A 53,850-nucleotide genomic window follows, 5' to 3' on the forward strand; every position below is an offset into this window, starting at 1 on the left:
TCCCGGCAACGGCGCTTCCTTTGTCAGTTATGCCAATGCCAGCCTCACGCTGGACCCCACCAACGCGGCACCTGGCTACCACGCCCTCTATGCCAGCATTACGGGCGGCGGCCTGACCCGACACTTGTACGCCCCCGAGCTCGTGGAGTTGGTTCCCTCGCCTCAACCCCCGACGCTGGACATCTGGAAGGTGAGTGAGTCGCGATACCGGATTGCGGTGAACGCCCAACCCGGCCAGAACATCGTGCTGGAGAATTCAACGGATCTCCAAACTTGGTCGGCGCTGGCAACCAATTCCATCGAGACCCCCCCCTGGCTCTACACCAACAGCCCTCCATCGAGTCCCAACCAGCGCTTCTATCGAGCCGTATTAAGCCCGTAATCGCCTCCCTACGCCCCCGGCGAAGGCCCAAGGGCATCCGAACGAGCCAGGCCAGTCAACAAATACGTGTGCGGCTGTCCAGCGGGTGTCGGCCCCCCGTGCGGGTATGCTAAAAAGCGACAGGAGCCTGCGATGTGACGGTGCCAATCCGGCGGGACTACGGTGTGGTTCCCATGGGGGCCGACCCCCATGGGAACCACACCGGGGTATAACGGGCTTCACAGCGTTGACGCACCAGCACTTCCGGCTTTGGAGCTTGTGACGACGGATGCGCTCCGGAACTACCACTGTCCTAAAAATGGACATAATGCCGTTTTCCACCGGGAGGGCTGTTCGGTCCAGGAATACTGAACTGTGGTAGTCATTTGCACCAGTTAGCGGATAACCATCCGGCCATCGGCGCCAGTCAGGGTGTAGTGGCAGGTCGCCCATTTCACAGCGTCTTCGGTATCCACGCTATCTGGCGCCGCCGAAGAGTAGATTTGCCCAGATTGCTAGCGGTTCACCGCCTGCATGGCTTGGGCAGGATAGCGATCGCCGGCCACCAAGCCTGTCGTGGCGGATTCGCCGAGGCTTTTCGCATCACCGGGTGTCAGGTGGACATTCAGTGCCTCCAGGTTTTCTTCCAGGTAAGCTCGCCGTTTGGTGCCAGGGATGGGAATGATGTCCTCGCCCTGGGCCAGGACCCAGGCCAAGGCTAATTGAGCTGGGGTGCAGCGTTTGGCCTTGGCGGTGCTTTCAATGCGGCGCACCAATTCGAGATTGTGCGTGAGGTTTTCAGCCTTGAACCGCGGTGCGTTCCGTCGCCAATCACCCTCCGCCAGGTCTTCAAGCTTTCGAATCCTGCCGGTCAGAAAGCCCCGCCCCAGCGGGCTGTAGGCCACAAAGCCTATGCCCAGTTCCCGGCAAGTGGGCAGAATCTCGGCCTCGACATCGCGCGACCAGAGCGAGTACTCGGTTTGCAGCGCCGCAATGGGATGAACTTTGACGGCGCGACGAAGGGTCTGCGGCGCGGCTTCCGAGAGCCCGAGATATCGCACCTTGCCAGCAGTCACCAGGTCGCGCATGGCGCCAACGGTATCTTCGATGGGGACTTGCGGGTCAACGCGGTGCTGGTAGTAGAGATCAATGACCTCCAAGCCGAGCCGCCTCAGGCTGGCATCGCAGGCGGAGCGCACATAAGCGGGTCGGCCGTTCACGCCGAGGTAGTTTCCGGCGGCGTCGCGGACATTGCCAAACTTGGTGGCCAACACCACCTGGCCGCGTCGGTCCCGGATGGCTTTGCCAACCAGTATCTCATTGGCGCCAATGCCGTACATGTCCGCCGTATCGAGAAAAGTCGCGCCCAGGTCCAGCGCGCGGTGGATTGTGGCCATGGCCTCCTTTTCGTCGCCCGGCCCATAAAACTCCGACATGCCCATGCAACCCAATCCGATGGCCGAAACTGATAATCCGCTCTTGCCAAGTTGTCGCGTCTTCATATGTCCTCGCAGTCTCTTTTCTTCCCCGCTAGTTCGCCAAGGGAACCATAGCACGCCTCTACCGGTTAGTCTGCCGAAACACAAAAGGCGCGAAATGGAAGTCGCACAGCCCGGCGGCAGCGCCCTGAATCGGTTGCGCCGCCATTGAGGGGCAGGTTTGTGGGCTCTGACAGCAACACTGTGAGGTGACTACGCCTGTGACCCGACTGGAGGCCCCACACCCTCAACGCTGCGCCCGGCAGCTCCTCCGATCTTCACCGAGCGAAAAGGCGTCGGATTACTTCTTCGATTGGAACTTCCTGGATGTCAATGTCGCTGACCGGGAGTTCGTCAAGCAGCGCTTTGCACACGGGGATCACCCGGTCGCGCTTGACCCTGAGCTGTATGCCTCCCAGGTTATGCGCCACGACCTCACCGTACTTGCCCAGTTGGGCGCCTGAGAGATTTGCTCCGCCCGCGCATTGAATGGTGACCAGTTTGGAATCCGCGAAACGGTCCACCACCTCGGTCAGGCGGCCATCGAAGAAGATCCTGCCGTGATCAATAATAATGACTCGCTCGCAAAGCTCCTGAATGTCGGTCATGTAATGACTCGTCAACAGGATCGTCGTCCCGCGCCTGGCGTTGTGTTCCCGCAGAAACTCCCGCACAATCTTCTGGGAAACCACGTCCATACCAATGGTTGGCTCATCCAGAAACAGGACCTTCGGCTGATGCAGCAGGACTGCGATCAATTCCATCTTTGTGCGTTCGCCGAGCGAGAGTTCGCGAACACTGACGTTGAGCTTGTCGCGCACGGCCAGCAACTCGCTCATCTCCGCGACCGTACGCTCCAGCGTCGAGGCGGGGATGCCATAGATCTTGGCGTTTAGTTCGAGCGACTCCCGCGCAGGCAAATCCCACCAGAGCTGGTTCTTTTGGCCGAGCAACAGCGCAAATTGCCGACGATAGCCATCTTCGCGCTTCCAGGGAACATAACCAAGCACGCGGGCCGAACCAATGGTGGGATAAAGCAGGCCAGCCAGCATTTTCAGGGTCGTCGTCTTGCCGGCCCCGTTGGGCCCCAGGAAGCCCACCAACTCGCCGGGTTGGATGGTGAAGCTGACGTCCTTAACGGCAACGATTTGTTCGTACTTCCGACGGAACAGGCCCCGGACAGCGCCCGAGAACCCCGGTTGCTTCTTGTAGGTGCGGAAAGCCTTGGTCAGGCTGCTTACTTCAACGGCGGCGCTCAACGCATGAGCTGTTTTTCCAGGTAGCTGACAACCTGCCGGACACTCGGATCCACTTCCATGCGGTCTTTGACCAGCCGACAGGCGTGCAGCACGGTCCCGTGGTCGCGCCCGCCAAAGGCGTCACCGATCGCGCTCAGCGACTTCTCGGTCATCTGGCGCGAGAGGAACATGGCAACCTGACGCGGGAAAGCGATGCTCTCCGGCCGCCGGCGGCTGGTCATGTCCGCCAAGCGGATGTCGTAATGTTCGGCGACCCGCTTTTGAATCACTTCAATGTTGATCGAGTAGCGGCCTTCCTCGTTGAGAATCTCACGCAACAACCCTTCGACTATCTCGAGGCTCAGCTTCTTGCCGATCAGGGCGGCGTAGGAAGCCACGCGAACCAACGCCCCTTCGAGGCGCCGGATATTGGTGCGAATGCGGTTGGCCAGGAATTCCATGATGTCCTCCGGCAGTTGGACACCCATGATCTGGGCTTTCTTTTGCAGGATCGCCAGGCGTGTTTCGACGTCGGGCGGTTGCAGGTCCGCAACCAACCCCCACTCGAAGCGCGACATGAGCCGATGCTCCAGGTTTTGAATCTCGCTGGCGGGCCGGTCGCAGGTCAGCACGATTTGTTTGTGCCCTTCGTGCAAGGCGTTGAAAGTGTGAAAGAACTCCTCCTGAATCCGCTCTTTGCCCGCCAGGAACTGGATGTCGTCAATCAGCAACACATCTGTCTGGCGGTACTTCTTGCGGAAACGAACAAGTTGGTTGTTTTGAATGCCGTCAATGTACTCATTGGTGAACCGCTCGGACGAAACGTAGGCAACTCTCGCTCCCTTCCGGCTCGCCACAACATGTTGCCCAATGGCATGCAACAGATGGGTCTTGCCTAATCCCACTCCGCTGTAAAGGAACAACGGATTATACGCCTTGGCCGGCGCTTGCGCTACCGCCAGCGCAGCGGCATAAGCAAAGTTGTTATTATTGCCGACGACGAAGGTCTCAAAAGTGTTCTTGGAATTGAAGGCCGGTTCCTGGCTGGATTGGATTCGCTCCGGGGCGGCCCCAGCAGCCTTCTTCCTGGCCGGGACCGATTGCGACGCCGGGCCGCCCGCGCCGGTCGCTGCCGCCACTTTAAACTTAACCTGGAGTTGCCGCCCGGACGCAACCGCCATCACATCCTGCAACAAGTCCATGTAGTTATCCTTCAGCCAGACCTCACAGAAGTCATTGGCCACCTCAAGCGTTATGCTGCCGTTCTCTTGCGCACAGGCACGCAATGGTGCGAACCAAAGATTGTAGGTATCCGCGCTCAGCATCGAGCGAAGATGCTCCCGTGCTGCGTTCCAAATTCTCTCTGCGGAAGTTTGCATTTTTTCTCCCGAAAGCCCTTATTTTGGGCACTTTATTCACTTAGCCACTTACCGCACTCTAAAGGCTGCCTCTGCCTCTTGCTCCTGCCAACAATCCGACTCCATGCCAACTAAAAAGGTGTTTCATATCGAATCTTCCAATCTGCTCAAATCTGATATCTACTGTATGTTGCGAAATATCAACGACTTATGACGGATACCCACTTCTGCTCCCAGCCCAGTCTGATCGGGGCCCTGATTGCTGAGGCCCCACTGCTGCCCCGGACGATGTTTTTAGGTAATGCAGCCCACGGTTGCGAGGACAAGATATTAACTCTTATTAACGAGTTATTCACAGGCCAATTTTCCCCAGTAAAATCAGGCTATTTCCATTTCTTCGTCGAGAAAGCAGCCGTCCAACGGTTCATACTGCTTGCTCGCCGGTCTCTTCGGTCCGAATCCGAATTGCGTTCTCGATCGTACTGACAAAGACCTTTCCGTCCCCAATCTTGCCCGTCTTAGCGGCCTTGACGATTGCCTCAACAGCACCCGTGACCTGGCTGTCTCCCAAAACGACTTCAATCTTTATTTTTGGCAGAAAATCCACCGTGTACTCACTGCCGCGATAGATCTCAGTGTGCCCTTTTTGCCGGCCAAACCCCTTAACCTCCGACACAGTCATGCCCTCGACCCCCAAGCCTGACAGAGCCTCTTTGACGTCCTCCAGCTTGAAAGGTTTAATGATGGCCTCAATCTTCTTCATGTCATGGTTCCGCTTTGCGAAAACAGATTCTACTACTCAACGCGGAACTGTAAACAGGAATGTTGGAAATATCTTCGAAGTTTCCGTTTTCACCTCCGACTCCAGCCCAAACTCCTCGATGCCGCTTCTGGAACGGACCGCACGTGCAAGCGCCTTGCTTATCTGAGTGAGTAGTATTTTCTAATTAAGAATTGACCGAGGTTGCGGCCCGTGATTGATTCGCTGTTGTTTACAGCCCTTGAGATTATTGGGCAGCCGCATTGCGTTCTTTGCCTGTCGGCTGCTGATTTCGACCTTGGTCCCGGGTATAGGCCTTGGTTGATGTTCTCCTTGATCCTACTATTGTACCGATTCGACTTTTCCCGGGCTTTGCGGTCATCCTCCGGCCGTCTAGCCCGGTTTCGTTGTCCGCGGTCACGTGCTACGGATTGCGCACACACAGCGAATTACCGGCCGCCTCAGTAGGTGCCTCACGTACAGGCAGTAAGTCGCGTTTGTAGTCGCCCGAGAAGTCGCATAACACCTGGGGACAATTCAGTTGCCCCGCCATACGAATCCGGGCATCTGTGAAGCATGCCCAAATGGAAATCGTTGACTGCCCTAGCCGGAGTGCCGGTCCTGACGGTACTATTGAACGGATGCGGAGGCCTGTGCCCGCGTTGCGCGCTGGAATTTCAAATCGGCGAATCACTTGTCCTTGTGGGAGAGACTCCAGCTAACCTGGCTTTCCCCCCGTCTGCCTCCCGGCCCGTAGCGGTCCGCAGCACCTATCGGGAAGGGCTGTCTCAGACCATCCAATACGAGCAGGGACGAGACTACCTGTTGGAGGCGCCCAACAGAATCCGCCGGGCTCCCGACTCACGCATCCCGGACTTCGGCACCAACATCCTCTTCGGCAAAGAGGATTTTCGACACGAACAGTGGCCGGGTTTTGGCAACGGGCCGTTCTTCGTATATGTGGACTATGCGCATTCGGAGAAATGGGTGAGGCCGGCCGCCCACCCTGACCTCCGCGCGGCGCAATTGCCCAACACGCAACAGAGGCTGCAGGCCGGACGGCAGGTGCGCATAGTTGCTTTTGGGGACAGCATCACCGCCGGCGGGGACACCTCGGAGCCGGGGTTGATTTTCTGGGAACGGTGGGCGACGGCACTCCGAGCCAAGTACCCGGGCGCCAGCATTGACATCACCAACGGGGCAACGGGCGGGGACTCCACCATCCAGGGCATGCAGCGCTTGCCGGAGAAAGTGCTTCAGCAGAAGCCGGACTTGGTCTTGGTCGGCTTTGGTATGAACGACCACAACCGTGAGGGGTTTGGTGTGCCGCTGGATGTTTTTGCCGCGAACCTAAGATCCATGATTGAGCGGATTCGTTCCGAGACAGGAGCAGAAGTTGTACTGTTTTCCGCCTTTCCACCAAACCCAAAGTGGCATTACGGCTCACACAACATGGCCGCCTATGCTGACGCAACTGAGCGCGTGGCGCTGGCGGAGCGCTGCGCCTTCGCCGACGTCTATCACCTCTGGATGACTGTCGCGTCCCGGAAGAAGCCCGAGGATCTCCTGGGCAATAACATAAATCATCCCAACGACTACGGGCACTGGCTCTACTTCCAAGCCCTGCAGGCGGTAGGCTTGTAGCGAGTTTCCACCCATCCCTCCGCCTCGCGCCCAAATCCGAATTGCCAGACGGGGTGTGAGGCGGTGATAATGCGGCCCATGAACACCAAATCTCTGACTGTGGTAGCGCGCTTCATAGCCAAGCCGGGCAACGAAGACGCTGTGCGGCAGGAATTGCTCTCGCTGGTGGCCCCGAGCCGCAAGGATGCCGGATGCCTGAATTATGATTTGCATCAGGCTATGGACAATCCCGCACTCTTCCTGTTCCACGAGAACTGGGCCAGCAAAGCGCACCTGGATGCGCACCTGCAAAAGACCGACTTGCAGGCCGCGCTCGGCCGCGTCGGGCAAATGGTCGCCGAACCACCCCAGGTTTCTCTGTGGCAGAGACTTGGCTGATCACGGCCGACTGCAGCCTTTGGTCCGTAGCCGCTCCCACAGCACGGCAAGCTCCTTGACCTTCTCGGGATACTTACGCGCGAGGTCATTGGTTTCGCCGAGATCCTCGGCCAGATTGTAAAGCTCCGCGGATGAATTGACCTTGCCACCTTTCGTAGGCTGCCTCGCATCTGCTCGTATTATTAGCTTCCATTGACCCTGGCGCACTCCCATGCGGCGGCTGTGCTCGATCAGGTTGTCGCGCACTGGCTTGTCCTGCTTCTGCCCAAGCAGCACCGGGAGCATATCAAAGCTGTCCGGACCGGCCTCGCCGGACAGCGGTTGTCCAGTCAGGGCAGCGCACGTGGCCAGAACATCAACCAGGCAGACTAGTTCGTCGGAGGTGCCTGGCTTAACCTTGCCCGGCCAGCGCACGACAAGCGGCACGCGCGTGCCGCCTTCGTAGGGGGTGCCCTTGGTGCCGCGCAATGCGCCATTGAAGGCATGGCCGTTATTGGACCTCACGTCCCCGTCCCGCTCAGGCAAATCGCCGTGATCCAGTATGCCGCCGTTGTCGCTCGTGACGAACACCACCGTGTTGTTCGCCAGCTTGTGCCGATCCAGTGTCTTTAGCACTTCTCCCACGCAAGCATCGAACTGCTGGATCACATCTCCTCTCACCCCCGCCTGGCTCGACCCGCGAAATCGCGCTGCGGGCATCCGCGGCACATGGATATCGTGGGTAGCCAAATACAGGAAGAACGGTACAGTCTTGTTTCGCTCGATAAACGCGACCGCCCGGGCCGTGAGCGTATCCGCAATCTCCTCATCCTTCCAGAGTGCGGCCGTACCGCCCGTCATCGCTCCGATACGGCCAATCCCCGCCACCGGATTTGAGTGGCCAGGAACGCAGTTCTTGTAGTCCACGGCAATCGGGTCTTTAGGGTCGTAACCATGGATACGATGATTCTCCACGAAAACGCACGGAGTGCGGTCGCCAGTCGCCGGGATGATGAAGCACTCATCGAATCCAACCTCCAGCGGCCCGGGTTTGATGTCCATGTTCCAATCCGGCGCGGTGTCCCCCAAGCCCAGGTGCCACTTTCCGACCGCAGCGGTTCGGTAGCCCGCGGCCTTCAACAACGCTGGGAGAGTCAACGTGCCGGGCTTGATGCTGAGAGCCGCATTGCCTGGAAGGATGTGGTCGCCGGCCGGATTGCGCCAGGCATACTGGCCGGTCAGCAACGCGTAGCGTGACGGCGTGCAAACCGCCGAAGCCGAGTGCGCATCCGTGAACCGCAATCCTTGAGCTGCCAGCCTGTCAATGTTCGGGGTCCTCACCTTCAACGCACCGTAACAACCGAGGTCCCCGTAGCCAACGTCGTCCGCCAGAATGAACACGACATTCGGCTTCGCGGACGCATACGGCGCGGCCTCACCAGCGGACCCCAACAGTGCGGCGACTCCCAAAGCCGCAACGGTCACAATTGGCAATACGAGCCTAAGCATAGATCATCTCGACGAGGCGAACCTTGACCGTCAAAGGCGTTTGCGCCGACTTGGCCGAACTTTACCTTGCACTCACTCGCAGTCCGTACTTCTCCGGCGCCTTGGCAAACGAGACCATTCCCTTCTCCGCCGTCGCACCTACGAAGGGATCATTGGTAATCAGTATATTCCCGTCAATGTCCAGGTAATCGCACAACTCAGCCAAGTGCGCCGCGGCGCTGATAAGTATGCTGCTTTCGATCATGCAGCCCAGCATCGTCTTGAGCCCGGCCTTGCGAGCCGCTGACAACGCCTCGAAGCCCGCGCTCACGCCCCCTGTCTTCACCAACTTCACATTGACGCCATGGAAGCACTCCACGGCCTGCGTCACGTCCTTTGCCTGGTGATATGACTCATCCCCCACGATCGGCAGCGGCGACCGCGCTTTGAGCCAGACCCAATCCTTGATGGGCGTGGCTGCCGGCATGGGCTGTTCGATAAACTCGATGTGCCCGTCTCCAGCCAGCCACTCAATCATCTCCAACGCCTGCTCCTTGGTCTTCCAGCCCTCATTGGCATCCACCCGCACCGTCTTGGTTGGAGCGATGTCGCGCAACGCCTGCACGTTCTCCTTGTCGCCAGCCACCCCCACCTTCATTTTCAATAGCGGATAAGGCGCTGCCTCCTGCACTTTTCTGCGGATCACGTCCGGCTTATCTATCCCGATGGTGAACGAACTCAGGTGCACGTTCTCCCGGAAACCCAAATCCAGGTAATCATAAATCGCTTTCTTTTCCCGTTTGGCCGCACCGTCCAGCAGCGCGATGTTCAACGCGCACTTCGCCGACCAGTCATGCGGTGAAAGTGTGTCCAGGTAGACCATGCTCCCCTCCACATCCTTGAATGAGAGACCCCGTGCGTCCACCTTCTTCAGAAACGCCTCCACGGTCTCGAGCGACTCGCGGTAGCGCGAAATAGGTGCAGCCTCTCCAAATCCCACCGTGCCGTCAGCGCCTATCAACTCGACCATAACCGTTTGGGCGACGTTCGTGCCACTACCCCGGGCAATAGTCCAAGTGTGGGCAAGTTCCAAATTCAACCTTTTGTAGTTCAGTTTCACGGCTGAAACCAAACCCTAAATCCGCTCGGGAAGCAACCTTCATGTTGCGGCCGGTCGAAACATAATTCCCTTTGCATTTGGGCCCTTTCGGGGCAAGTTGAAGCAACGATGATTCCCGAACAACCGCCTGCCCCGGAAAGCGCGATGCCCGAACGGTCCGCTGTCTCTCAATCCAGTCGTCGCGGCCGACGCGGCGGTCGAGGACGCCGAGGACGAGGGCGCTCCCGAGGACTGACTCAGCAATCCTCTGCCGTTGCGGAAGAGAACGCCGTGTCGAGCCAACCTCTCGCAGAGGAAATTTCGGGAGAAATAGAAGCACCGGAATTACCACTGACCTCGCAGGATAATTCGGAAGCTGCCGACCAGGAGACCGCCGCTCCCGCTACGGAATTCAGGGATGCACGGCGCGAACAGCGGCCGGCACGGCCTCTAACACCCAAACGTGAGGTTTCCCGCCCTCCCACCCGTGACTTTCAACCCGCCACCCCCGCAGCGGTTTCACAGGCCATCGAACACGTCAACCAAATCATCGAGACCCTCCGCGGTGCACTCAGCGATATGGAGGATGTGTTGGAGACCTTGGAACTCGCCGAACGGCAGAAGACCGCCGACGAACAGGAAATTGAAACCCTTCGCCGCGGCCTGCGCCATTTGCACCGCCCTAGAGAAAGCGGACAATCGCATCCGCGACACTAATTCTTCTGCGGCCACCGAAAGCGCGCGCCGTCTGTTTGCCAGGATTGTAGTCTACGAGCGACACGAGTTGGCCTGCCCGGGTGGGAGCCACACCTATGTAATGAGGCTTTCCGCTCCAGTATGGACGAAGGGCACCGCAGACGATCATCCGGATTGGGCCATTTAGGGCCATTTAGACTTGCGCTAGTGCCAGAGCGGGCCCAATTCTCACCGCCGGCACGGCAGTCCACCACCTGGCGTGAAAAACACGAGACAACACAGAACAACTAAATTGCAGTCGGCGACTGCTCCGCTTTGCCTTCTTGTGCACATGGGCGAAGCTGCTGTCGCGCGCAACTGATCACCATGATCGACTTCAATCACAGAATTCTGATGACTGGTTTCGGCGTCGTGGCACAGGCCACCATGCCGATGTTACTGAAACACCTACGCGTTCCCTGCCGCAACATTACCATAATCGACTTTGCCGATCGCGAGGACGTGCTGCGCCCGTGGCTAAAACGGGGAGCCCGCTTCATCCGGGAGCGCGTCACCCCCACGAACCTGCCACGGTTACTCTCCACCTATGCGAAGCGGGGAGACCTGATCATTGACTTGGCCTGGGGCATAGATTTCTTCGACATCCTAGAATGGGCCCACAACAATCAGGTTCTTTACGTTAACGCCTCACTGGAGTCCTGGCACCCCTCGGCCGAGATGCGCAGCAAGACGTCCATGGAGAAGTCGCTCTACTCTCGCTACGAAAGGCTGCTGCCCATCGCCGCTCAGTGGAGAGAGACAACCACGGCGGTCATTGACCACGGCGCGAACCCGGGCTTGGTGTCGCATTTCGTCAAGCAGGGATTGCTGGACATCGCCAACAAAGCGCTGCGGGAAAACCGCTTGCCTCGCGCCCGCGCCCGCCGACTGGAGCGCATGATGGCGGATAAGGCGTTCGCTGTCCTGGCGCGCGAGTTGGGGGTGAAGGTCATTCACTGCAGCGAGTGGGATACACAACGCGCATCCAAACCCAAGCGCCCGGACGAGTTCGTGGGCACCTGGAGCGTGGAGGGCATGTGGGATGAGTCCATTTCACCCAGTGAGCTGGGCTGGGGCACACACGAAAAGTGGATGCCGCCATTCTCCACCAAACCGGAGACCGGTCCCGCCAACCAGATCATTCTGCCCCAGATGGGCCTGAACACCTGGGTCCGCTCCTGGGTGCCCCATCAGGAAATCGTCGGCATGATCGTCACGCATGGCGAATCCTTCGGGATCTCGCACGCTTTAACTGTGCTCGAAAACGGCCATGCAGTCTATCGCCCAACCGTCCATTACGCTTACATGCCGTGCAACGACTCGCTCGTCTCCTTGCACGAACTCCGGTGCCGGAATTACGAGCTGCACCCCAAACAACGCATCCTTGCCGACGAAATCACCGAAGGAATGGACCTTGTAGGTGCGCTGATCATGGGGCATCGGTTCCAGTCCTGGTGGACCGGCAGTGCTCTGAGCATCGCCGCCGCACGAAGGAAGGTGCCGCATCTGAACTCCACCGCGGTGCAAGTGGCCGCCGGCGTGATGGCTGCGGCATTGTGGGCCGTCCAGAATCCGCAGCGCGGGGTGTGCTTCCCCGAAGACTTGCCGCACGAGGAGATTCTGCGCGACGCCCGGCCCTATCTAGGGCGATTAATCTCGGAAAGCTCAGATTGGACCCCCCTGCGGCAGCACCGGGTGTACTTCGATGAAAACCCGCTCGCCCGGCCCGATCAAAGCGATCCATGGCAGTTCACTAATTTCCTCTTCCGTCCTTGACGACGGTGCAGGCTCGGCGGGGCCCGCAGCCCTCCGCTCGAGCAAGCTAGCGCGGCTGCGTTTTTGCTTCAGCGCCGACAAAATCCGCCAGACGGCAGACGGCGTCGTAGAACTCCGCTTCAAGCATGCCGAGCAACGTCGCGCCGTACCGGACACAGTGTTCATCAGCAATCACGTCGCCGTAGTTGATCACGGGAATCATGTAGGCGACCGCGAGGAGCGCAAGTTCCGGCCGTTGACGCAATAAAGGGCGCAGGTAGAGGACGCGACCGTTTTGCTCCGGGTTGCGGAGATCCGGACCTGGCTCGGCAAACTGGTGGCCGGCCATCTCGCCAAATTCAAAGACTAAACGCGTCGGGTAGCGGAGGCATTCGCGGTCCGCCAATAACGCGTCAATCCCTTCAAAGGCGAGCGGGGCGTGCTTCCGATGCGCAACGATCGCCTGTGCGGCAATATGGCCGCGCAGGCTGTCCTGTCCGACCTCGACCAGATCGCCGGCGGGGAGTCGGCGGAGGTCAGCCCCACGCAGCGAGCGATCGGACCGATCGCTTCCAGCTCGAGTTGCGATCACTTGGCGTAGCGCTTCTGGAACTCCTTCCGCTCCTCCTCGCGCCGAGCTTTCTCGGCCGGGTCCATACGGTTGAGGTACCACTGGTGATTGGAGTGGTTGAGGGTGTCGTCCAGCAGCTTGCGGAGCTTCAGGGCGGCTTCCTTCCTGACGGGGTCCGACGACTCGTGATGCTTCTCCGCCAGCTCCTGGAGTTCCGGGATATACTTGGCGTAGAAATGCTTGGCAACTTCGTAGGTGCCATGCCAGTGAGTGTAGTCCGGGCCCATCATGGAGACGCCATGGCGGGCGCGGCGGCCTTCGTGGTGCCAGATTTCATACCATGTGAAGTCAATTGGATTGCTAAACTGGGCTGGCCTGAGAAGCGGCTTGGCGGCCTGGTAAAGCGCGAGGCCCGGCTTTGCAAACTTGTCGTGATACAGCTCGATGAGGCCGTCGTATTGCAGGTAGAAGGAATTCACGAAGTGCTGATTATGGCAGTTCAGGCACACGTCTACCATATTGGTGCGGCGCGTCTGCCACGAGATATCCTTGCCCGGCAAACCAAGCTTGGCGTCGGAAACCTCCGGCCGGATCGAGATCTCCGGCCGGTTGTTCCAGGAGATGCGGAGACCTACGTCGTGAGTAATACGCTGGTTCCGCGTCGCGCTCATGTGGCAGGTGGCGCAGGTCGGCGCCACGCTGTAGTCTTCGCCCACAATCCACTTGGCGTTGCCGAGATTCATCTTGTCCACCTGGGCGTGGTATGCAATGCCATGCTTGGATTCGTTGTAAATCTCGATCTGCGGATGGTCGGGCCCCATGTGACACTTGCCGCAGGTGTCAGGGGTGCGGGCCTGGGCGGAGCTGAATTCATGCCGCGAGTGGCAAGCGGCACAAGACCCCTCGCTGCCGTCGGGGTTCAGGCGGCCAATGCCGGTATTGGGCCAGGTGGCGGGGTCTGGCTTGCCATTGGGCATGATCTTCACTTCGGTGCCATGGCATTGCCAGCAACCGTTGACGGCCGCGGCGGAGATGCCGTTGGTGAACAGGGGCGTCTTGAAGCCGCGGTTGCCTTCGACCACTTCCGCCAGGGTATTGTCCAGCGAGCCGAGAATGCGCCCGCCCTTGGCATGGTGTGAAGCGTTGAATTCGCCCACCTCATGTTCGTGGCAGCGGCCGCAATCCTTGGGCGTGACAATCGTCGAAATCATCTGGCCATAGTGCTCGAAGGCGTCCAATTCGTTGGTAAGCGCCATGTGACACTCGTAGCAGCCGATATTACCGCGATAGTGCTTGCTGGCGCCCCACTGTTCGTAGAGCGCAGGGCTTTCGTGCCGGTGGCACTGGGCGCAGTCTTTGCTTTGGGCCGAGAGTTGCGGGAGGGTGAATCCGGCGCGCGCCGGCAGTGATGCAATCAGCAGCGCGAACGCGGCAAGGCCAAGTGTGGGGATGCAGGTCTTCATAATATGTTTGCGGGTCATTGGACTGGAGGATTGAGTTCGGGCCGGGCACGCAGGCTCCCGTTCATGATCGGGATGGCAACGCGCACCATCCAGGAAAAGAGCAGCGCTCCAAAGGCCCAGATACCGAGGCACACAAGCGTTTCATTGAGCGTGGGCAGGTATTCCACCACCTGGCCCAGGGGCGAGGGCACGAAGCCGGGGATGATCAGGCCCATGCCCTTCTCGATCCACACGCCGATGAAGCAAGCCACGCAGGCGACATTCAAGGCCGCGATCTTCCTGCTGAGCGGCGAGATGAGCAGGACCAGGCCAACAAGGTCCAGCGCGATGGCGCTCCAAATCCAAGGCACGAGCCCCTGGTGTCCGTGCAGGCCGAAGTAGAGGTACTGCGCGGCGGCGGCGTGCATCGTGGGCGAGTAGAACTCCGTGAACAGTTCGCAGCCGAGCAGGAACATGTTGATGATCATCGCCACGGTCATGATCATTCGCAACGTAAATATGGGCTGATCGCCGATGTAGTAGCGCGTCACCCGGCGGATGATCTGGAAGGTGAGAATCATCAAGCCTGGCCCCGCCACAAATGCCGACGCCAGAAACCGCGACGGAACCAGCGGATGATGCCAGTAGCCGCGGCCGGCCAGGCCGACGTAAAGGAACGCCGTAACGGTGTGAATGCTCACCGCCCACGCGATGGAGATGAACACAAACGGGATGTAGAACATCTTTGCCGGCTTCTGCTGCCGGTAGCGGCAGTAGAGCAAGTACCCCGCGATGTGGAGGTTCAAAAGCAGGTAACCGTTCAGCACGATGACGTCCCAAGACAGAATGGAGCCGGGCCAGTTGAAGATGCCGAAGGGCGGGATCATGTGATGAAAGCGGTCCGGGCGCCCGAGGTCCACAGTGACGAAGAGCAGGCACATCACGATAACAGCGATAGCCATGAGTTCGCCGAACAACACCACCTCGTGCATGAAATCCTTCTTGTAGACGTAAGCGGGGATCACGAGCATGACCGCCGCCGCCGCGACGCCGACAAGGAAGGTGAAGTTTGCGATGTATGCCCCCCAACTCACCTGATTCGTCATACCGGTGGTCTCCAGGCCGGCCACAAATTGCCGCGCCCAGGCATTCAGACCGACGAGCGCCAGCACCGTCAACAGGGTCATCCACAAATAAAACTTCGCGCTGCCCTGGAAGGAAATCCGCCAGACACGCCAAAGGAATGTGACGTATTCCCTCATTTCTCGAAGAAGTAGTAAAAGCGGGGCAACGTGCCCACATCCTCCTTCAGGACATAAACCCGCTTGTGATTCAGGACATAGCTGATTTCGCTGTTCGGATCGAGCAGATTCCCGAACACCCGCGCGCCGGTCGGGCACACCTCCAGGCAAGCGGGATACTTGCCGTCGCGCGTGCGATGCAGGCAGAAGGTGCACTTCTCGACCACTCCTTTCGGGCGGATGCGGTTGCTCAGGTAGTCCTGGTTCGGGTTGATCGCCGCCGGTGGAATGGATGGCTTCTTGTAGTTGAAGCGGCGCGCATCGTAGGGGCAGGCCGCCATGCAATAACGGCAGCCGATGCACCAATTGTAATCCACCACCACGAGGCCGTCCGGTTCCTGCCAGGTAGCCTGCACGGGGCACACCTTCGTGCAGGGCGGCTGCCGGCACTGCTGGCACTGGACCGGCATATAATACTTGTCCTTCTGCGGCACCGTTTCCGGGTCGTAGTAGACCGAAGCAGTCTCCAGGTTAATCGCACCCTTGTCCAGCTCCAGCACTCGAATGTAGGACATTTCGAGATCATCGTCGTCGTCCCGGGATTGGTTATTCTCCTGGAGACAGGCGTGGGCGCACCTGCGGCACCCGATACAGCGCGTCAAGTTCAGCGCGTATCCGAATTCGACCCCGGGTAGCGGCCTCAGGTCGCGAACGACGGGTTGGACACCATGCTCCCGCTTACATTTGTCCTCGATCGCCTTTAGAATGCGCTGCAGCTCGGCCGGCTTAAGTTCGCGGTAATGCTTCTGGAGCAAGTCGTCGAGCGTGATCTCGCCGCGCTCCAGCGCGAGCAGCGGCTTAAGGGCCACTACCAGCCCCGCCATGCCCGCCATCGCCGCCGCCGTGCCTTTCAGGAAAGTGCGGCGCGTCACTGGCTGATAGACCCGCTCGAGCGTTTGGGGACTGACTTCGTTTTGCGGATCGTGGTTCATGATACACTCCCCAAGATAGCTCCGCGAGGCGCGAAAAACGGGCCAACCATGGAGGAACAATCCAAACACTCGCGGGGGTCCCACGCCCTGAACAGGCCAAACTCGCGACCCATCGGCGCCATTCCCGCGCCCTGCTCGCTGGACCGATTGCGGGGCGTGTGGGGGGCGCGCGGCGGGTAGCGCAGCGGTGGCAACGGCTTCAGCGCCTTGAACTTCGGGCTGTGTGGGTCGTGGCATTGGATACAGCGCAACCGGGTCTTGACGCCCAACTCGGCATTCCAAAAGCCATTGGCCCGGCCATGCACGCCTGCCTGCCAGTCGCGGTAGATGGTGCCATGACACTTGGCGCAAAGCTGCACCACATCCGCCTCGACGATCTCCCCGCCGTCGTAGTCCACAAACGCATTGCGGTTTGACGGGTGATGGCAGTTCAAACAGAAACGGTTATTGCCGTGGTCGAGTTGGATGTCTTTATGCTCATTCATCGGCCGTTCGTAGTGCCACCTCGCGGGGAAGAGCCTGTGGCACTCCATGCAATTGTAAGTCCAACCGTTCCTGACCAGATCCAGTCCAACCGTTCTGCGGGGCGGCGTCTTGTCGAGATGTGTGTCGGAAGGCAGACCAACTTGCGGTTGCGCGGCGGGTGGACGGGCCACTACTGGCAAGTTGGTCGGGATTGCAACCGTTGGCGATGCCACACCCGCGCCACGTAAATGCAGGCGGCCAAGGTCCGTCGCACATAATGCGATGACCATCGCCGTCCAAACTGCTTTCCTGACAACTAGTGGCATGCCAGCTTCGCGGAGGCGCACCCGGGAGGTTGTTGCACTTCCCCAACGAGTCGCGCTGCCTATGAGTAAAACACTACCGGCAATGGATGGCGAGGCATTTGACGCAAGTCAAGCATCCCGATTGAAGGAGCCATACCCCGCGCGCCAGGAGTTCCCGCCTGCGCGAAGCCGTTTCCTGCAGGGAACTCGGTCAATTCGCTTGCTGCAAACGGAAGAACCTCGCGTGCTCGGCGGCATCCAAGGGGACTATGTTGCTGATGACACCACCGGTACCCACGCTATTGGTCAGCAGCCGGGACCAGTTGGCCAGCGCCAGGGCAAGGTTCGTCGAAGTCAACACGTAATACGGCTGGCCCGTAATACCGTTGGAGCCACTCAGCGTCAGGCTGGGGCTCAGCCCGGCGCCGACGCCCTGCACGCTGGCTGAGAGTGAGACTGTTTCCATCCAGTTAACCGGCACGGCCTCATGGAAGGTCAGGATAGCGAAGCTTGCATTCTCCACTGTGAAGGCGAAGTCAGACGGGTCCAGGTTGCCGGTCAGGTCCTGCACACTCCAGCCCAGGCTGGTCCCGTTCGTCAGTGAGTTTTCCGCTCCGGGTTTGCCAAACGATCGCCGGATCACCTGCCCCACGTTGAAGGGCAAATTAGCGAAGCTGAAATTCACCGTTTGATCCTGACTCTCCGAGAAGTTAAGACCCCATACATGAATCCTGTTGGCGCGGTTCGTCTGCAGCGTCACATACATACGCAGCGGCCACCCCTGCGGCGCAAAATCGGGCACGGGTTGCGGTCCGGGCAGAGAATTCTCCAGAACCATGTCGCCGGCAAAGTCGCGCACCGAAGCGAAAGCATTCGTCAGCACGACATAACCCTGCGGCTGCTCCCAGTAATTGCCGCCGAACCAAGACGGGTACGCCCTCCACGCCTGGTTCGGGTGTGCAAGGCGAAAACACGTCTCGACCACGGCAAACCCATTGGCCATCGAACGTTTGATGGCCGAACCGGAGTCCCAGTTGACGGGATTATACTCGCTGGCGATCAGCGGCGTGGTCCAATACCAGTCTGCCGGCTTGGTGCCAAAGCGCGTGGCGCCGCCGTAATTGCTCAGCGTCAACACCGTGGCGGAAATGTGGTCTGCCAGGGATCGTCCGATGTCCAGCAGCGACGTGGTCATGTTGGTCGGGATCGGAAATGAGAACTTCAGCGCGCTCATGTAGGGATGAACGCTGACAAAATCCAGCGGGGCATTGGTGTCCTCCGCCACACGGCCCAGCCACTCGTTATTGTTGCCCACGGTCAGGCACGGACCCGTCTGGATCGAGCTGTCCACGGCCTTCATGGCGTTGGCGATGATCCGGTAGCGGTCGCGGAAGAGAATCTTGTCCGTGATGACATGCTCGGTAACCAGCGTGGACTCCGCTGCAAGATTCACCTCCGGCTCGTTGCCCACTTCCCACCAGATTACCCTTGGCACTGCGGCTTCGCCTTGGGCTAACAGCACATCTCGCCCGCCCCAATCGCCGCCGAGCTTGACTGAGTTATAGACCCGCAGGTTTTCGGTGTTGTCCGCCGCGCTGAAGCTCGTGTCATTGCCGATCAGGCTCTCCTGTCCCTGCCGGTAGGTCTGCGCCAGAACGTTGCAGAAGCGCACCCAGTCGGCCGCCATTTGGGCCGCGGTGCCGGTCACCGCGTTGGTGCCGTAGCCTCCCGGATTAAACAGGTTGGTATGATTGTCGAACTGGCAGACCCAGGTGCCATATCCGTTGGTGTAGCCGCCCCCGAACATGTTGGCCGTGAATAGCGGCGTGGACCCGGTGTCCCGGCATTGGCGCAGGAAATCCAAAGTGGTTATCAGAGATGCTCCGGCCGGGGTGCCCCACTTTGAGCCGCTGTTATAGACACGCCAGTCGTAGGCGTCCGCGTCCAACCCGCCCGCCGGCCCACGCATCAGGCTGGGGCCGCTCATGTTGAACATGGCCGCGTCCCCGGCGCTGCTCGCGGTGCGGTAGGGATTCTGCCCGCGCACGCCCGCCGGGAAAGCCCGGCCATTCACGGCAGCAAAATCAACCACGTTCGTGGCCGGTCCCCCGGGCGTAAACGTCAGAACGATGCTCCCCCCCTCGTCCACTGCAGTGGTAAATCTCCCCGCTGCATAATCGCCGTTCTCGATCAGCCCGAAATTGGCCTTTGCCGGGTTAACCCCGCCGCTCAACGAGATGATTTTCCATGATCGCGCGGACTGCCAAAACACGTTCGCCGTGTCCGGCGCCGTCGCCGTCCCCGTGAACCGGATGCACAAGCGCGACGGCTCCAGTCGCAGGTTGCCACCGGTCAGTATGATTTGATCGAAGCTCACCCCCGGGCTGTTCGTGCTGTTGGCCGCCAGGTCCCACACATACGCGCCCCCACCCCCGCCGATGATCAGCCCGCCGCTCAACGTTATGGTCCCCGCGGCGATCCCCGGGCTGATGGCGCCGCCGTAACCCACGCCGACCGGGGCGGCAATCGAACCCGATCCGGCCAGCATGCCGCCGCCGTTGGCCACCACCGCTCCCGTCCCCGAGTTGGCCCCATTCAATACCAGCATACCCCCGCTCACCGTCGTGCCGCCGCTGTAGCTGTTCGCGCCGTTCAGAATCTGCGTGCCCGCGCCGATCTTCTTCAACGCCACCGCGCGCGTGCCGCCATCAACAATCGTCCCCTGGTAAACCCCGCTCGCGTTGTTGTCTCCCAGGGTCAGCGTGGTTGTGCCCGCGATCCCGCTCAGCGAAGTCACCCTGGGCAGCGCCGTCGAAGTCGTATTGGACACCGCGCTGCTCAGCCCGTTGATCGTGATGCTCAACTCCCCCAGGTCTAACTGCGGAAAATTACCAGGATTGCCCCCCGTATACATCACCACGTCTCCGGCGCGGGTGCCACCGGGCAACGCATTCGCGTGTGCCACCTGCAAAGTGCCCCGGTAGATGGCCGTCTGCCCCGTATAAGTGTTGCCCGCCAAAAACACAGCTGTCCCGACCTGGTCGGGCGCCGCCACCCCGTTCGTCCCCGCCAGCACGACACTGAAGTAGGTTGTGTGCGCCGTAGCCCGAGCCTTGGGCATATTTGTTCCGTTGTCCAGCGTCAGCACCGAACTGCCGCTCAAGGTCCACAGTTGCCTGTCGCTCGTATCTCGGAACTGGACGATGCCGATCGTGCGGTCGCTGTCCAGGGTCACAGTGCGGTGGGCGAGAATGTTAAGGGTTGTGAAGTCGGCCGTGTTCCCCGCCCCTTTGGCGACCACCCCTCCCGCCCAGTTGTTGGTATCACTCCAATTGCCGCTGGCGTCTTTGCTCCAGGTGCCGCTCTGGGCACGCCCCGCCGCCGCGCTTAAGAGCAATGCCGCTCCAGCTATTAGCCACAGCCGCGGCATAGCTGCGCACCGGCGAAACACTGAATTGTGCGGCGTAATATGATCTTAGCATGACGCACCACCCGGAGCCTGTCAACCCGCTTCGCGCCGAACCGCATTGTCCTTGCATGGCTGCCGCTGCCTGCTCACCCTGCTCCTCACACGCATCATGCCCACCACTGCCGCCGCCGCCCTCCTCACCGCCGCTCGCCGCCTCCGCGCTGACACGACCCGCCTCTCGTTTCAGCCACCCGTCTCCCACATCTACAACCCCCTCACCTATGCCTGGGCGCCTTACGAAGCATACCTTCGCAAGTTCGCCACCGCGCCTAAACGCGTCATCTTCCTCGGCATGAACCCTGGCCCCTTTGGCATGGTACAGACCGGCGTGCCCTTTGGCGAAGTCGCTGCCGTGCGCGACTGGCTCGGCATCAAAGGCCCCGTCGGCAAGCCCTCCCGACCCCATCCACGCCGCCCCGTCATCGGCTTTGCCTGTCCCCGCTCGGAAGTCAGCGGCCGACGTTTGTGGGGCCTTTTCGCCGCGCGCTTCGGCACGCCGCAACGCTTCTTCGCCGCCCACATCGTCATGAACTACTGTCCGCTCGCCTTCCTGGAACCGGGCGGCCGCAACCGCACCCCCAACAAGCTGCCCGCCTCAGAAAAGGCTGCTCTCTTTGCCGCCTGTGACCGCCACCTGCGGGCCGTCGTCGCCGCTCTGCAACCCGAATGGCTCATTGGCATCGGCGATTTCGCCGCCAAACGGGCGCAGCAAGTCCTCGGCAATACCTCAGTGAAACTCGGCCGCATCCTCCATCCCAGCCCCGCAAGCCCTGCTGCCAACCGTAACTGGAATGCCCTCGCCACACGCCAACTCGAAACGCTCGGCGCTTGGCGGTAGGCGTGACTCGCGGATCGCTGAAAGGGAAGAGAGCATCTCTCTCCGCCGTCAAACTCCAGCCAGGATGCGTGGTGGCCCCTAAAGGGAGATTCATCAGGGATTTCCGGGAAGCACCAACGGTGGTTTCCACCCACACCACCTGGATGATCGAGGCACAGGGAATTAAGGGTGACCATTGCTCTCCATCCATAACCGGATGGGCGCTCCCAACTTCCAACCCGCTTACTGTCCAAATTTTGGACAGTGGCGCTGCCTGCTTGCCTTCTCCAACCCACTCTGACCCCTGCACTTTTGGCTTGGCGATACGGTGACGGCACGGTGGAGCTACGGTGTGTATCCCATGGGGAGCGCTCCCCATGGGATACACACCGTAGCAGCACCGCACCAACAGGCCATCCACAAGCCAACTTCAGTGTGCGCGACCACCGTAGCTGCGGCGCCGCCTACCCGGCTGGGGTGTTGGAGCTGAAAAGGAGAGTCTGAGACCACGAATCGCCATCGGAATTCCCCGGAAACCCGCGAGAAACCTAAAGGAACACCTATCGGTCGGTCTTCAGTCGCTTACGGGCCAAAGGGCCACACCAGCGGTGTGAGCAACGACGCGATGAGCCAGGTCAGCAAGGCCAGCACACCGCCGACCTGCATGTAGTGCTTGAACCGGTACCGGCCAGGCCCCATCACGAGGATCGTGCTTTCATGCGCAAAGGGGGTGCAGAACGCCGCGGAGACACAGATGGCCAGGCCCACCATGAAGGGCTTGGGATCAGCGCCGGTTTCCCGGGCCAATTGGAAGGCCACCGGAGCAAGGATGATCGCCGCTGCAGCATTCTCGATCACTTGCGTCAGCATCAAGGCGAACAGCAGCAGCGCCGCCAACACCGCCAGGGGGCCGAATCCCTCCAGCGCCACTACGGCCCCGCGCGCCAAGGCTTCTGCCGCGCCCGTCTTCTCCAGTGCCAGCCCGAAGGGAATCATGCCCGCGACTGTCACCACGGCCTGCCAGTCCACGGCTTGATAGGCGTCTTTTACTTTCACGTAACGGAGCAGCAGCACCAGCAAGGCCACCAACGGAATCGAAATGACCGGCGTTAAGACATTGGTCACGGCCGCGACCACCACCCCAAGCATCAGCAGCATGGTGGCAACGGCCTTCTTCTTGCCCAGCGCCGGGAAGTGCCGATGGCCCACCAGGAACAAATTCGGGTTTCGCTCCAGTTTTCCAAGCCCTGACACGTGTCCAAGAAGCAGCAGGGAATCACCGTACCGCAGTGGGGTGGCCATGGGACGCTCACGAACCGTTTTGCCGTGGCGCGAAATGCCCATCACCGTGAACCCGTAATCGTGGCTGAAATCCACCTGCTCCAAGGTGTTGCCCAGGTAATCCGAGTTGGGGGAAAGCAGGGCCTCGACCGTCAGGAGGTCCACACTGCGGAGGGCCTGGTCGTCCATCTTCACCTCCTCCTTCAATTGGAAATCGGGTGACTTGAGCAAGTCGCCGATGGTCGGGACAGACCCTTGCATGACCAGGATGTCGCCCGACTGGAGCTTGAGCCAGTTCGTGGCCGGAATGCGCTCGTTGCCGCGGATCAACTCCACGACCGTCAGGTCGCTGCGCTGCCACCAGCCCAATTGGTCCAGGGACTTCCCGACCGTCGCCGAGTGGGGCGTCACGAGCACCTCGGTCAAGTACTCACGGCCCAACGTATCCTCCGCGGATTCTGCCTCGGCGGCCTTTGGCAGGAATCTGCGGCCAAAAAGCAGGAAAGACACGAAGGCCGCGCCGAAGACCGCCGCGGCGATGGGACTGAAATCGAAGAACCCAATGCCCGAATCGGTGCGCTGACGCAGGTAATCGCTGAGGATGATATTGCTGCGGGTGCCAATCAGCGTCCATTGTCCGCCAAGCAGCGAACCATAAGCCACGCAGAGAAGGTACCGGGAGGGTGAGAGGTTGCGCTCCTTGCAGATCGCCAGGACAATGGGCAGGAAGATCAGCACGACAGTAGTGTCGTTGACAAACATCGAGAAGATCGTGGTCACGAGCAATACTGCCGCCTGCAGGAAAATCTCACTGCCGGCGCAGGCTCGAAAGAGCTTCCCCCCCAACCGTTCGGCCGCGCCGGTGCGCACCATGGCCGCACCCAATACGAACATGGACGTGACCATGACAACCGCCGGGCTTCCAAAGCCGGAGAATCCCTCCTGATAGGTCAGTATGCCTCTCCAGTGCCCATTGGGGTGTGGCCAGGGCAAGATCAACGCGAGCATAACGAGCAGCGCGGTGACATCCGTTCGCTGCTTCTGGGTCCAGAACAAGTAAAGCGCCACGGCCAGGATTATGCCCAAAACCAGGTACTCGACGTTCATGTTTGGCAATCTAATCGTTGGTTCTAAAGTTACCCAGCCCACTGAGGTTTCCGCCAAGCGCCTGATGCCTCACCCGGGGACCAATCACAGAGAACCAGGACAATCGGAACCAGGCCGCCCGAACCCGGCATTCCCCGGCATGCTGCGGCGGTTTGAGTCGGAGCAGAGCCTGTCTTGCGGGCCCTCGAGCTAGTGCGTTTCCTCTACGGTCGAGCCGTCCTCAGCAATCAGCAGCTTCGGATTGTGCGCCTCGTCCTTGAAAGTGACAACATACACCGTCCGCCCGCCCCATGACTCCTTGTTGATATAAGCCACATCAACCCCATGCGAGCGTTCCTTGATTGCCTTGCTAACCGGCGACGGCACCTCATCCGGCTTAACCCGCACACCCTGCGCTGCGTTGAGCGCCATGGTCAGGTCGGGATTAAGCACACTGCCATCCGGCGCCACATACAGCGGCGGGAAGACGTCGCTCTCGCGAAAGAACACCTTGTACACGACACGTCCCGAACTGGTATCCCGCACCGCATCCACCACCTCTGCCGGCCCGGCTTCCGCCAGCACCGTCCGCTGCACCGGTGGCGGCAGCGCGCCGAACTTCGCCCCCGGCGAAGTCAGCGGCTTGTTGTAAACCGTATGGTATGCCGCGATTTGCGACTCGTCCTGCGTGGCGCAGCCCGCCGCCAGCAACGTCGCCATCACCGCTCCAAAGACTTGCGCTCTCATAAACGTCAACAAACTTACCTGCTTAGTCACGGATAGCAAGTTTCCACGCCGCAGCTTCCATGCCGTACCAGCGCCTCTAAGCCAGGGCGTAAGGGAAGATATCGGCCGGATCAAAGCGAACCTGCCCGAACTCAATCGCCTCTCCCGGCTCAACTGTCTGCAATGCATGGGCAATGCCAGTCTTTACGAGCAACAGGTCTCCCGTTTCCATTGGCACCGAAGCGCGTGCTTTAGTCTGAATGTCCTCCACGACTACGGACAACTTGCCCCTCAGCATGTAGATCCGTTCCTGTTTCACTTTGTGGTAATGGTTCCCGCGAACACAGCCGGCCCGAGCCTCGATGACCGCCATGTAGCGAATTCCTTCTTCGGCGTCGTGGATCTGCGCCAGTTCTCCCTGCGCCAGCAACAGCCGCTTGAGCGCTGGGGCGTCCGGCCCGGGGCGTCCAGTAATGACCGGCAGTGACCATTTCACGACTTGTCCTGCGAGATATTCAGATTCAGCCATAAGAGTCCTTGCGCACAATTCGAGTCATAGCACAGGACGACGGAGTGCCGCAAGCCCCGAGGCGCACAACGACAGCCGCGAATCGTCCGTTCAGATGGCATTCGCACGCCAGGAGACATTGACTTAGCTCCGCCGGCTGATCACGCTGGGGACATGAACGACAAAAAGAGCCCTTTGGGCGATGCGTGCCTGGTGTTGATCCCCAATAGCCAGCACAGGCTGGTTCCCGTGCTGACGCTCGTGATGCTGGCCCTGGGCGTGGCGATGGCGCAAGCCGACTGGCCGGAATTCCGCGGGCCGTGGGGCAATGGCCACGCGTCGGCCCCGGGCGACAACCAGAGCCACGGCCTGCCTCTAAGCTGGAGCGAGACCAACAACATCAAATGGAAGACGGAGATTCCCCACCGCGGCTGGTCCACACCGGTGGTACTGGGAGGCCAGGTTTGGATTACCACAGCGACCGTCGAAGGCCATGATTTCTTTGCCATCGGCCTGGACGCCAATACCGGTCGCATTCTCTTCAATGAAAAGGTCTTCCACAGCGACGATCCCGAACCGCTCGGCAACGGCGCCTCCATGAACTGCTACGCGACCCCTTCGCCGGTAATCGAACCGGGGCGGGTCTATGTTCACTTCGGCAGCTTCGGCACCGCTTGCCTCGACACCCGCACCGGCAAGACCCTCTGGAAACGTGAGGACCTGCCCTGCCGCCATTACCGCGGCCCTTCCTCCTCCCCCATTGCCTTCCAGGATCTGCTGATACTCACCTTCGACGGCGCCAACCTGCAATACCATGTCGCTCTCAACAAGGAAACCGGCAAGACTGTCTGGAAGACGGACCGTTCCGCCGCTTGGAATGACGAGAACGTGCCCGGCCAGATGGCCCGCGAAGGCGATCACCGCAAAGCACATGGCACCCCTTTGATCGTCACCGATGCCGGCAGACCCCTCATGCTTAGTGCCGGCGCCAAGGCAGCCTACGGCTACGACCCGCGGACCGGTCGGGAACTGTGGAAGGTTTGCTATAACGATTACTCCACCGCCCCCCGCCCGCTCTTCGACGGTGGAATGGCGTATTTTGTCACTGGCCTATCTACGAAGGAACTATGGGCCGTCAAAACCGATGGCCAGGGCGATGTGACTGACACCGGCGTAGCCTGGAAGTTCAAGACGCACGTCGGCATCTACGCCTCGCCGCTGCTGGTGGACGGCCTGATCTACACCGCCGCCGCGGAGAACTACGTGACCTGTCTCGAAGCAGCTACCGGACAACTCGTGTGGACTGGGAGGATCAACGGTAAACACGCAGCCTCGCCGGTTTACGCCGATGGCCGGCTCTATTTCTTCAGTCAGCAGGGCACGACCACCGTGCTCCGCCCTGGCCGCACCTTCGAGGTCCTGGCAACCAGCACCCTCGCGGACGGCTTCATGGCTTCGCCCGCTGTATCCGGCAAGGCGTTCTTCCTCAGGACCAAGACGCACCTCTACCGTGTTGAGTCCCCAGCGTCCGCTAAGAGCACCGCAGAGTTTCGGTAGGCAACCGAAGTCCATCACCAACCACTTCTGTCTCGTTGCCGACCTGTATGCCCAGTTGGAATACGGACGGAACAAGATCGGTTTTGATTACAACTGGGGAAGACGATCTGCGGACAAGACCCGAGCAAGCCCTACGCTTGCCACGGCTCGCGCCGAGCGCGTGAGAGCAGGCGATTTGCCTCCTCATCGCCAATGAACACTTCCTTGGCCGGATCCCACCGCAAGCCGCGTCCGAGTTGGTAGGCCATGGCCACCACGTGCCCGAGGGAAGCCGAGCGGTGGCCGATCTCCTCATGTGCACTCGGCTGCCCGCACGAACGAATACACTCGAACCAATTCGCGTGATGATTGTTGGCACCGATGTTCACCTGGCGCGTGCACAAGCGCATCTCGCGCAGAATTTCTTCCGGGCCGCCCTCCACCGGACCGCCGCCGGACATCGAGGTCAGCCAACCGCGTTCGCCGACAAACAACCCGCCAAACAGCCCTTCCAGCCGCGCTTGGTCCGGGACCGCCTTGTAGAGTTCCTTCACCTGCCCCCAATGCTCCACGTGATGCAGCAACACGCCGTTGGCGTAGCGGCAGGTCAGAGTTGGAAACTGCCCGCTTCCGGGATGAATGATCTCCACCGGACCGCTGGTCTCCATGCCAATGGCGTATTGAATCACATCCGCCGCGTGCGAGTGGTAGTTGGTAACCGCGCCCGCGCCAAAGGCGTTGCAGAACGTCCAAGGCACCACGCCGGGAATCGGGTTGCGGTGGTAGGCCGAGTTGTAAGGACGCCACGAAGCGGGGCCAACCCAAAGGTCCCAATCCAATCCCTCCGGAGTCGTCTCCGCCGGCAGTGCCGGATCGAGCGGCACGTAGGAGTTGCCCATTTTCGGAACCGACATCTTCATCCAGATGGTAAAGACCGATTTCACCTTGCCCACCCCCCCGTCGCGCACAAATTGGCACACCTGCCGGATGGTAGGAATCGAGCGATACTGTGTCCCCGTCTGGAAGACGCGCGCGTAGCGGCGGACGGTCTCCACCATCTCACGACCTTCGCGAATGGTGAGCGACACCGGCTTCTCGCAATAGACATGCTTGCCCGCCTGCGCGGCGTGAATTGCCTGCAAAGCGTGCCAGTGATCCGGCGTAACGATGACCGCGGCATCAATCTCAGACTGCGCCAGCAGTTGCCGGTAATCGCTGATGCCCGAGCAGCCTCGAAACGTCCCCGCACTGCGCTGCGCCGCGCAAATTTCGTTCACGTGATGCACGCCGTAATCGCGCCGCTGTCGGTCGGGATCGCATACGGCGACCAACTGCGCCTGCCTGCCTCCCGCCAGAATGCGCAGATGCCCGTTCCCCATCGCGCCCAGACCGATCAGCCCGACATTGATGCGCTCGCTGGGCGCCACCCTGCCATTTCGACCGTAAACCGATGCCGGGACGATGCAGGGCAACCCCACCAGCGAAGCGGCGGCACTGAGCTTGAGGAAGGTGCGGCGCGTCAGGGTCACTCTCGAATGCCGATGCATCTGGTGATTACCCTCCAGTCGCGATGTCAAGGCTCGCCTGGTTGAAAAACTCGATGCACTTGGCGATATCAGGCATGGATTCCAGCCAGTTGTGAGAGTACTCCAACCCGAACATCGTAGGCCGGATGTTCAGGCGGTGAAGCTCCTTTAAAAAGGCCGCGGTTTCTCCAATACCGGTGCCCCAAGGCACGTCGTGGCCCTCCGGGCCGCGCGCGTGGAGATCGTGCACCTGTACCGTGATCAACCGGTCCTTCAACTGCCGCGCTGCCTGAATCGGATCAACGCCACCGCGCATCCAGTAGCCAAGGTCCGCGCAGGCTCCGAGGCGCTTGCTGCGCCCCTCGCACACCTTCAGGATGCCGGCCGGGTTCCAGTAAAACGGCGAGGCCTTCGCGTCGTGATTGTGCAGCGCAACGTTGATGTCGTAGGCGTCGCAGAACTTCTCGATCGTCCCGAGCGCCTCAGGTTTGGGCTCGGACATGAACGTCTCGATACCGATCTTGCGCCCGAACTCGAACACCCTCCGGCACCCGGCTTCGTCCCCTGGGATGTCCTGGATGTAATAAGTGAGCAAACGCACGCCCGCGGCATCCAGCTTGAACCGGATTTGGCGCAACTCGTCATCGGATAGCCCAGGCTCCAGGTTCTTTGGAATGCTGTTGCTGACCTTCTGGAAGCTTAGCCCGCCCATGAACGGCAGGCCCAGCGCGGACGTCTTCTCGATCGCCTCAAACAAAGAGAACTTGTGGAAGGTGTAAGCCTCGATACCGAGTCGCCAGCCAATTCTCTCCTGCGCTCGAATCGCCGGCGTCAGCATGGCGCTCGGGATGGTTGGCGCCGCGAGATCTCCCAGGATAAACTGAGCCGCCGCCAGGTAAAACGAGAGCAGCTTCGGGTCGCGAAACACCTGCGGGTTGTGCGCAATGGTGCAGTAGAACGTCCGGCCCCGGCCATAGTTGCGCGCCCAGGCCAGCGCAAAGTCGTTATCCGCCCGCTCCGGCCTGGTAAACCGCGGATCTTGATTGAAGTCAGTCTTGTCCGTGTCAATGCTCAGCAGCACGCGAAGGCGCTTCCGGGAATACGGCTCGTGCACCCGGAAGAACTCGTCCCGGTAATCGAAACCCCGGCCGCCGAAGGCCTGGTTGATCGGGTGCCCGGGGTCGTCGAGCTTGATGAACACATGCTCGTTGTTCGCGCGGTGGTTCGCCCCCCGCGCGCCGATCATCAGCCCGAACTCCGGCCAATCCTCCACCGCACCCGGCCACTGGGTAAACGCCACCGAGGTTCCGTGCACTCCCATCATCCCGCCGCCGCCATAAACAAAATCCGCCAGGCTCTGCCGCAATGCCGCGTCGGTAAAGAGGTTGCCGACGCAGTTGTTGAAAAACACGCCGTCAAACTGCCGCAGGCTCTCGGGCCGAAACACCTCCTGGTCCCGGCTCACGACCGTGTCGAACGCCCCCGTCCTGCGCCCCATCAACTCGAACGCGAGATTGGCCGTAGGAATAGAACTGTGTCCGCCGTAATTAACATTACCATCGAAAATCAACAGCTTGCGAGGCTTCCGGGGCGCCGCCGAAGCGCGCGCGGGGATTGCCGCCTCCACCAATTCGCGCTCGGTCTTCACCGCCCCGCTCGGGGCCGCACGGACAACCGCCGGGGCGCAGGTGAGCGCGAGCGCGCCGGCACCGGCACGCGAAAGGAAGGCGCGCCGCGTCACCCGAAGCACGGGCTCAGCGGGGACCGGATCACGAGGCTTGCGGTCAATGTGCATCTTACGGCAGCGCTGCGGAGATTGTGCGCATTACCACTTGAGGGTCAAGGACAACTGTCCAGGACAACTGTCCTGGAGAACTTCATCGCTTCTCTTGGCGATAAGCAGCCGCGGCGAAAATGCTTGCGCCTGTCCGTCATTCATGCGAAATAAAGCCGCGTGCTGACTCAGCACAGCGCACTGCAAGAGTGCCGGGTGCCTCGGTAGCTCAATTGGTAGAGCAGTTGACTCTTAATTGCATCATGGGCTTTTCCCGCAGTTTTCCAAATGTGGACACCCTTGGACGGTCTTTGCCTTGCCTGTGATTCTTAACGGCGAGCCTTGGACATGGCGGGACACGTTTGGGCGGGTTTCCCTGCCTCTAGTATCAAACGGCAGTATCAAATGACCTACCGCCAATCAAAACCGCCTATACCGCACTCCTGCGTGATTGCTGCCCACAAATCCAGACAATCAAACCTCCCGCCCTGGGCGAGGTGGTTTTCCTCTCCGTTTGGACGGGAGACGCTTAGGGAAGTGCGTTTTCGGTATTTCTGGCCCAAGAAGTTCATGCACTTCAATTCCGTATGCCGTTGCCAACCGCTCCAAACTGGACAGGCGCAAATCACACTTTCGGCCAATTTCGATAAGCTGGTAGAACTTGTAAGAAAAACCAGAAAGCTCGGAAAACTGCTCTTGTGTAATCCCGTGCAGTTTCCTCAGCTCGCGCAATCTCGAAATCAGCCGTTTGCGGATGCAGTCTGGCACCTTGCCAGCATGTCATTGCCCGATTAGCCAAAACACCCACCTCTCGTAAGTGTTTTTCGTTTGCAGGGTGTGCGGAATCCTGCTTAAATCGCGTCAATGGGAATAATTGATTCAAGACGATAACGGAGAACTATTTATGAAACAAATCACTCATTTTTATGGTCTATTAGCAGCGGCCTTGGCAGTTGTGGCGGTGAACGCTGTTTTGCCACAGGCCAAAGCGTATGATTTCCAATACGGTTTTGTGGATGTCTATTCGCCAAACGCTTTGGACTACGTTGTGGGGCAGGTCAATATTCAACGGCGTTCCGAAATGCCCGACCCGCAAAATGGCATTTCGTATTGGCATCCCATCGCCAACGGAACAGAAGCGAGACTGACGTTACAGTTCACGTTCCCACGGCCCACAACGGAGATTTCTTTGCATTCAGGTATTGGGGCATGGAATTTCGGTGGAGGGAACTTTGGGAGTGGCTCTCTGTGGGCTTCCAAGAATGGAAGTGATTGGATTCTTCTTCTGGATGGCCCAACTCCGCCTGGCATTGATGCAGGTTATCATTATGACCAAAACCTTCCTGACTCGCTGATAGGCGAATCAGAAATTTGGATTCAAGCACGGCTGAATACCTCTGGCTGGAACATCATGGCACAATTTGCTCGGCAAGACACCAGATACTACAATTACAATGTTTTCGAGCTTGACGCAAATCTTGTCACTATTCCCGAACCATCGTCTGCTCTGCTTACACTTGGCGGTCTTGTTCTGCTTGTGCTGTGCCGATTAACCCCGAGGGGAATCAGAAGAAAGCCTTGAACCGCCCAGACTGCCATTGCGACAGCCGAGGGGTCATATGTCAAGAGACTCAGGGCTTTGGCAAGACATCAAAGAAAAGTGGAATAATCCCTCCAGCAAATCATCGAGTTGCTGTAGCGGATGCTTCTTGCTGTTTCTTGCTGCAATAGTCCTAGCTATTCTCGTTGCCATGTTTGGTGGGTGACAATGACGGCAAATATGCCTTCCAAACGGAGAGGGAGCATCACCCGCGCAACATATACGGGCGCACAAGAAACCACCTGCTAGTTGGATGAGTTACTGCATAGAAACGGCTGAATCAGACAAAGGCAAGGCAGACATCCTGCTTCGCAAATACCCCTCACAGGTTACCGAGTGGCCAAGCGAACCATCATTCGATGACACTGGAAGAACCGTGAACGTCTGTGTCGTTGATAATGGGCCTTTCGAGGCTGCGGCTATTGCCTACAGTGAGCGTGAAATGGCCGAATTCATGTGCGACCCGCATGACAGACGACCACGACGTTGGTTAAGAGTGGACCGTAACTTAGTTGTGAGTCTCAATCCAGATGTTGAGTCATTGCTGGTTAAAGTGGGCAAGAAAGACGAGATAGAGCCAATCACATCTGAGCGGCGGCTTGCTTAACTTCCATCAAATGGTGTTTGCCTCTGAATCAATCTTCCGATTTAGCCACTCCCTGTAATCCCTATCGGGGCAGTTCCTAACCCCCGTCTGCCCGTCCTTAAACTTACGCCAGCTTTCGCCCCTCGCCTCTACCGTGGTGCGAAGCTCCCGCAGCTTGGCCTTGCCGTAATACTGTGGCCCGTGCTTCGTCCAATCGTTGTAAAACTTCACGGGCCTGTAGTCGTCCAAGTGAGGAAAGCAGAACCGTATCGCCGCCCGAATCTCTCGGTTTGTCACTGGTGATGACTGTGCGGCCATGAGCTTCTTGTTGCGTTTCCCGTGCCAGAGAACCTGGCCCCGTTCCCTCTGAGTTGCCAGCGGGACAACCTCGCGGAGGATATACCGCAGAAGTGTCAATTCCTTTTTCCAAAGAGTGATTCTGTTCGCCTGTCGAACGACGGCCCCGCCAGTGAGCCTGTGCCAGTGCTTGAACACCGTAGCGCCGAAGTTTTTAATCAGGGCTTCGGGAGTCTCGGGCTGAGGCGGATAAAACAAAAAGACCACATGGAAGTGAATCCGCTTGTTGGCATGGCCCTGCTCGGTAAACAGGGACACCATGTAGAATTGCTTGTGCAACACGTCCAGAAGGCTCGCCAAGGCATTTTTCGCCGCAAGGCGGTCTGTCATGGCCCCTCTAAACGTAAGAACCTGGTGAAAGCAAAAAGGCGTGTCCCTTAGTTCAAGGAACTGCTTCACAAAACGCCTAACGCTTTCGAGCGAACATCGCATGTTCCTGTACAGCTAATAAGAATAAAGAACCTGTCCAAGCTGGAAATTGATGGTAGAGTTGAAGCCCCGCATCAAATGAGCGTGGAACGACGCTCGCTTGTGCGCCTTGCCACGATACCTTTTCCAAACGGTGCGTTTTTTGGGGGAGAAATAATTCTGACCCTGCCCTGGCCCTTCCTAAACGTCGCATCCCCAAATAAACCATAAATCAAGGGCCTCCTTGTGGACTTCCCAGACGCCCTTTCCAACTGCCTTTTCCAATTACCCCCCTACCCCCCATAAGTCCTATTTGTCACAGATAAAATAACTTTAATATATGGTGGGGCTTTCAGACGGCGGGGAGAGTCTCACAATTAACTTAGCAATCATTGCTAGTCTGACTAGCAGCATAGGAAAGGAAAGCTGTTGACAATACACCCAAAGGCGTTGCATGATGGCACTATGGGCAGCACTAATTCTCAACAGAAGGAAAAGCATGAGTCTTTGAATCTGTCTGGCAACTCACCTTATACAATAGACGAAGCAGCCAACGTGCTACGCATGAGCACAAAATCTGTGCGCCGTCAGATTGACAGAGGCAACCTGAGAAGGTGCAAGGCGTTTGGCCGTGTGCTGATTCCCCGCAAAGACGTTGACACGTTCATTGAAAAGTTTTCCTCCTTTGCTTGCTGACGCAGACAACAAAAGACCCGCCCTTGCGAGCGGGTCTAAGCTGTTAGCCGTAGGCTTAGGCGCTTTGAGGCTTGGAAAAGCTGACTTTGTGCGCCATTTCTGCGGAATGGTCATCCCGCAAGTGTCCATAGACCCGCATTGCCAGTGCCCCGCCGTCACGATGTCCTAACCATCTTGACACCGTTTGAATAGGCACGCCCGATTCAATGCAACGGGTTGCGAACAAGTGCCGTAAATCGTGATGCGTTAGACGCTTGATGCCCAACTCTTTTGCCGCCCGTGTCATCGCCCTTTCGCACTCGGCCACTTCCATCACTCGGTCGCTTGGCTTGCGCTCTGGCCGTTCGGTTTGAAGCCTTTCCAGCAGCGTCCGCATGTCATCAATCATCGGCACCCGCCGCACTTCACTGTTCTTTGTGCCTGTCATGGTGTCCCCTCGCACCGTGATGAATCCTTTGTCCAAGTCAACATCTGCCCATGTGATGTTTTCAGCCTCAGTCTTGCGGAAGCCCCCAAACGCAAGGAACTGAACCAAGGTTGCACACGGGCGAGAGAAACGATTGCGCCTGCCGCCGCCGTTGCCAACCGCTTCCACAAACTTTTGAAACTGCGCGAAACTCGGCAATTCAAGTTCTTTGGGCTTGACGGTGAGACGTTCAAGGGCCTTGGCGGGATTGTCGAGACGTGCGCCGAATTCAATCGCAATCTCACAAACATTCTTCAAGATTGCGGTTGTGTTGTTAAAGGCTGTCGGGCTTATGCCCCGCGCGAACCGTGAAGCCCATTTCAAACAATCGTGTTTCGATAGCTTGCGAATGTCCATCCCCTCCAATTCGGGCCATGACTTCAACATCGCCTTGATACGGTTTTCGTAATAGAGCTTTGTGTTTGGTTTCAAGGCTGCATCCCCCTGTATGCGCTCGCGAATGATCTTCAGAGTGCCCCCCACGGTCATCTTGCCTCGCGCAATCTCAGCCTGGTTCTCCGTCATCTGGCGCAAGCTCTTTTCAAGGTCCGCGAGCCTGAGCTTGGCCACGCTCAGGACATCTGTTTTCAAACTCTCGCGATAGAGCTTGCCTCCCGTTCGGATTCGTGCATAATACTTGCCTGACGGTAGGTAGCGGATTAGGTTCTCTCCTACCGTTAGCCAGTCTTTGGGCTGGCTCGTGTTGGCTTGGCTTTTGCCTGAGTCTAGGTTTTGGCTCGTTTTCATGCCAGTATCTAAACACAGTATCAAAAGCTTGTCAACACGGGATTTTAGGCTTCGTAAGTGCCTTAAACTACGATGGTTGCCTCGGTAGCTCAATTGGTAGAGCAGTTGACTCTTAATCAATTGGTTCTAGGTTCAAGTCCTAGCCGGGGTACCAATCCCAAACAACCCCACACGCCAGCTATTTACACCTATGCCCAAACCAGCTCTGCCCCGATGCGGATTGTGCTGTTGCCCCAGCACCACATTGGCTGCCTTATCACCGACGCAAGCGATGGAAACGGAAACTGGCAGGGCAACGGGCTTCGGGATCGAATTCAATCGTGCAATAACCACCATCCTTCAAAAGCTCGATTCCCGCCAGCGAGGGGCAGAGGCGTATGCGGAACGGGCGCCAACACGTCGCCTCATTCAATGCCTTGCTGAAGCGTTGGACAGAGTGCCCGAGAATGCGAATGGGCGGCATTCCCGCCAACAGACGGCTCTTCCATAGAACCAGGTTGGAATGCAGGTGCCCGACAATTGTCAGTTCGACTTGAGTTATCCGGTCCCGAACACTCTTCTCTCGCCAAAGAAATGGCAATGCAGTCGGATCATGGCCGAACAAAAGGACCCTTTGGCCGGGCGACAACGCGGCAAAAGCGTGGCTGATCTCCGCCAGGTGTTCAGCCCGCAGCCGATCCCATTCCGACCGCTCGGCCGGTAGAATATCCGCTGCAAAAGCCGGCAGAGCGACTAGCGAAGAAACAAATCCCATCAAGACATAGCGGCCGATTTCGACCCGCCAGAACGGAGGCAAGGCCAGCTCGTTCCGCGCACGCTGCCAACTGGCCAGCCGCATTCCCCCACCGCCCCCAAACATGCTGATCTTGCCCATCTCATGGTCGCCGTAGTTGATCCGCAAGCGGTCACCGAACCGCTGCCGCAGTTTGCCCAGGCACTCCCGCGCGCTGGCAAAAGCCGCGTCATCGCTCAGGCCGATGAAGGCGCAGTCGCAGGAGTAATCGCCATTGGCGATCACGTAGTCGAACGTGTCCCCACTCTCCAGAAAGCGGTCGAGCAGGTAATTCTTCCGCAACGGCTCCCGCAGCCAGATGAAACGCCGATAGGCTTTCCCTAAGGCGCGGGCCAGCGGATTGCTAAGTCCCCGGAACTCGTAATCCTTGCCGCGCGCCTGCTCGGCAGCGCTGGCGTAATGGACGTCGCTGAGGATGCCGAGGGTGCAGGTGCGCATGATGCCTATGTCGCGTAGCCCGTCCCGGCGTGGTCGATCAGGCTGAAACCGGTAACAGAACCCGAAAATCCGAGCCTTTGCTGGGCCGGCTCACCACGCGAATGTCTCCCCGATGCTCCCGGATGATGCGCCGGGTAATGGGCAACCCAAGCCCGGTGCCGCTTGGCTTGGAAGTGAAGAACGGCTCGAACACGCGCTCCAGGTGCTCCGGAGGAATCCCCAAACCGCTGTCTTGGATTGCCACCTGAACCTGCGTCCGGTCAGCCCTGCCCCCCGGTACAACAAGCTCGGTAGTGACCGAGAGCGTTCCATTCGGGCCCATGGCTTCTAGTGCGTTCAGAAACAAGTTCACAAATGCCTGCTGTAATTGACAATCATCGCCTTTCACGAGGTCGGGAACGGCCTGGAAGGAACGGCTTAGAAGGACCTGCTTGCCGTTCAATTGGGGTTGGACCAGACGCAACGAATGGTCGAGGACTTCGTGCAGGCGCACCTGCCTCAACGCCGGGCGGGCCGGCCCACCGAACTTCAGGATGCGGCTGACAATCTCATCAATTCGGCCTAGCTCGCGACGGACCACTCCAACCAACTCGGTGTCCTGATGCTTTTCCAGCAACAGATCAACAAAGGTCCTGCCGGCCACGAGCGCATTTCTAATTTCATGGGCCATCGAGGCGGCTAGTGTGCCAATGCTCGCCAAACGGTCGAGTTGTTCGAGGCGCTCATCCAGTTGACGCGTGGGAGTCAAATCGGTGAGGACCAGTATCACGCCTGATCCCTTCTTGCCGGGTTTGAGCAATGTTGCGCTGACATGCAGGGTGCGCGCCCCGCCTCCGCCGAGCTTCTGTTCGATCACTCGTTCAACGGAGGCACCCCCTGATACAAGGCTTTCACCGAGGATCGCTTGTACCCCTGCCGGCAAGGCGGCGAAAGCGGGGAGACTCGCTTCACCGCCGGCCAGATTCAATAGCTGCCTCGCCTGGCGGGTTAGGGACGTAATCTTCCTCTTGCCATCAACAACGACAACACCGCTGACCGGGCGCTCACGAAGCACCCTCCCGCATCCCAGGCTTTCCTGGGTAGTTTCCGTTCCAGACGGTTCCTTAGGCGGCGACCCGCCCGGCCCGTTCAGGGTCCCACTTGCGCGGCGATTTCTACCCGGGTAACTTTGCTTGCTAGATAGGCCGGTCATTCCAGTCATGTGTTCTCACGGAGCGCAGCAGGCTAGTCCCTTCCAATGCGCCCAACAACAGGAAAACTGCCGCAGGGAAAGGCCAGCACAGGAGTTCCGTTCCAAACAGACCATGGAGACAAATGTGAGAACTTTGCGGTCCTTCGCAATCCCCGGCCTCTCCAGAATGGACTCGGGCACAGGGGGGACACGCGCTGATATCCGGCGCTTAAGGGATACCCCCCCGCCGCGCCTATTCCTGACGCGGCGGAGAGCCGCGACGCTTACGGGGCGGGATTCACCGCTGCCGAGCGATAGAACCTCTGCGCAGTGTGGTTGGTCACTGTGATTGACCACAGCCCGCTCGGCGCCGGCGCGGTATTCGTGCTGTTCGCCAACACCTGCCAGCCGGACATGAGGCTCGTCACGTCGGGGCTACTGACCACGTAATACTTCGCCTGCGGGGTGCCGATGAAGTTCAGCGTGTAGCTGCCGTCTCCGTTGATCACCACGGAAACTATGACATTGGTCTGGCTGTAAACCACGGCGCTCTGCACCACTTGCTCCAAACTGTCGCTGCTGCCCAGGAATATTGCGTCCCCATAGTACTCCGCCGCAATCGTGTTGGTACCCACCGGCAACAAAGCTGTGCTGACACTTGCCACCCCGCTTACAAGGAGGTTGGTGCCGAGCGGCATGTTGTTGACACGAAAGACGATCTCCCCGGTCGGTGTCTCGGTCGCCGGCGGCACTGCACTCACCGTCGCCGTAAACGTCACGTTTGAGCCTGCGATGGAGGGATTCTCTGACGAAACCAGGGCCGTAGCCGAAGCGGGCGGAGTGGTGGCCGTCACCTCATAATCAAAGGTGCCATTCGCGACATCCGCACCGTTGTACCCCTTTACGTGCAGATACCAGGTGCCTGCCGAACTCGGCACGGTCACAACCGTTCCATTGGACCACTGTGTCTCAGTATCCGTCCAAGTGTGCGTCGGGGAGGTGTCCCAGGCATACCGATAGTACTGGACCTGGCCCGGACCGAAGCCGCCGACTGCCGCCCAAGTGACATTGCTGCCGACGGGCAGAGTAGCCTGGTCCGGAGCGACGCTGCCAATCTCCGGCCGGACAGACAGAGTCCAGACTACTGTCGGCGCCAGCGAGCTCGAGATGTTGTGCCAGACACCGCGTGCTTCGCTGCTGTTGTCGCGGGCCGCAAGAGTATAGGTGTAAGAGGTGTTGGCGACGAGGCCGGTGTCATTCGCCACCGTGCCAGTGCTCCAGCCGGAAACGATTTCGCCATCGCGGTACGCCACCACACCGACATCCCCAACGCGGTAGTAGTTCCCGGAAGTGCTGCTGGCCTCATCCGCGGCTTCAGTGGCGCCGGCGGCGATGCCGACTCCTTGATCGAGCGGAACGGTCCAAGCCAGGTTGACCTGGCTGGGGCTGACCGCGCCAGCACTGGAGAAAGCTGGGTTCAGTGGCGCTACGTTGTCCACATAGACATCCATATAGGTTCCCGCACCGCCGCCGTTCCAGTTCGCCCCCCCGGTCTGTCCATTGTTCTGGAACGAAGTGCGGCCGGACTTGCTCACCGCGAAGAAATGGAAACGCCGATGCCCCGTGACGCCGGTCTGGGTGTGCGTCCAACTGTTGCTGCCGGAAGTGACCATGGCGTAGTCGGTATCACCACTCAAGCCATAGCCCCATTCGTAGTGCATCACCCGCCAGAATGGGACCGGGCCGTTGCCTTCGGCTGAGCCACTGGCGCTCACCGTGGTGTCTTTGCCGTAGAAGTTGGCGTTCGGCGTCGGATTGTCACCGCCACAGAAGTTGGTGACATACACGAACGGATACCAGGCATCCTGCTCATAACCGACGCCGTAGCTGTAGTAGCCGCCCAGGTCGAAGACGTTGACCGAAGACTCGTTGAGGTTAACGTTGCCGCCGTTGCGCAAACTCATCGTGCCCTGGAAGCCGCCGGTGAAGTTGTGAACCTTGAAGAGCACCCGGCTCCAGCCCACAGGCAGCGTCACCGCGCTGGTGACGTCCTGATCGCGCGTGAGGCCCCGCGCGGCGTTGTTGTCGTTAATCAGGCTGCCGTTAATCCAGACACGACTGCCGTCATCCGTGCCGATGGCAACCTTTGGCGCGGCGCCGGCGGGGGAGAAGACCCACGCAAAGCCATAGGAGTCCATGTTGTCGCCGTTGCCATAGGCACTGGCGTTGCCCTTGAAGTCCAGCGTGTTGGCATTGTTGCAGTCGCCGGTGGTAACGCGGCCAGGCGTTTTGCCGCTCAGCCCCAGGCCGGCCGCGATCACGTTGCCGTGGCTGGTGTCAATGGCCGGATAGAGGTAAAGGCCGGTCTCACCCCAGGCAAACGACCGGCCGGAGGTGTCGCTGACGCTGGTGGAAGCGTACCCGCCCAGGCAGGTCCAATCGTTGACGTAATGCCAGCGCGAGCCGTACATGTGGATTTGGGCGACCCCCGTCATCCTGACGTTGCACGTGGTATTGCATCCGCCGGAGGGGGCGCCTTCGCTCTCATCGGAGCTAACGTAGCAACCATTCCAGTTGGAGAGGTTGTCCGTGACCTGGTCCAAAGGCGTCATCCAGTCGCCGTAGAGACACTCGTTGATGGTGCTGAATTGGCCGCTGTAGGACCCGGCCACATTGCGGTAACGAACGTATATCTGGCTCGTGGCCTTGCTGCACGGCACCTGGAAATCCATGTGGACCCACCCCCGGCCGCTCCACGTGAACCCCGGGTTCCAAGTCGCCAGGCCGTTGCGGGTGTTGCAGTTGGTGGTAGTGCGGTCAACGATGTACCAAACCTCATAGCCGCAATTGCTGCTGTAGCCGGGAAAGTTCTGGGTCGGATTGCCTTGCCAATCCGCCGTGTAAGAGCCGATGGCGATCCCGGGGATGCCGACCGTCAGCACCGACTCGGCGCTGAGGACCGAGCCATTGGTGTTGCTGACCAGCACCGTGTAAGTGCCGGCGTTGGTTTGCTGAACATTGCTGATGGTTAGTGTGGTGGTGGTGGCACCGGAGACGTTGCCGCCATTGTTGAGGTCCGCCGCATTCTTGCGCCACTGGTAGCTGAGCGGCTGGCTGCCCGCGGCCGCGACGGTGAAGTTGACCGTGCCGCCGGGAGCCACGGTTTGGCTCAACGGCTGGGTGGTAATGCTCGGCCCTCCACTGGCATTCGTCACAACGACGCTGGTCGTCAAAGTCGCCCCGAACCACGCCACGCCTTCCCGCAACATCCGCCAGTCGGTCGTGTAGGTGCCGGGCGTTTCCGGAGCGGTGAAAGTCAGGGTAAACGTCTTCGTCGCGCCCGGATCCACTTCGCCGCCCACATTGTAGCGCGTCGTCGCCGTGAACGGATCGGAGTCGCCGACCGCGCCGAGCTTGAAGCTCCGGGCGTCATTCCACAACACCCCGCGGTTGCGGAAGGTGATGTGCACCGTGGTCGCCGCGCCGGCCATCATGCTTGCCGGAATGTCATGACTGACAAACTCGTCTGAATAGTAGTCCCACGTTGGAGTCACCCCGAAGTAGTCACAAATGCCTTTATACGTGGCCCACATGGTGGTCGAGCGGAAGAAGTTGTCCTGCAGATAGAGCCCGTCGCGATCACAGCTATCGTGAAAGGCCAGCTCGATCAGAACCGCGGCGCGCTCGGGAATGCGCGTCTCGGCCTGGCCCCCATCCGCGTTCAACGCCCCCCGATCCCTCCAGGTCGTGTCCCCATACTTGTTGCGAATCGAGTCCACGATTGCATTATTGATATCGGTGGCAAGCGTCTGGCTGATGGCCCCCCAGGGTGCGTGCACGGTACCGGCATCGTAATAAGTGCAGGTTCCGTTCGGACAGGAGGAGCCGACGCAATCCCCCGTGTAGCCGTTGCTGTGTAATGAAACGTAAATATCGGTGTCATCGTAGTTTGAGGCCAGTCCCCGCGAGCGCAGCGAATCGTCCGATTCACTTGCGCCTGATCCCAAAGTGCAGCCCGTAAGGCTGCCATACACAGAACAGGGATAACCATTCAACTGGAGCCAATAGCCGGCGGAGATGCGCCACCAGGGCTCCCCGCTGCCTGTGTGCATGCCGTAGTTCTTGTCGAGACACCGATACACCTTCGTCACCGCGCCGTCTTGCGTTAAGTACTGATTCAGGTATATCATCCCTTCCAGGTTGTGATCGTCTTCGCAATTCAGCGGAGCGCAGTAAACCGGGCGTTCAAAAAGATAGCTGCTGCCCGACCATCGCTTCCCATGCCCTGGCGAGAGGCTGATGGATCTGCCCGTCAAAGCGCTGCCACTGGCGAAGACCGGTCCGGCATCTGCCGGTGAGGTTTTCCGGGGAGCTATCGTGGGGGTGGCGGGCAGGTAATCACTCAACACTCGCCCGTCGCTTTGCATGCGCACGGTCCCCTCAATCCCGAATTGCATCAGTGTTGCGCGCACCTGGCCGAAAATCATCTCGAGCCGCGCGTCATCCAGTCCGGCGGCGAGGATGTTGGTGGAGAATTCGACCGTAGCGCCAACCTCGCTTAGTGAAAACTTCTCGACGCTCGTGCCAGCCGGGACGGCGGAAAGCAAACCTGGCGGCGGTGTCGCCAGCGCCTCGAGCGCCGACGCCGGGTCAGTCACTTCGGGCCGTGTCAGACCAAACAGGCCGCCCTGCTCGTTGACATAGACCACCACGGCGGCGGAGCACGCGAAGCCGTGCGCCAGCACCAGGCAGCAGAAGGTTGCGAGAGCCCGCACAATGCGGTTGGAATAGATCGGATTGTCTTGGGATTTGTTCATAGACTTGAACTCAACAGGTTGGCTGTACGCTGGATTTCAGCGACAATCGCCCGCGTGCAGTCGAACGCCCCGATTTGAGGCGCAACGCCTGCAATGCGATCGCAGTTACCGAACACCAGTATTAAGACTACGTGTCTTACCGATTATGGGCAAGGACTGACTGCCGCGGACCGATAGAATCGCTGAGGCTCTGTATTGCTGACCGTTACTGACCACAGACCGTTGGTGTCAGCAACAGTATTGGTGCTGCCGGACAAGGGTGCCCAACCAGCGGCTTGCGTTAAGTCCGAGCCGGCCACCACGTAGTACTGCGCCAGCGGTGTGCCCTGAAAGTTAATCGTAAATGTGCCGTCCGGATTGTCGGTAATGCTCACAACCACGTTAGTCTGGCTGCACGGCGCCAGATTCTGGATCGCCTGCTCCAAACTGTCGCTGCTGCCCAGGTAATTGCCTTGAGCCGCATATTGCACCGCCACGATGTTGGTGCCAAGTGGCAGTGCCGTTGTGCTCGCCGCTGCCACTCCGCCGGCCAGCGCATTCGTGCTAAATGGCACATCGCTCGCAAGAAAAACTACGTCGCCCTCAGGGGTACCCACATCGGAGGCTACGGTAGCGGTAAATGTCACGTTCGACCCCGGCTCTGATGGGTTCTCCGAGGAAACGAGGGTAGTCGTCGTGGCAGCCCCGGTGATATCCGCCGTCGCGGTTGGGGCCGTCAAAGCGTAGTTGCCCGCATTTGCGCCGGCAAGTTCCAGCCCCGAGATGGTTACGGTCTTGCCCGTGCCGACATTCGCATCTTCAAAGGCACCCGTTGCGCTGGTCGTGTCCAGGCTCACCTCGTCCCCGCTCACAACACCAGCCAGCACCGCGCTGTCCAGAATAAGCGTGGCACTCGTCGTGCCGTCATACGCCTTGTTCTGAGCTTCGATCCCCGCCACGGTCAGCGCCTTTTGAGCCACCGTCAGCGGGTAGTCATAAGTGCCGTTCCCGACCCCGGCGCCGTTGTAGCCCTTAACGTGCAAGTACCAGGTGCCAACGGCAGTTGGAACCGTCGCCAGTGTGCCGTTCGACCATTGCGCTTCGTTTTCAGTCCAAGTGTGCGTGGGGGACTGGTCAAAGGCATAGCGGTAGGACTGCACCGCGCCTGCGCCAAACCCACCTACCGCCGTCCAGATGTTCGTGCCGCCGTAAACCGGTGCCGGTTCGTCCGCAGTCACGCTGCCCGAAGAGGGCGCCACCGACAGCGTCCACTGGCTCTGAGGCAGGGAAGCGGCCGCGTTAGGAGTTGGCACCGCCTGGTCACTTACAGTCACCGCAAGCCCCGTGTACTCCGTGTTCGGCACCAAGCCGGTCCACAAGTGAGTCGTGCCTTTCGGCCCACTTTCGCTGGCGCCGGTACGGCTGTAGTTGTAGCCCGTGGAGGCGTTGATCCCAGAATGCGCATCTGTGCCCGCACCCGTCACCTCTATAGTATCCGTCGTGATCGTGCCGAATCCCAGACTCACCCCCGCAGGCGCGCTGCCATCGTACATAAAGGTGAAGGCTGCGGTGCCGGAATCGTTCAGCGCGTAGTCAACCGTGCCCACTTTAAAGTAATACTTTCCGTCGGCCTGGGTACCCGGGGCATAGCTCGAGCCCGTCTGAAAGGCATTGGGGCTGCCATTCACGTCGGTGCCAAAGTAGAACTTCTGCCCGCGCACGCCCGATACTCCCTCCCCGGCTCCCTGGGAGTCGGCGCCAGAAGTCCAGGTGAAGGCGGGGGCAGCCACGGCGTTTTGCCAAATGCCGCCGGTCACACCGGCGACCGTCAAATCCGTGGGCGTGCCAGGCGCGGTGCTGTCGGTCGTGTAGAAGGACAAATGCGCCCTGTCCGTCAGAGCGGTGCGGTTGGCGTTTGCAAATCGCGCATACACACCGTGGCCCGTGCCTCCATTCTCCACCTTCACCAGCAGCCTGTTCCAGCCGTTGCTGATGGTGAGCGGGCCCCAGAAATCTGCGTCCGCTGAGACCCCGCGGCTGACTACATCGCTGCCGACGTCTGCGCCGTTCCACCAGACCTTGCAGCCATCATCCGATCCGATGCCGAGATAAGCGCCCGTGATATCCGAGCCTTTGCTGTTACGCACATACACAAAGCAATATGTAACCGCGTTCTCGTGCACTGCGTTGTAGAAGTGGGACGAGTTCAGGTTCACGAGGTCGTTGGTATAAGTGGCCTCCGCCCACTGGCGCAGGCCGTAGGAATTGCCGTAGCTCGTGGCACCCACCTTCGGCGCGACGTTGGCTTCCGTCACCGGCACCCCGCCATACGTGCCGGCGACCTGGTCAGTGTCTATCCGCAGTTGGCGGTCAGCCGTGGCGCCCTGGTCAAACCAACCCAGGTAGGCCCAGTTACGAATGACGCCATTGGCCGTGCCCGCGGGGGCCAGGTAATTGATCTTAAAGGTGGCCCACTGTTCCGGGTTCCCAGCCTGCTCGTTCTTGCTGGAGATGCCCTTCCGGTGCGTGGCTGGGTTTGCGGTATCCCCTTCTTGCGGCGACGTCAGGATGACACCGTACGACGGATTGCCTCCCGGGAACAGCGACTGGGCGAACGCGAGCGTGAAAGTTGTGTCACAGTTTCCATACAGCAACTGCTCGGCCCCTAGCTGGTTACCCAGGGTTCCGCCTGCCGTGGTCCAGTTGTTCACGCCGTCTCTCTTTGTCCAGATCGCGGCACTGGTCCAGTCCTGGGCGAGTGCGTAGAGCCGGGCATAAGTCTGGTACTTGGTCATCGTGGTTCCGCACGAATAGGTGGCCGTTGGCGTGTGATAGAACGTGAACGTGCAGTTATCCCCACTGGCGGCGAGGCTGCTGTCCGGCGCGGTCGTCGTATCAAAATCCCACAGGCAGCGTGATTTATCGTCGGTGGGGGTAGTGGTATATTGTGCCAGCCGAAGGACACTGGAATACCCGGTGTCCACACCTGTGCCCCCACGGATGTCCCGCTCGACGGAAGCGTTGAAAGGTCCCCAACTCGCCGGATTGCCAAGCTGGACCGTCAGCACCGCCCCGGCGCTAAGTGTCGAGCCGTTAGGATTACTCACCAACACGGTGTAGGTGCCGGCGTTGGCCGCCTGGGCATTCGTGATGGTCAACGTCGTCGCCGTAACGCCCCAGACACTCCCGCCGTCGCTCAGGTTCGAGCCGTTCCGGCGCCACTGGTAGGTCAGCGGTGCATCGCCTGTGGCCGCGACACTGAAACTGGCCGCGTCACTCACCATGACCGTCTGGCTCACGGGCTGAGTGGTAATGACCGGCGTGCCGGGAGAGCTGACTGTCACCTGCTCGCTGTGAGTCGCGCCGAACCAGGCATAGCCATCACGGACCATCCGCCAATCCGTGGTGTAGGTCCCTGCGGCAGTCGGGGCCGTCATGGTGAAGTTGAAGGTGTAGGTGCTGCCGGGTTTGACTTCGCCTGAAATCGTGTGGCGGGTGGTCGCCGTGAACGGGTCGCTGTCGCCGACTGACCCCAAGCGGAAACTCCGCGCCTCCGACCACACCACGCCGCGGTTGCGGAACGTCACGCTCACCGAGTAACTCTGACCAGGGTTCATGGTGGAGGGAATGGTATCGCTGACATACTCATCCGAGTACTTATCCCACGTCGGGGTAGTGCCGAAATACTCGCAAACGCCCTTGTACAGGCCCCACTCCGCCACCGAGCGGAAGAAGTTGTCGGTCAAATAGGCGGCGTCGCGCGAGCAGTTGTCATGGAAGGCCAGTTCGATGAGAATCGCGGGCCGGTTCGGGATGCGGATCTCGCCGAAACCCCCAGCCGCATCCTTCACCCCGCGATTGGACCAGGCACTCTCCCCGGGATACGTGCTGCGGATGGCCGAGACCACGTTGTTGTTTACCGCTGTGGCCAGAGTGAGGCTGTTAGCTTCGTGTGCCGGATGCTCCATCTCCGTGTCCCGATAGGTTTCCGTCCCGTTGGCCGTGCCCCCGCCCCCGGCATTGGTGTGGTGGGCGATGTAAATCTCTGAGTTGCGATAGTCGGCAAAGAGCGGTCGCGCGCGGATGTCGTCGCTGTTCCTGCCGGTCGCGGTCTCCTCGCCGCAGTTGCCGCTGGAGCTTGCCCAGACGGAACACGGCAGGCTGTTGGCCCGCAGCCATGAATACGCCGCCATCTTCCACCAGTACAGCCCCTCATAGCCGTTGCAGCAATTGCTCTCGTTCAACTCGCGGGGAACATGAACCGTGGCGCCATCTTGGGTAAGGTATTGGTAAAGAAACTGCATCAACCGGATCGAGTTGCAGTCCTCCAACACCGCTTCCCCGTATCCGCAAGGGTCGCCGCGCTGCCAATACCACCCGCTCCCGTTCCAAAACCGGCCGTGGCTCGGCCCAATGGTAATATTCCTGCCCCCCAGCGCACTGCTGCCCTTAACCTCGGGAGTCGTCTCTTTAACCGCTGGCCCCGGCGCCACCGGCGTGACCGGCGGCAGATATTCGCACAAGAGCTTGCCCTCGGTCTGCAGCCGGATGCTGCCCTCCACACCGAACTGCCGCAGAGTGGCGCGGACCTGCTCCAAGATCATCGTCAGGCGCGCCTCATCCAGTCCGGTCCCGGCGGCGTTGCTGCCCAGAATATCCGGGGAAAACTCCACCGTCGTGGTGTCCCCTTCAGTCTGCAGCCCCAGAACCTTGGTGCCCGGAAGCAATCCCGAGACGACTGGGCCGCCGGCTTCCTGGGAAGAAGGCACCGCGGTCAAGGTCTGCAGCGCGGATACAGCATCACTCACATCCGCCCGCAGGACGGGATGTATCCCTCCTTGCTCGTCCCCGTAGAATAACAAGGCGGCAGAATATGCGAGGCTCTGCGCCAGCATTAGGCAGCAAAAGGCCGACAGCATTCTCAACTTGAGCGGTGCGGGAATCAGCGTGTACAGGAGTTTATTCATACGTCTTGATGGTTGTTAGTGTGAAACGGGACTGGTTGAACCGAACAACAATCTCGCGATACGGGTGGCCGGTCGAAAACGAACAATGAAGTCCTCGAAGACGGCAGCCTGAGAATCGGGAATTGGCATAGCGGCAACACTGGACTTTCTACCATTCTGCCGGGGTGCATGGCCCAAGTCAAGCCTTCGTCCAGAGCCTTCTAAGAGAGCGAGAGAGGCTACGGCGATGGGACGGTGCCAATCCAGCGGGACTACGGTGTGTATCCCATGGGGAGCGCTCCCCATGGGATACACACCGGGGTATCACGGGGGGCACAGCGTTGTCGCACCGGGAATGCCCGTTTTGGAGGCTGTGCTCGCGAACCATCACTATCTCAAAAATGGACACCGCGCCGATTTCCAGCAGGATGGCGTGTCGATCCAACAAGATGCAATCGCGGTACCTAGGGTATCAAATGTTCAACAGGAACGTCACCAACCTGCACGCATCAGGTGCTGCTCGGAGATCGCGACCCATGCGAACACCGCACATTGCACAACCGCCCAATCATCCCTGGTACCAGGCGCGGGAGGGATGTGGCCACAGGCCAATGAGTTCTTTTGTGGCGAAAGACTACCAACCGCACCCACGCCCTTACGCTTCTGCTGCAGAACCACCGGTCCAAGTCCTGAACTCGCAGCATCGGCAGTTGGGGAGCGGTTGCCCGAAGGCAGCCGCTCCCCAGTCTGCTGGATCTAATTCACGACCATGATGCGGAAGAAGCGGTGCGGAATCGGGCCATTATCGTCAACGAGGCCCGCCACCGCCGACGCCGTGCTGTCCGCCGCACTCACATCCGTCAGGTCCGCCCACTCCGCATCCATCAGGTTGTCTTTATACTGCACCCGGTAGGTCTGGTCCGGAATCGAGTTCCACCCCAGCACGATCGTTCCCCCCTCAATCACCGCACTGGTAATCACCGGCGGCCCCACAATCTCCACAGTGAAGCTCTGCGCCGCGCTTTGCACCGGTGTGCCGTTGTCGCTCACTCGCACTGTAATGGTCTTGGTCGTCCCGACGTCTCCAGACCCAGGTGTCCAGCTGAACACGCCCGTGCCCGCATCAATCGTCGCCCCAGCCGGCGCCCCCTCCAAACTGAAGTTGAGCGTCTGCGCCGGCGCCTCCGGATCGCTCGCCGAGACCGTCATTACCAACTGGCAGCCCGCGTGGACGGTCCGGTCCGGCAGGGCGGCCAGGCTCGGCGCCGTGTTGATCAGCAACGTGGCCGGCTCACTCGTCACACTGCCCGCCGCGTTCGCCACCACCACCGTGTACTCGCCCGAATCCGCATCCTGAACGTTGCTCCGGGTGTAGGATGCCGCGGTGGCACCCGTAATCGGATTGCCATTGAACATCCACTGGTAACTCGGCGTCGTGCCCGTCGCCTCAACAATGAACGTCACCGTCGCCCCCGCCCCCACCGCCTGGCTCACGGGCTGCAGCGTGATTACCGGCGCAATCGCCAGCGGGGTCACCGACAGGTAGGCCGCCTCGCTCACCACACCCCCGGCCGCATTGGTCACCCCAACCGTGTAGCTGGCTTCGTCCGCCTCCGTAATCCCGGTAAGGGTCAGGGTCGCGGTCTGCGCCCCGGAGACAATGCCGTCATTGCTCAGGTTAATCCCGTTCCGCTTCCACTGGTAGCTCAGCGGCGTTTGACCGTCGGCGGCAACCGTAAAGGTCACCGTGCTGCTCTCCACATTGGTGCGGCTAGCGGGCTGCGTTGTGATCACCGGCGCTACCAACAACAGGGCGTTGGCGCTGGCCACCGCCCCCACGCCATTGGCGACGACGACGCTGTACGACCCGGCATCCGCCGCCTGGGCATTGTTGACCGTGAGCGAAGCGGTAGTCGCCCCCGCTATGTTCACCCCGTTGTGCCGCCACTGGTAAGTCTGCGGGTTGTCGGCCGCCACAACGCTGAAAGTGGCGCTGTTGCCCACCGTCACGGTCTGGCCGACAGGCTGCGTCACAATGGACGGTCGGTCGAAATACTCCACCAGCACGTCGTCGGTGTAGGCGGTGACAGCGTTTGCGCCGCTGCCGCCCCCGATCAAGACCGTGTTCCAATCCCGCGTTGTGACACCGGTAATCGTGCGCGTAGCCACGTCGTCTACCGTGAAATTGACGGTCGTGCCATCGGCCAGGCGCTCGATGGAGAACTTGTGCCAGCCTGCCGAGCGGTTGGGGACGGCCGCATTGGTGGCGCAGTTCATCCAGCCGTAAGTCGCCGAGGGGTAGAGAACCCGGAGCTGGTAATGCTTGTTGTCCCAGACGTCGCCAGTGTTGGCGCCGACGGCGTTGTATTTGCCGATGGCCAGGACCTGAGTGAGCTTGGTCGGATCATAGGTTCCGCCCGAGTAGGAGCGGACTTCAATGTAAGACTTGGCACTGGCAGCAGTGCTACCATCGTCGTAAAAGTAATAGCTCAGTTTGGTGTGGCCACTGTAGCTGCCGAAGTTGTGGTACATGTGATCGCCGGTGCTGTCCTGGGCGGCGCTATAGCTCCCGCCGCTGGTATGGTTCTGGGCGGTGGAGATCACGAGGTCCGTGGCCGGGCTGGCAGCCGTGGTCCACTGATTCATGTTACCGGACTCGAAGTTGTCCTGGAAGGCGATGGCGCCGGTGAGGGCGAGGGAGGCTTCGGAGCTAGTGGCGGCGCCGACGAGGTTGCTGACGACGACAGAGTAGAGGCCGACGTCGGCAGACTGGATGTTGCTGCGGGTGTAACTGCTGCCAGTCGCCCCGGAGATGTTGACCCCATTTCGCCGCCACTGGTAGGTCGGCGCCGGATTGCCCGTCGCCGTCACGCTAAACGTCGCGCTCGAACCTGCCGCCAGCGTTTGCCCCACCGGCTGCACCGTAATCGCCGGCGCCACATATACCGTCAACACCGCGTTGCCGCTCGTCACGCTGCCCGCATCGTTGCTAACTACCACCGTGTAGGTGCCCGCGTTAGCCGCCTCCACATTGCTCAAACTGTAGCTTGTTCCAGTCGCTCCGCTGATCGGTGTGCCACCCTTCCGCCATTGGAACGACAGCGGCGCGCTACCGCTGGCCGCAACGCTAAACGTGACGCCACCCCCTTGAGTCACCGTCTGGCTCACAGGCTGCGTCGTAACTGTCGGCGCCACTATGACCGTCAGCATTGCCGGGTCGCTGCTGGCGCTGCCGAAGTCGTTCGTTACGACACAGGTGTAGGCGCCCCCATCCGCCGGCTGCACGTTGGAATCCGTATAGGAGTTCTGCGTCGCCCCCGAAATCGGCGTGCCGTTCAAATACCACTGGTACGACAACGGCCACGACCCCGCCACCGTCACCCCGAAGGTCGCGCTGGCTCCCTGATTCCGCGTCAAACTCTGCGGCTGCGCCACAAACGACGGCGGCGACGCCACATCCGACACCATCAACATCGCGACCGAGCTGGTGGCCGAACCCAGCGCATTGGCCACCACTACCTGGTAACTGCCCGAGTCCGACGCCTGCGCGTTGGCCAGCGTGTAACCGCTTCCCGTCGCTCCCGAAATCACCCCGCCATCTTTATGCCACTGGTACGTCAGCGGCGCTGTCCCCGTCGCCGTCACCGCGAAGGTCGCGCTGCCACCCGGAAACACGTTCTGATCCTGCGGCTGCACTGTTATCACCGGCGCCGCTTCCACCGTCACCACGAAGCTCTCCGTGTCGCTCAGGCTCGGCGAGCCCGCATTCGTCACACGCACCGTGATCGTGTAGCTCCCAGGCCCCTGCCCCGCCGTCGGAGTCCACGAAAAGACCCCCGTGTTCGCGTCAATCGTCGCCCCCGTCGGCGCCCCAGCCTCCAGCGCGTAGGTCACCCCCCCGTTCTGCACCTGCACGAAGTTGTCCAGATACACGTGATAAGTACCCGTGCCTCCCGCCGCCACCAGCGCCAGGGCTTCCAGCACTCCCTTGCCGGTCGTGGATTCCAGGATACCGTTGCCCGTAAAAGCAGTCACCGGCTCCTGCGGCAGTTCGAACCGCAACGTCGCCCAGCTCCCCGCCGCCACCGCCCGGCTCGGGATCGGGGCACTTGGCGTCCCCGTTGTCTTACCAGTCACCCCCACAAACTCAATCGTCCCGGTGGTCCCGCCATTCTCCCCTATGGCGGCGGTCGAACTGGTCTCGCGCGCGTTCACCCCCACCTTCAGCGCCTTGTCAGTGTATATATCAAACCACAACGACCGCGTGAAATCTATCGTCGGGTTGGGACGCGTCGCAGCGTTGAAGGTCGTTAACCGCAGCCACGGATCCGTTGTGCCAGCCAGAAAACTCCACGACACATGCATCGCCCGCGCGCTTGATCGCCCCGCCGGAAAACTCGCCGTCGGCACATTGTAATTGGTTACCCCGCCATCCAAAAACCCGCTGGTCGTCGACGAGTTGCCCGGCTTGCGGAACATGATCTGGTCCGTTGGCGTTCCGTCCCCGTAAGTCTCGAAATCCTCAAACGGCGTCACCCCTGCCACTTGGTCCCATGACGAGAGGGAGACAGGAACGCTCAGCTCACTGTTCGCCGGCACCGTCTTGTTTCCAATCGTCGCCAATACCGGCACCGGCCGATACAACTGGCTGGCCGGGATCAGTTCCTTGACCTGGCTGGCACTCGACCACCGCAATTGGGCCGACGCACTGCCGCCGTTCTCAAAATAATCCATCCGGATGTCGTACCTCTGGCCCGCCGTCAGCGCGATCGAGCCACTCCATTCCGTGTAGCCCTGGTCCGCCCAGTGATCAATGAGCAGCACCCCGTTAACCCACAGCCGCACCCCGTCATCGGTCCCGGTGTAGAAGGTGTAGGTCTGGCTGTAGCGCGGTTCCACCTGCCCCGTCCACCGCACCGAATAACTGTCCGCCCCCACCGCCCCGCCGGGTGAACCAGCCGCCCAGTCAAAATTCACCGGCCCATCCAGCCGCGACAGCGCCAGTCCACTGAAATCCGTGTTGTTGTAATAGAGCCCGCGCAACCCTCCGCCCGTCCCCGCCGCCACCGGCGCCGCTGTCACCGCCAACTGCGCCTGGCTGCTGGTCACCGAACCGCCCGCGTTGCTCACCACCACCGTGTAAAAGCCCGCATTGGACAACTGCACGTTCGAAACTGTCAGCGTCGCCGAGGTCGCCCCCGAAATGTTCACACCGTTCTTCTTCCATTGGTAACCGGTCGCCCCCGTCGCCGCGACCGTGAAAGTCGCTGTCTCCCCGGGATTCCTGGTCGTTGACGCTGGTTGCGAGGTGATAACAGGGACCGGATTGACGACGTTGATGTTGAAAGACACCTGTGTTCCGAAGTAAGTAAAGCTCGTACTATTCATGCGGAACGTGGCTGTGTAACTTCCAGGCGTGGTCGGAGCAGTAAAGTTCACGTTGAAACTCGCATTGCCGCCCGGCCCCACATTACCCCCGAGCGCAGTAGCGAAGGGCGCGCCCATAGCCGTGCCGCCGTTGTTGTTGAAAGTATAACCATCCCCGCCATTGGCAATCCAGGTCGTTGTCCCGTTGTTATGCATCGTGAAGGTGCAAGAGAACGCCTGGCCCGGAGAGAAGGAGGTACCGTTGGCGACGGACTGTGAAACGAACGAGGCGTTGTCGGTGCCACCGATGATCAGGGCCATGAAGTGCGACCAGTTCCAATAGGAGCCGGGATCAGTGTGGGTGTTGCACGAGGGATTAATGCCCAGGTTAGCCGAGGCGTACGAGCGCCAGGCCGAGGAGGATTTCTCGTTGTGGCCCACAATGTGATTCCGGTCTTTGGCAAAGCCGAATTTGTCCGCCATATGTCGGTGGAGCAGCGCCGAGGCCTGGTACATTTCTTCCGTGAACCAGGCGGGGTTGCCCACAAAACCCTCGTGCTCCGTCCCCAATGAATGCTGGTTCCAACACGTGGCGTGCCAGGCATATCGTGACTCATAAACCAGCTGCGAGATCTCCCCCCGCGGCGCATCACCTGAGTAGTCCACCAGCCCGCTGACCGTGTAATGGCAACTGGCCGAGATGTCGCAGCGTCGCAGGTAGGAGGTGCCGGTCAGATAGTATCCCTCCATGCTATGCACGACTGCAAACTTGTGGCCGTAGCCGGAGGTGTACCACTTGGAACACGCTGTGATCAGGCGATCAACGGCCGGGCCGTAGTCGGACGTAGCCCAGGCAGCCGAAGCGCCAACGAGGGAGACGGAACTGAGGGTGAGGAGTTGTTTTGAATTCATGTGTGTTGCTTTTTTCAGGCACTGTTGCGTACGCGCTGAACAATCATTCTTGAGGCGTGATTCTAATCATCCCCCGGCGGAAGACAAGCAAAAAGCAAAATACTGTGCGCGCGGGCAGCGCGTGTGCATGAAGGCGCGCGGGCATCTGGCTCGCTGGTCTGGCCCGCCATCCGCAAAGCGGGCAAGATGCCCCCGCGCCTTCGGCCGCTTCATGCATACGCACTAGTGCGCTTGGAGGCCCCGGCTTGCGCCGTCCGACGGGGATCTTGCGCGGGATTGGATCGGGTTGCCGGCGTGTTGCCCCGGTGTTGATAGCATGATTGGAGCATGATTGGAGCATGATTGGAGCATGATTGGAGCATGATTACTCCATGATTGGGCCTTGATTGCCCTGTCCCGGACCTCCTCAGCCCAGGGGCGCTTCCCGACCGCGCCTGGTTGATATTTATAGTCCAACTCCGCCTAATTGTCGAATGAAATGTCCGCTAGAAGCGTCACGTCTAGGACGCACCTTTTCAAGCTGGAGAGCGCCAGGAAACCGGGGATTTGGCGAAC

The 53,850-nt window shown here is 60.0% G+C and carries 33 protein-coding genes and 1 tRNA gene (1 of these 34 cut by a window edge); 9 read left to right on the forward strand and 25 right to left on the reverse strand.

The features are described 5' to 3' along the window. A protein-coding gene (locus P5205_08605) for a hypothetical protein (protein HSA10418.1) crosses the window boundary here: on the forward strand, nucleotides 1-382 show its 3' portion. The gene continues 1,271 nt to the left of window position 1, outside the view; 382 of the gene's 1,653 nt are visible here — the last part of the coding sequence; its start codon lies off the left edge, out of view; the stop codon is at nucleotides 380-382. Nucleotides 383-876: 494 nt separating this feature from the next. Here the strand turns inward: P5205_08605 and P5205_08610 are convergent, their stop codons facing one another. The 4 genes from P5205_08610 to P5205_08625 all read right to left on the reverse strand — a co-directional run bounded on the left by P5205_08610 (nucleotide 877) and on the right by P5205_08625 (nucleotide 5,198). Continuing rightward, nucleotides 877-1,863, reverse strand: a complete 987-nt coding sequence (locus tag P5205_08610; protein ID HSA10419.1) for an aldo/keto reductase — start codon at nucleotides 1,861-1,863, stop codon at nucleotides 877-879. Nucleotides 1,864-2,117: 254 nt separating this feature from the next. Further along, nucleotides 2,118-3,098: an ATP-binding cassette domain-containing protein gene (locus tag P5205_08615; protein ID HSA10420.1), complete on the reverse strand. Its 981-nt coding sequence runs from the start codon at nucleotides 3,096-3,098 to the stop codon at nucleotides 2,118-2,120. Then, entirely contained in the window at nucleotides 3,095-4,456 is a 1,362-nt protein-coding gene (dnaA, locus tag P5205_08620; protein HSA10421.1) for a chromosomal replication initiator protein DnaA, read from the reverse strand. Before dnaA ends, P5205_08615 begins: the two co-directional genes overlap by 4 nt. A gap of 403 nt (nucleotides 4,457-4,859) precedes the next feature. Further along, nucleotides 4,860-5,198 (reverse strand): P-II family nitrogen regulator, encoded by a 339-nt coding sequence (locus P5205_08625; protein HSA10422.1) that lies wholly within the window; start codon nucleotides 5,196-5,198, stop codon nucleotides 4,860-4,862. 699 nt (nucleotides 5,199-5,897) lie between these two features. Between P5205_08625 and P5205_08630 the strand changes: the two genes are divergently transcribed. Both P5205_08630 and P5205_08635 read left to right on the forward strand, forming a co-directional pair. Further along, nucleotides 5,898-6,839: a GDSL-type esterase/lipase family protein gene (locus P5205_08630; protein ID HSA10423.1), complete on the forward strand. Its 942-nt coding sequence runs from the start codon at nucleotides 5,898-5,900 to the stop codon at nucleotides 6,837-6,839. A 78-nt stretch (nucleotides 6,840-6,917) separates the two neighbouring features. Continuing rightward, complete coding sequence (locus tag P5205_08635; GenBank protein HSA10424.1) at nucleotides 6,918-7,217, forward strand: putative quinol monooxygenase; 300 nt, start codon at nucleotides 6,918-6,920, stop codon at nucleotides 7,215-7,217. On the opposite strand, the gene P5205_08640 is transcribed toward P5205_08635, so the two are convergent. The 3 genes from P5205_08640 to P5205_08650 all read right to left on the reverse strand — a co-directional run bounded on the left by P5205_08640 (nucleotide 7,218) and on the right by P5205_08650 (nucleotide 10,488). Continuing rightward, nucleotides 7,218-8,705 carry an arylsulfatase gene (locus P5205_08640; protein HSA10425.1) on the reverse strand — a complete coding sequence of 496 codons (1,488 nt, stop codon included), beginning with the start codon at nucleotides 8,703-8,705 and terminating at the stop codon, nucleotides 7,218-7,220. Nucleotides 8,706-8,766: 61 nt separating this feature from the next. Beyond that, nucleotides 8,767-9,804 (reverse strand): dipeptide epimerase, encoded by a 1,038-nt coding sequence (locus P5205_08645; GenBank protein HSA10426.1) that lies wholly within the window; start codon nucleotides 9,802-9,804, stop codon nucleotides 8,767-8,769. Nucleotides 9,805-10,302: 498 nt separating this feature from the next. After that, the gene (locus tag P5205_08650; GenBank protein ID HSA10427.1) at nucleotides 10,303-10,488 is read right to left on the reverse strand and encodes a hypothetical protein; all 186 of its coding nucleotides are present in this window, start codon (nucleotides 10,486-10,488) and stop codon (nucleotides 10,303-10,305) included. Nucleotides 10,489-10,845: 357 nt separating this feature from the next. On the opposite strand from P5205_08650, the gene P5205_08655 reads away from it, so the two are divergent. After that, the gene (locus P5205_08655; protein HSA10428.1) at nucleotides 10,846-12,294 is read left to right on the forward strand and encodes a saccharopine dehydrogenase C-terminal domain-containing protein; all 1,449 of its coding nucleotides are present in this window, start codon (nucleotides 10,846-10,848) and stop codon (nucleotides 12,292-12,294) included. Nucleotides 12,295-12,340: 46 nt separating this feature from the next. Here the strand turns inward: P5205_08655 and P5205_08660 are convergent, their stop codons facing one another. The 6 genes from P5205_08660 to P5205_08685 all read right to left on the reverse strand — a co-directional run bounded on the left by P5205_08660 (nucleotide 12,341) and on the right by P5205_08685 (nucleotide 20,719). Then, nucleotides 12,341-12,865 carry a hypothetical protein gene (locus P5205_08660; GenBank protein HSA10429.1) on the reverse strand — a complete coding sequence of 175 codons (525 nt, stop codon included), beginning with the start codon at nucleotides 12,863-12,865 and terminating at the stop codon, nucleotides 12,341-12,343. After that, on the reverse strand, nucleotides 12,862-14,307 hold the full coding sequence (locus P5205_08665) for a multiheme c-type cytochrome (protein HSA10430.1): 1,446 nt from the start codon (nucleotides 14,305-14,307) through the stop codon (nucleotides 12,862-12,864). The genes P5205_08660 and P5205_08665 overlap by 4 nt, the downstream gene beginning before the upstream one ends. A gap of 14 nt (nucleotides 14,308-14,321) precedes the next feature. Then, nucleotides 14,322-15,548, reverse strand: a complete 1,227-nt coding sequence (gene nrfD, locus P5205_08670; GenBank protein HSA10431.1) for a polysulfide reductase NrfD — start codon at nucleotides 15,546-15,548, stop codon at nucleotides 14,322-14,324. Beyond that, complete coding sequence (locus tag P5205_08675; GenBank protein HSA10432.1) at nucleotides 15,545-16,519, reverse strand: 4Fe-4S dicluster domain-containing protein; 975 nt, start codon at nucleotides 16,517-16,519, stop codon at nucleotides 15,545-15,547. The genes nrfD and P5205_08675 overlap by 4 nt, the downstream gene beginning before the upstream one ends. Next, complete coding sequence (locus P5205_08680) at nucleotides 16,516-17,004, reverse strand: hypothetical protein (protein ID HSA10433.1); 489 nt, start codon at nucleotides 17,002-17,004, stop codon at nucleotides 16,516-16,518. Before P5205_08680 ends, P5205_08675 begins: the two co-directional genes overlap by 4 nt. A 496-nt stretch (nucleotides 17,005-17,500) precedes the next feature. Further along, entirely contained in the window at nucleotides 17,501-20,719 is a 3,219-nt protein-coding gene (locus P5205_08685; protein HSA10434.1) for an autotransporter-associated beta strand repeat-containing protein, read from the reverse strand. A 148-nt stretch (nucleotides 20,720-20,867) separates the two neighbouring features. Between P5205_08685 and P5205_08690 the strand changes: the two genes are divergently transcribed. Then, nucleotides 20,868-21,596, forward strand: a complete 729-nt coding sequence (locus P5205_08690) for a single-stranded DNA-binding protein (GenBank protein HSA10435.1) — start codon at nucleotides 20,868-20,870, stop codon at nucleotides 21,594-21,596. 561 nt (nucleotides 21,597-22,157) lie between these two features. Here the strand turns inward: P5205_08690 and P5205_08695 are convergent. The 3 genes from P5205_08695 to P5205_08705 form a co-directional block, all read right to left on the reverse strand. Further along, a complete protein-coding gene (locus tag P5205_08695) occupies nucleotides 22,158-23,963 on the reverse strand; it encodes an SLC13 family permease (GenBank protein HSA10436.1) in 1,806 nt (601 codons plus the stop codon). A 189-nt stretch (nucleotides 23,964-24,152) separates the two neighbouring features. Then, the gene (locus tag P5205_08700; GenBank protein HSA10437.1) at nucleotides 24,153-24,689 is read right to left on the reverse strand and encodes a hypothetical protein; all 537 of its coding nucleotides are present in this window, start codon (nucleotides 24,687-24,689) and stop codon (nucleotides 24,153-24,155) included. 76 nt (nucleotides 24,690-24,765) lie between these two features. After that, the gene (locus P5205_08705) at nucleotides 24,766-25,197 is read right to left on the reverse strand and encodes a cupin domain-containing protein (protein ID HSA10438.1); all 432 of its coding nucleotides are present in this window, start codon (nucleotides 25,195-25,197) and stop codon (nucleotides 24,766-24,768) included. Between the two features lie 153 nt (nucleotides 25,198-25,350). Between P5205_08705 and P5205_08710 the strand changes: the two genes are divergently transcribed. After that, nucleotides 25,351-26,733 (forward strand): PQQ-binding-like beta-propeller repeat protein, encoded by a 1,383-nt coding sequence (locus tag P5205_08710; protein ID HSA10439.1) that lies wholly within the window; start codon nucleotides 25,351-25,353, stop codon nucleotides 26,731-26,733. 131 nt (nucleotides 26,734-26,864) lie between these two features. Here P5205_08710 and P5205_08715 read toward each other — a convergent pair whose 3' ends face one another. Together P5205_08715 and P5205_08720 are read right to left on the reverse strand one after the other, a co-directional pair. Further along, complete coding sequence (locus P5205_08715; GenBank protein HSA10440.1) at nucleotides 26,865-28,259, reverse strand: Gfo/Idh/MocA family oxidoreductase; 1,395 nt, start codon at nucleotides 28,257-28,259, stop codon at nucleotides 26,865-26,867. A 7-nt stretch (nucleotides 28,260-28,266) separates the two neighbouring features. Then, the gene (locus P5205_08720; protein ID HSA10441.1) at nucleotides 28,267-30,033 is read right to left on the reverse strand and encodes a ThuA domain-containing protein; all 1,767 of its coding nucleotides are present in this window, start codon (nucleotides 30,031-30,033) and stop codon (nucleotides 28,267-28,269) included. Between the two features lie 883 nt (nucleotides 30,034-30,916). Here P5205_08720 and P5205_08725 point away from each other — a divergent pair. Together P5205_08725 and P5205_08730 are read left to right on the forward strand one after the other, a co-directional pair. Further along, a complete protein-coding gene (locus P5205_08725; GenBank protein ID HSA10442.1) occupies nucleotides 30,917-31,594 on the forward strand; it encodes a hypothetical protein in 678 nt (225 codons plus the stop codon). Between the two features lie 271 nt (nucleotides 31,595-31,865). Then, entirely contained in the window at nucleotides 31,866-32,219 is a 354-nt protein-coding gene (locus P5205_08730) for a hypothetical protein (protein ID HSA10443.1), read from the forward strand. Between the two features lie 6 nt (nucleotides 32,220-32,225). On the opposite strand, the gene P5205_08735 is transcribed toward P5205_08730, so the two are convergent. Together P5205_08735 and P5205_08740 are read right to left on the reverse strand one after the other, a co-directional pair. Beyond that, nucleotides 32,226-32,954, reverse strand: coding sequence for a hypothetical protein (locus P5205_08735; protein ID HSA10444.1), 729 nt, complete (start codon nucleotides 32,952-32,954; stop codon nucleotides 32,226-32,228). 760 nt (nucleotides 32,955-33,714) lie between these two features. Continuing rightward, a complete protein-coding gene (locus P5205_08740; GenBank protein ID HSA10445.1) occupies nucleotides 33,715-34,872 on the reverse strand; it encodes a site-specific integrase in 1,158 nt (385 codons plus the stop codon). A gap of 78 nt (nucleotides 34,873-34,950) precedes the next feature. Between P5205_08740 and P5205_08745 the strand changes: the two genes are divergently transcribed. Further along, nucleotides 34,951-35,026, forward strand: a tRNA-Lys gene (locus P5205_08745). 102 nt (nucleotides 35,027-35,128) lie between these two features. Here P5205_08745 and P5205_08750 read toward each other — a convergent pair. The 5 genes from P5205_08750 to P5205_08770 all read right to left on the reverse strand — a co-directional run bounded on the left by P5205_08750 (nucleotide 35,129) and on the right by P5205_08770 (nucleotide 53,295). Beyond that, entirely contained in the window at nucleotides 35,129-36,103 is a 975-nt protein-coding gene (locus P5205_08750; GenBank protein HSA10446.1) for a hypothetical protein, read from the reverse strand. A 37-nt stretch (nucleotides 36,104-36,140) separates the two neighbouring features. Continuing rightward, nucleotides 36,141-36,959, reverse strand: a complete 819-nt coding sequence (locus P5205_08755) for an ATP-binding protein (GenBank protein ID HSA10447.1) — start codon at nucleotides 36,957-36,959, stop codon at nucleotides 36,141-36,143. Nucleotides 36,960-37,558: 599 nt separating this feature from the next. After that, complete coding sequence (locus P5205_08760; protein HSA10448.1) at nucleotides 37,559-42,091, reverse strand: Ig-like domain repeat protein; 4,533 nt, start codon at nucleotides 42,089-42,091, stop codon at nucleotides 37,559-37,561. A 143-nt stretch (nucleotides 42,092-42,234) separates the two neighbouring features. Then, nucleotides 42,235-47,037: a YDG domain-containing protein gene (locus tag P5205_08765; protein HSA10449.1), complete on the reverse strand. Its 4,803-nt coding sequence runs from the start codon at nucleotides 47,035-47,037 to the stop codon at nucleotides 42,235-42,237. A gap of 735 nt (nucleotides 47,038-47,772) precedes the next feature. Further along, entirely contained in the window at nucleotides 47,773-53,295 is a 5,523-nt protein-coding gene (locus P5205_08770; GenBank protein HSA10450.1) for an immunoglobulin domain-containing protein, read from the reverse strand. Nucleotides 53,296-53,850 lie beyond the last annotated feature (555 nt).

The organism is Candidatus Paceibacterota bacterium, assembly GCA_035452965.1.
Taxonomy (GTDB): Bacteria; Verrucomicrobiota; Verrucomicrobiia; order Limisphaerales; family UBA8199; genus UBA8199.

Excerpts from the sequence above, each read along its gene's own strand:
- P5205_08640 (HSA10425.1), bottom strand. The coding sequence starts at position 8,705 with ATGCTTAGGCTCGTATTGCCAATTGTGACCGTTGCGGCTTTGGGAGTC.
- P5205_08685 (HSA10434.1), bottom strand. The coding sequence starts at position 20,719 with ATGCCGCGGCTGTGGCTAATAGCTGGAGCGGCATTGCTCTTAAGCGCG.
- P5205_08705 (HSA10438.1), bottom strand. The coding sequence starts at position 25,197 with ATGGCTGAATCTGAATATCTCGCAGGACAAGTCGTGAAATGGTCACTG.
- P5205_08690 (HSA10435.1), top strand. The coding sequence starts at position 20,868 with ATGCCCACCACTGCCGCCGCCGCCCTCCTCACCGCCGCTCGCCGCCTC.
- P5205_08650 (HSA10427.1), bottom strand. The coding sequence starts at position 10,488 with ATGCGATTGTCCGCTTTCTCTAGGGCGGTGCAAATGGCGCAGGCCGCG.
- P5205_08700 (HSA10437.1), bottom strand. The coding sequence starts at position 24,689 with ATGAGAGCGCAAGTCTTTGGAGCGGTGATGGCGACGTTGCTGGCGGCG.
- P5205_08765 (HSA10449.1), bottom strand. The coding sequence starts at position 47,037 with ATGAATAAACTCCTGTACACGCTGATTCCCGCACCGCTCAAGTTGAGA.
- P5205_08680 (HSA10433.1), bottom strand. The coding sequence starts at position 17,004 with ATGAATGAGCATAAAGACATCCAACTCGACCACGGCAATAACCGTTTC.
- dnaA (HSA10421.1), bottom strand. The coding sequence starts at position 4,456 with ATGCAAACTTCCGCAGAGAGAATTTGGAACGCAGCACGGGAGCATCTT.
- P5205_08695 (HSA10436.1), bottom strand. The coding sequence starts at position 23,963 with ATGAACGTCGAGTACCTGGTTTTGGGCATAATCCTGGCCGTGGCGCTT.
- P5205_08770 (HSA10450.1), bottom strand. The coding sequence starts at position 53,295 with ATGAATTCAAAACAACTCCTCACCCTCAGTTCCGTCTCCCTCGTTGGC.
- P5205_08740 (HSA10445.1), bottom strand. The coding sequence starts at position 34,872 with ATGAAAACGAGCCAAAACCTAGACTCAGGCAAAAGCCAAGCCAACACG.
- P5205_08720 (HSA10441.1), bottom strand. The coding sequence starts at position 30,033 with ATGCACATTGACCGCAAGCCTCGTGATCCGGTCCCCGCTGAGCCCGTG.
- P5205_08710 (HSA10439.1), top strand. The coding sequence starts at position 25,351 with ATGAACGACAAAAAGAGCCCTTTGGGCGATGCGTGCCTGGTGTTGATC.
- P5205_08730 (HSA10443.1), top strand. The coding sequence starts at position 31,866 with ATGAGTTACTGCATAGAAACGGCTGAATCAGACAAAGGCAAGGCAGAC.
- P5205_08635 (HSA10424.1), top strand. The coding sequence starts at position 6,918 with ATGAACACCAAATCTCTGACTGTGGTAGCGCGCTTCATAGCCAAGCCG.
- P5205_08610 (HSA10419.1), bottom strand. The coding sequence starts at position 1,863 with ATGAAGACGCGACAACTTGGCAAGAGCGGATTATCAGTTTCGGCCATC.
- P5205_08625 (HSA10422.1), bottom strand. The coding sequence starts at position 5,198 with ATGAAGAAGATTGAGGCCATCATTAAACCTTTCAAGCTGGAGGACGTC.
- P5205_08665 (HSA10430.1), bottom strand. The coding sequence starts at position 14,307 with ATGAAGACCTGCATCCCCACACTTGGCCTTGCCGCGTTCGCGCTGCTG.
- P5205_08750 (HSA10446.1), bottom strand. The coding sequence starts at position 36,103 with ATGCGCACCTGCACCCTCGGCATCCTCAGCGACGTCCATTACGCCAGC.
- P5205_08725 (HSA10442.1), top strand. The coding sequence starts at position 30,917 with ATGAAACAAATCACTCATTTTTATGGTCTATTAGCAGCGGCCTTGGCA.
- P5205_08675 (HSA10432.1), bottom strand. The coding sequence starts at position 16,519 with ATGAACCACGATCCGCAAAACGAAGTCAGTCCCCAAACGCTCGAGCGG.
- nrfD (HSA10431.1), bottom strand. The coding sequence starts at position 15,548 with ATGAGGGAATACGTCACATTCCTTTGGCGTGTCTGGCGGATTTCCTTC.
- P5205_08655 (HSA10428.1), top strand. The coding sequence starts at position 10,846 with ATGATCGACTTCAATCACAGAATTCTGATGACTGGTTTCGGCGTCGTG.
- P5205_08760 (HSA10448.1), bottom strand. The coding sequence starts at position 42,091 with ATGAACAAATCCCAAGACAATCCGATCTATTCCAACCGCATTGTGCGG.
- P5205_08715 (HSA10440.1), bottom strand. The coding sequence starts at position 28,259 with ATGCATCGGCATTCGAGAGTGACCCTGACGCGCCGCACCTTCCTCAAG.